Source organism: Shimia gijangensis, assembly GCF_900142085.1.
Lineage (GTDB): Bacteria > Pseudomonadota > Alphaproteobacteria > Rhodobacterales > Rhodobacteraceae > Shimia > Shimia gijangensis.
In genome coordinates this window covers 1-56,847 of record NZ_FQZQ01000016.1, presented here as the reverse complement: position 1 = coordinate 56,847, position 56,847 = coordinate 1, and the positions used below count along the sequence as shown (strand labels likewise).

55 protein-coding genes and 1 tRNA gene (1 of these 56 only partly in view) are annotated in these 56,847 nt (G+C 54.6%); 30 read left to right on the top strand and 26 right to left on the bottom strand.

Annotated features, from left to right (window positions below; all coding sequences use genetic code 11):
- Positions 1–1,027: the 3' portion of a mechanosensitive ion channel family protein gene (locus tag BUC32_RS14055; protein WP_073254059.1), read on the top strand. 296 nt of this gene lie to the left of the window's left edge; only the last 1,027 of its 1,323 coding nucleotides appear in the window; the start codon falls outside the window, past its left edge; its stop codon occupies positions 1,025–1,027.
- The gene (locus BUC32_RS14050) at positions 1,024–2,190 is read left to right on the top strand and encodes a TIGR03862 family flavoprotein (RefSeq protein WP_073254056.1); all 1,167 of its coding nucleotides are present in this window, start codon (positions 1,024–1,026) and stop codon (positions 2,188–2,190) included. Before BUC32_RS14055 ends, BUC32_RS14050 begins: the two co-directional genes overlap by 4 nt.
- Here the strand turns inward: BUC32_RS14050 and BUC32_RS14045 are convergent.
- The gene (locus BUC32_RS14045; RefSeq protein ID WP_073254053.1) at positions 2,187–2,771 is read right to left on the bottom strand and encodes a glutathione S-transferase family protein; all 585 of its coding nucleotides are present in this window, start codon (positions 2,769–2,771) and stop codon (positions 2,187–2,189) included. The genes BUC32_RS14050 and BUC32_RS14045 overlap by 4 nt on opposite strands.
- A 145-nt stretch (positions 2,772–2,916) precedes the next feature.
- Here BUC32_RS14045 and BUC32_RS14040 point away from each other — a divergent pair, with 145 nt between their 5' ends.
- Entirely contained in the window at positions 2,917–3,345 is a 429-nt protein-coding gene (locus BUC32_RS14040) for a GFA family protein (protein ID WP_073254050.1), read from the top strand.
- Between the two features lie 6 nt (positions 3,346–3,351).
- Here the strand turns inward: BUC32_RS14040 and holA are convergent, their stop codons facing one another.
- Genes holA through leuS form a run of 3 tightly spaced genes read right to left on the bottom strand, consistent with a single transcriptional unit; the run spans position 3,352 to position 7,395 of the window.
- Positions 3,352–4,377 carry a DNA polymerase III subunit delta gene (gene holA / locus BUC32_RS14035; protein ID WP_073254048.1) on the bottom strand — a complete coding sequence of 342 codons (1,026 nt, stop codon included), beginning with the start codon at positions 4,375–4,377 and terminating at the stop codon, positions 3,352–3,354.
- Positions 4,374–4,871, bottom strand: a complete 498-nt coding sequence (lptE, locus tag BUC32_RS14030; RefSeq protein WP_073254045.1) for an LPS assembly lipoprotein LptE — start codon at positions 4,869–4,871, stop codon at positions 4,374–4,376. Before lptE ends, holA begins: the two co-directional genes overlap by 4 nt.
- Positions 4,858–7,395: a leucine--tRNA ligase gene (gene leuS, locus BUC32_RS14025; RefSeq protein WP_073254043.1), complete on the bottom strand. Its 2,538-nt coding sequence runs from the start codon at positions 7,393–7,395 to the stop codon at positions 4,858–4,860. Before leuS ends, lptE begins: the two co-directional genes overlap by 14 nt.
- Positions 7,396–7,566: 171 nt before the next feature.
- Here leuS and BUC32_RS14020 point away from each other — a divergent pair, with 171 nt between their 5' ends.
- Positions 7,567–8,823, top strand: a complete 1,257-nt coding sequence (locus BUC32_RS14020; protein WP_073254181.1) for a glycosyltransferase family 4 protein — start codon at positions 7,567–7,569, stop codon at positions 8,821–8,823.
- A 26-nt stretch (positions 8,824–8,849) separates the two neighbouring features.
- Here BUC32_RS14020 and BUC32_RS14015 read toward each other — a convergent pair whose 3' ends face one another.
- Entirely contained in the window at positions 8,850–9,377 is a 528-nt protein-coding gene (locus BUC32_RS14015) for a DUF3576 domain-containing protein (protein ID WP_073254040.1), read from the bottom strand.
- A gap of 371 nt (positions 9,378–9,748) precedes the next feature.
- Between BUC32_RS14015 and BUC32_RS14005 the strand changes: the two genes are divergently transcribed.
- Positions 9,749–10,639, top strand: coding sequence for a porin (locus BUC32_RS14005; RefSeq protein ID WP_073254034.1), 891 nt, complete (start codon positions 9,749–9,751; stop codon positions 10,637–10,639).
- Positions 10,640–10,750: 111 nt separating this feature from the next.
- Positions 10,751–11,404: a YggS family pyridoxal phosphate-dependent enzyme gene (locus tag BUC32_RS14000; RefSeq protein ID WP_073254031.1), complete on the top strand. Its 654-nt coding sequence runs from the start codon at positions 10,751–10,753 to the stop codon at positions 11,402–11,404.
- Between the two features lies 1 nt (position 11,405).
- Here the strand turns inward: BUC32_RS14000 and BUC32_RS13995 are convergent, their stop codons facing one another.
- Positions 11,406–11,909, bottom strand: a complete 504-nt coding sequence (locus BUC32_RS13995) for a L,D-transpeptidase family protein (protein ID WP_245815188.1) — start codon at positions 11,907–11,909, stop codon at positions 11,406–11,408.
- The gene (gene ribA / locus BUC32_RS13990) at positions 11,906–12,997 is read right to left on the bottom strand and encodes a GTP cyclohydrolase II (RefSeq protein WP_073254025.1); all 1,092 of its coding nucleotides are present in this window, start codon (positions 12,995–12,997) and stop codon (positions 11,906–11,908) included. Before ribA ends, BUC32_RS13995 begins: the two co-directional genes overlap by 4 nt.
- Positions 12,998–13,166: 169 nt before the next feature.
- Between ribA and BUC32_RS13985 the strand changes: the two genes are divergently transcribed.
- Positions 13,167–13,853, top strand: coding sequence for a response regulator transcription factor (locus BUC32_RS13985; protein WP_073254179.1), 687 nt, complete (start codon positions 13,167–13,169; stop codon positions 13,851–13,853).
- A 476-nt stretch (positions 13,854–14,329) separates the two neighbouring features.
- On the opposite strand, the gene BUC32_RS13980 is transcribed toward BUC32_RS13985, so the two are convergent.
- On the bottom strand, positions 14,330–14,959 hold the full coding sequence (locus BUC32_RS13980) for a glutathione S-transferase family protein (RefSeq protein ID WP_073254022.1): 630 nt from the start codon (positions 14,957–14,959) through the stop codon (positions 14,330–14,332).
- Positions 14,960–15,038: 79 nt separating this feature from the next.
- Positions 15,039–15,857 (bottom strand): sulfotransferase family protein, encoded by an 819-nt coding sequence (locus BUC32_RS13975; protein WP_073254019.1) that lies wholly within the window; start codon positions 15,855–15,857, stop codon positions 15,039–15,041.
- A gap of 149 nt (positions 15,858–16,006) precedes the next feature.
- Between BUC32_RS13975 and BUC32_RS13970 the strand changes: the two genes are divergently transcribed.
- Entirely contained in the window at positions 16,007–17,584 is a 1,578-nt protein-coding gene (locus BUC32_RS13970) for a DUF5928 domain-containing protein (protein WP_073254016.1), read from the top strand.
- 70 nt (positions 17,585–17,654) lie between these two features.
- Complete coding sequence (locus tag BUC32_RS13965; RefSeq protein WP_073254013.1) at positions 17,655–18,122, top strand: DUF1203 domain-containing protein; 468 nt, start codon at positions 17,655–17,657, stop codon at positions 18,120–18,122.
- On the opposite strand, the gene BUC32_RS13960 is transcribed toward BUC32_RS13965, so the two are convergent.
- A complete protein-coding gene (locus BUC32_RS13960; protein ID WP_073254010.1) occupies positions 18,119–19,051 on the bottom strand; it encodes an ABC transporter ATP-binding protein in 933 nt (310 codons plus the stop codon). The genes BUC32_RS13965 and BUC32_RS13960 overlap by 4 nt on opposite strands.
- A 97-nt stretch (positions 19,052–19,148) precedes the next feature.
- Between BUC32_RS13960 and BUC32_RS13955 the strand changes: the two genes are divergently transcribed.
- A complete protein-coding gene (locus BUC32_RS13955) occupies positions 19,149–19,325 on the top strand; it encodes a zinc-finger domain-containing protein (protein WP_073254176.1) in 177 nt (58 codons plus the stop codon).
- 20 nt (positions 19,326–19,345) lie between these two features.
- Here the strand turns inward: BUC32_RS13955 and BUC32_RS13950 are convergent, their stop codons facing one another.
- Positions 19,346–19,999: a histidine phosphatase family protein gene (locus BUC32_RS13950; RefSeq protein ID WP_073254007.1), complete on the bottom strand. Its 654-nt coding sequence runs from the start codon at positions 19,997–19,999 to the stop codon at positions 19,346–19,348.
- A gap of 194 nt (positions 20,000–20,193) precedes the next feature.
- On the opposite strand from BUC32_RS13950, the gene fdhF reads away from it, so the two are divergent.
- On the top strand, positions 20,194–22,971 hold the full coding sequence (gene fdhF / locus BUC32_RS13945) for a formate dehydrogenase subunit alpha (RefSeq protein WP_073254004.1): 2,778 nt from the start codon (positions 20,194–20,196) through the stop codon (positions 22,969–22,971).
- An 85-nt stretch (positions 22,972–23,056) separates the two neighbouring features.
- Positions 23,057–24,253 (top strand): hydantoinase/carbamoylase family amidase, encoded by a 1,197-nt coding sequence (locus BUC32_RS13940; protein ID WP_073254002.1) that lies wholly within the window; start codon positions 23,057–23,059, stop codon positions 24,251–24,253.
- A gap of 3 nt (positions 24,254–24,256) precedes the next feature.
- On the opposite strand, the gene BUC32_RS13935 is transcribed toward BUC32_RS13940, so the two are convergent.
- The 4 genes from BUC32_RS13935 to BUC32_RS13920 form a co-directional block, all read right to left on the bottom strand.
- Positions 24,257–24,505 (bottom strand): WGR domain-containing protein, encoded by a 249-nt coding sequence (locus BUC32_RS13935; RefSeq protein ID WP_073253999.1) that lies wholly within the window; start codon positions 24,503–24,505, stop codon positions 24,257–24,259.
- A 152-nt stretch (positions 24,506–24,657) separates the two neighbouring features.
- Positions 24,658–25,056 carry an MAPEG family protein gene (locus tag BUC32_RS13930; protein ID WP_073253997.1) on the bottom strand — a complete coding sequence of 133 codons (399 nt, stop codon included), beginning with the start codon at positions 25,054–25,056 and terminating at the stop codon, positions 24,658–24,660.
- Between the two features lie 94 nt (positions 25,057–25,150).
- Positions 25,151–25,855 (bottom strand): response regulator transcription factor, encoded by a 705-nt coding sequence (locus BUC32_RS13925; protein ID WP_073253995.1) that lies wholly within the window; start codon positions 25,853–25,855, stop codon positions 25,151–25,153.
- Between the two features lie 4 nt (positions 25,856–25,859).
- On the bottom strand, positions 25,860–27,767 hold the full coding sequence (locus tag BUC32_RS13920) for a hybrid sensor histidine kinase/response regulator (RefSeq protein ID WP_073253993.1): 1,908 nt from the start codon (positions 27,765–27,767) through the stop codon (positions 25,860–25,862).
- Between the two features lie 196 nt (positions 27,768–27,963).
- Here BUC32_RS13920 and BUC32_RS13915 point away from each other — a divergent pair, with 196 nt between their 5' ends.
- The 9 genes from BUC32_RS13915 (at position 27,964) to BUC32_RS13875 (ending at position 39,673) form a co-directional block, all read left to right on the top strand.
- A complete protein-coding gene (locus BUC32_RS13915) occupies positions 27,964–30,120 on the top strand; it encodes an AMP-binding protein (protein ID WP_073254173.1) in 2,157 nt (718 codons plus the stop codon).
- Positions 30,117–30,932 (top strand): ABC transporter ATP-binding protein, encoded by an 816-nt coding sequence (locus tag BUC32_RS13910; protein WP_073253990.1) that lies wholly within the window; start codon positions 30,117–30,119, stop codon positions 30,930–30,932. The genes BUC32_RS13915 and BUC32_RS13910 overlap by 4 nt, the downstream gene beginning before the upstream one ends.
- 41 nt (positions 30,933–30,973) lie before the next feature.
- The gene (locus tag BUC32_RS13905) at positions 30,974–32,002 is read left to right on the top strand and encodes a branched-chain amino acid ABC transporter permease (RefSeq protein WP_073253987.1); all 1,029 of its coding nucleotides are present in this window, start codon (positions 30,974–30,976) and stop codon (positions 32,000–32,002) included.
- A gap of 76 nt (positions 32,003–32,078) precedes the next feature.
- Complete coding sequence (locus BUC32_RS13900; protein ID WP_073253985.1) at positions 32,079–33,155, top strand: branched-chain amino acid ABC transporter permease; 1,077 nt, start codon at positions 32,079–32,081, stop codon at positions 33,153–33,155.
- 80 nt (positions 33,156–33,235) lie between these two features.
- A complete protein-coding gene (locus BUC32_RS13895) occupies positions 33,236–34,516 on the top strand; it encodes an ABC transporter substrate-binding protein (RefSeq protein ID WP_073253982.1) in 1,281 nt (426 codons plus the stop codon).
- Positions 34,517–34,587: 71 nt separating this feature from the next.
- Positions 34,588–35,412 carry an ABC transporter ATP-binding protein gene (locus tag BUC32_RS13890; RefSeq protein ID WP_073253979.1) on the top strand — a complete coding sequence of 275 codons (825 nt, stop codon included), beginning with the start codon at positions 34,588–34,590 and terminating at the stop codon, positions 35,410–35,412.
- Positions 35,413–35,545: 133 nt separating this feature from the next.
- The gene (locus BUC32_RS13885) at positions 35,546–36,766 is read left to right on the top strand and encodes a phenylacetate--CoA ligase family protein (RefSeq protein ID WP_073254170.1); all 1,221 of its coding nucleotides are present in this window, start codon (positions 35,546–35,548) and stop codon (positions 36,764–36,766) included.
- 206 nt (positions 36,767–36,972) lie between these two features.
- Positions 36,973–38,046, top strand: coding sequence for a PLP-dependent cysteine synthase family protein (locus tag BUC32_RS13880; protein WP_073253976.1), 1,074 nt, complete (start codon positions 36,973–36,975; stop codon positions 38,044–38,046).
- A gap of 187 nt (positions 38,047–38,233) precedes the next feature.
- Positions 38,234–39,673, top strand: coding sequence for a peptidoglycan-binding protein (locus BUC32_RS13875; protein WP_073253974.1), 1,440 nt, complete (start codon positions 38,234–38,236; stop codon positions 39,671–39,673).
- Positions 39,674–39,758: 85 nt separating this feature from the next.
- Here BUC32_RS13875 and ykgO read toward each other — a convergent pair whose 3' ends face one another.
- Both ykgO and BUC32_RS13865 read right to left on the bottom strand, forming a co-directional pair.
- The gene (gene ykgO / locus BUC32_RS13870) at positions 39,759–39,884 is read right to left on the bottom strand and encodes a type B 50S ribosomal protein L36 (RefSeq protein ID WP_008562923.1); all 126 of its coding nucleotides are present in this window, start codon (positions 39,882–39,884) and stop codon (positions 39,759–39,761) included.
- A gap of 72 nt (positions 39,885–39,956) precedes the next feature.
- Positions 39,957–40,031, bottom strand: a tRNA-Val gene (locus BUC32_RS13865).
- 151 nt (positions 40,032–40,182) lie between these two features.
- Here BUC32_RS13865 and BUC32_RS13860 point away from each other — a divergent pair.
- The gene (locus BUC32_RS13860; protein ID WP_073253971.1) at positions 40,183–41,043 is read left to right on the top strand and encodes an N-formylglutamate amidohydrolase; all 861 of its coding nucleotides are present in this window, start codon (positions 40,183–40,185) and stop codon (positions 41,041–41,043) included.
- Between the two features lie 2 nt (positions 41,044–41,045).
- On the opposite strand, the gene BUC32_RS13855 is transcribed toward BUC32_RS13860, so the two are convergent.
- Positions 41,046–42,299, bottom strand: a complete 1,254-nt coding sequence (locus BUC32_RS13855; RefSeq protein ID WP_073253968.1) for a DNA polymerase IV — start codon at positions 42,297–42,299, stop codon at positions 41,046–41,048.
- A gap of 28 nt (positions 42,300–42,327) precedes the next feature.
- Between BUC32_RS13855 and BUC32_RS13850 the strand changes: the two genes are divergently transcribed.
- The gene (locus BUC32_RS13850) at positions 42,328–42,759 is read left to right on the top strand and encodes an NUDIX hydrolase (RefSeq protein WP_073254167.1); all 432 of its coding nucleotides are present in this window, start codon (positions 42,328–42,330) and stop codon (positions 42,757–42,759) included.
- 108 nt (positions 42,760–42,867) lie between these two features.
- Here the strand turns inward: BUC32_RS13850 and pyrF are convergent, their stop codons facing one another.
- From pyrF to BUC32_RS13835, 3 genes are read right to left on the bottom strand one after another with little or no spacing between them, the layout of a single operon-like run.
- The gene (gene pyrF / locus BUC32_RS13845; RefSeq protein WP_073253967.1) at positions 42,868–43,566 is read right to left on the bottom strand and encodes an orotidine-5'-phosphate decarboxylase; all 699 of its coding nucleotides are present in this window, start codon (positions 43,564–43,566) and stop codon (positions 42,868–42,870) included.
- Positions 43,567–43,626: 60 nt separating this feature from the next.
- The gene (locus BUC32_RS13840) at positions 43,627–44,328 is read right to left on the bottom strand and encodes a methyltransferase (protein WP_073253964.1); all 702 of its coding nucleotides are present in this window, start codon (positions 44,326–44,328) and stop codon (positions 43,627–43,629) included.
- A 43-nt stretch (positions 44,329–44,371) separates the two neighbouring features.
- Complete coding sequence (locus tag BUC32_RS13835; protein ID WP_139280734.1) at positions 44,372–44,635, bottom strand: hypothetical protein; 264 nt, start codon at positions 44,633–44,635, stop codon at positions 44,372–44,374.
- A gap of 208 nt (positions 44,636–44,843) precedes the next feature.
- Between BUC32_RS13835 and clpB the strand changes: the two genes are divergently transcribed.
- Complete coding sequence (gene clpB / locus BUC32_RS13830; protein WP_073253959.1) at positions 44,844–47,459, top strand: ATP-dependent chaperone ClpB; 2,616 nt, start codon at positions 44,844–44,846, stop codon at positions 47,457–47,459.
- Positions 47,460–47,569: 110 nt separating this feature from the next.
- On the opposite strand, the gene BUC32_RS13825 is transcribed toward clpB, so the two are convergent.
- From BUC32_RS13825 to BUC32_RS13810, 4 genes are all read right to left on the bottom strand, one after another.
- Positions 47,570–48,763: an HlyD family secretion protein gene (locus BUC32_RS13825; protein ID WP_073253956.1), complete on the bottom strand. Its 1,194-nt coding sequence runs from the start codon at positions 48,761–48,763 to the stop codon at positions 47,570–47,572.
- Positions 48,756–49,136 (bottom strand): hypothetical protein, encoded by a 381-nt coding sequence (locus BUC32_RS13820; protein WP_245815187.1) that lies wholly within the window; start codon positions 49,134–49,136, stop codon positions 48,756–48,758. Before BUC32_RS13820 ends, BUC32_RS13825 begins: the two co-directional genes overlap by 8 nt.
- A gap of 472 nt (positions 49,137–49,608) precedes the next feature.
- Complete coding sequence (locus tag BUC32_RS13815) at positions 49,609–51,102, bottom strand: 4Fe-4S cluster-binding domain-containing protein (protein WP_073253951.1); 1,494 nt, start codon at positions 51,100–51,102, stop codon at positions 49,609–49,611.
- A 281-nt stretch (positions 51,103–51,383) separates the two neighbouring features.
- On the bottom strand, positions 51,384–51,824 hold the full coding sequence (locus BUC32_RS13810; protein WP_073253948.1) for a DUF302 domain-containing protein: 441 nt from the start codon (positions 51,822–51,824) through the stop codon (positions 51,384–51,386).
- 120 nt (positions 51,825–51,944) lie between these two features.
- On the opposite strand from BUC32_RS13810, the gene BUC32_RS13805 reads away from it, so the two are divergent.
- The 6 genes from BUC32_RS13805 (at position 51,945) to BUC32_RS13780 (ending at position 56,423) form a co-directional block, all read left to right on the top strand.
- Positions 51,945–53,444, top strand: a complete 1,500-nt coding sequence (locus BUC32_RS13805; RefSeq protein ID WP_139280738.1) for an FMN-binding glutamate synthase family protein — start codon at positions 51,945–51,947, stop codon at positions 53,442–53,444.
- Between the two features lie 68 nt (positions 53,445–53,512).
- Positions 53,513–54,418: a protein-methionine-sulfoxide reductase catalytic subunit MsrP gene (gene msrP, locus BUC32_RS13800; RefSeq protein ID WP_073253946.1), complete on the top strand. Its 906-nt coding sequence runs from the start codon at positions 53,513–53,515 to the stop codon at positions 54,416–54,418.
- Positions 54,418–54,624 carry a GDCCVxC domain-containing (seleno)protein gene (locus BUC32_RS20970; RefSeq protein WP_073253943.1) on the top strand — a complete coding sequence of 69 codons (207 nt, stop codon included), beginning with the start codon at positions 54,418–54,420 and terminating at the stop codon, positions 54,622–54,624. The genes msrP and BUC32_RS20970 overlap by 1 nt, the downstream gene beginning before the upstream one ends.
- A 46-nt stretch (positions 54,625–54,670) precedes the next feature.
- Positions 54,671–55,447 carry a hypothetical protein gene (locus BUC32_RS20430; RefSeq protein ID WP_139280733.1) on the top strand — a complete coding sequence of 259 codons (777 nt, stop codon included), beginning with the start codon at positions 54,671–54,673 and terminating at the stop codon, positions 55,445–55,447.
- The gene (gene msrQ, locus BUC32_RS13785; RefSeq protein ID WP_139280737.1) at positions 55,447–56,043 is read left to right on the top strand and encodes a protein-methionine-sulfoxide reductase heme-binding subunit MsrQ; all 597 of its coding nucleotides are present in this window, start codon (positions 55,447–55,449) and stop codon (positions 56,041–56,043) included. Before BUC32_RS20430 ends, msrQ begins: the two co-directional genes overlap by 1 nt.
- A gap of 101 nt (positions 56,044–56,144) precedes the next feature.
- Positions 56,145–56,423 (top strand): DUF6455 family protein, encoded by a 279-nt coding sequence (locus tag BUC32_RS13780; protein WP_073253934.1) that lies wholly within the window; start codon positions 56,145–56,147, stop codon positions 56,421–56,423.
- 219 nt (positions 56,424–56,642) lie between these two features.
- Here BUC32_RS13780 and BUC32_RS20815 read toward each other — a convergent pair.
- Positions 56,643–56,847: hypothetical protein (locus tag BUC32_RS20815; RefSeq protein ID WP_220387633.1), on the bottom strand; the 205-nt coding region annotated here is incomplete at its 5' end.

The following is a 56,847-nucleotide window of genomic DNA, read 5'->3' as shown; positions in this document are numbered from 1 at the left end:
GACCAAGTCGATCTTTGGATCGGGTGCTGTGATTGCCTTTGGCAAACGTTTTTTCATGTTCCTCGCCGCCCGCATTTTGGTGAAGGACGTTATTCAGGACCCAATGCTCAAGGTTTTGGGGCGCTATCTGTTAGTGCCCATCGCAGCACTTTACGCCGTGGGAATCCTTGACGAGGTCATGGTCAAGCTGGACGAGACCGTGGTGCCCTTGGGCAATCTGTCATTCTCATTGCTGTTTCTTTTGCGGTTTGTCGTGGTTGGCGGTGCGATTTTCTGGATGGGCCGGTGGTCGAACGACCAGTCCGCCGCCTTTATCAAGAACCAGCAAGAAATGCGCCCGGCGATGCGCCAGCTGACGGCCAAAACCGCCGAGATTGCTATCTTTGGCGTCGCTTTCCTCTTGGTGATGAACATCATGGGCATTTCGCTCACATCCCTTGCCGTGCTTGGTGGTGTGGTCGGTGTTGGGCTTGGTTTTGGTCTGCAAAAGATCGCGTCGAACTTTATCTCGGGCGTGATCCTTTTGCTCGAAGGCCAGGCGACCGTCGGCGATTATGTGGAGCTGGATGGAGGCGAGGCCGGCACCATCGTCAAGATGACCGCGCGCGCCACTATTTTGGAAACTTATGACGGCAGATGGATCGTTATTCCCAACGAAGATTTTATCACCACACGTGTGGTGAATTACTCTGATAGCGGATCGGCCAATCGGTACGAAGCACCGTTTTCGGTCAGCTATGGTACTGATATCAATAAGGTTCCCGCAATTGTTGAGGCGGCTGTGGCCAAGAATCCAGATGTCCTGTCCGATCCTTTTCCACCTGATTGCGAGTTGCGCGGATTTGGCGATAGCGGGGTGGATTTCTCGGTCGAATTCTGGGTCAACGGTATCGATGACGGGCGTCACAAATACACGTCGGATGTGTTGTTCCGTATCTGGAATGCGCTGAAAGACAACGACATCGAAATTCCATACCCGCATCGCGTGATCGAAGTGTCGGGCAGCTTGACAACGAAATCTGAATGAAAACAGCACTTGTCATCGGTGCTGGCCCGGCCGGTTTAATGGCGGCGGATGTTCTGGCCGAACACGGCCTGTCTGTGGTTGTCTCGGACGCCAAACCCAGCGTCGCGCGCAAGTTTCTGATGGCGGGTAAATCCGGGCTGAACCTGACCAAGGATGAGCCGTTTGAAGCCTTTCTTTCGGCCTTTGAAGAAGCCGCGCCCGCGCTGCGCCCGATGCTTGAGGCATTTGGGCCGGATCAGGTCCGAGTCTGGGCCGAAGAACTGGGGCAGGAGGTGTTCACAGGCTCAACGGGCCGTGTGTTTCCCCGCGCCATGAAGGCCTCACCATTGCTGCGGGCCTGGTTAGGGCGGCTGAATGATCTGGGCGTTGAGATCAAACCTCGCTGGCGCTGGATTGGCGAGGAAGATGGGTTCGTGTTTGAGACCCCTGAAGGACGTCAGACAGTTACGGCAGACGTGGCTGTTTTGGCCTGTGGCGGGGCCAGTTGGGCAAGGTTAGGCTCTGATGGGGCTTGGGCCAATTGGATCGACGCGCCGCTGTCACCGTTTCAACCGGCGAATATGGGTTTTGTGGTGAACTGGTCCAAGCATATGGCCAAACACATTGGCGGGCCTGTCAAAAACGTGGCCTTATGCGCTGGCGTTCAGCGCGTGCGCGGCGAGTTTGTGATCTCACAAACCGGACTGGAAGGGGGCGGGATTTATGCGGTGTCGCGCCCGATGCGTGAGGGGCACGATCTGACGCTGGATTTGCTGCCCGACCTAAGCGAGGACGAGATTCGCAAGCGTCTTGCCAAACCACGCGGCAAGGCCAGCCTGAGCAACCATTTGCGCAAGGCGCTGAGGCTTGATCCGGTGAAACAAGCGTTGCTGATGGAATATGCCCGACCACTGCCCGCCGATCTTGCGCCCGTTCTCAAGGCATTGCCAATCCGTCACGACGGCCCCAGACCAATGGATCAGGCGATCTCAACTGCCGGAGGCATTCGGTTGGAGGCTTTGGACAAAGGTCTGATGCTGCAACATCGCCCCGGCGTGTTCGCTGCCGGGGAAATGTTGGATTGGGAGGCTCCGACAGGTGGCTATTTGTTGACGGCCTGTCTGGCCACTGGGCGCTGGGCAGGTCAGTACGCCGCCGAATTTGCCATGGCGCAGACGGCTTAGCCAGCGGTCAATTTCTGAAAAGCATCGCGAGACCGACACGCCTTGAGGTAGATTTTGAAATCCTCGTTGTCTGACGGGAATTTCGCGGACTTGGCCCAGGCTCCGCAGTGGGCCAGAATGATATCAGGCACAGTGAACTCATCGCCCATCAGATACGGGCCTTTGGCCTGTTTCATGATGCGGTCAAGATTGCGTTCGTATTCCCATTTTAATGAAGTTTTTACCTCTGGTACACGCTTGTCCTCGGGCAAAATGAAACCGTGTCGTGCCGCCGTCCACAGAACCGCGTCAATCTCGTCAAGGATGCACTGGGTCATGGCGTCCTGCTGGCCACGCGCCACTGTTCCGGCAGGAGCGGTCAGAGCGCCATGTTTGTCCGCTAGATAGGTGATGATGGCGGATGAATCCGTGATAACATCTTCACCATCCTTAAACACCGGGACTTTGCCTGATGGGTTTAGGACTCTGACCTCCTCAGACTGGGGTGCGGCTTTGGTCATGGTGTAAGGCTGGCCCAGCTCTTCGAGCATCCACATCACCCGAAAGGCGCGACTGGTTGGGCTTCCTAAAAGTTCATACATGGCGTGTCCTTTTTGATTTTTGCCACATTGGCGACTCGTGCTCGGCTCGGCAAGGGTTCAAATTTCATCCATTGGCCACCGGAATGCTGACAGAAACTGGCAGGAAAGGCGCGTATTCTGGCATCACAAAATAGGAGAGAATCGTATGTCCAATACCGGATCATGTTTGTGTGGCGCCGTAAAATACACATTGGCCAAGGCCCCGGCGGATTGTGGAACATGTCACTGTTCTATGTGCCGAAAATGGAGCGGCGGCGCGTTTGTTGCCTTTATGGCTGCCGCGCATGAGGTCACTATTGAAGGAGAAGAGAATCTGAACATGTTCAAATCCTCGGAATGGGCAGAGCGCGCTTCCTGCGCCAAATGCGGTAGCAGCCTGTTTTATCGTGTGACGGCTCCGGGCCCGGAACAGGGCACCTATCATATGGGGTTGGGGACATTGGACAACGCCGACGGCGTGGTCATGAAACAAGAGATTTTCATCGATGAAAAGCCCGATGGGTATGCCTTTGCGGGGGATACGGCCAAGATGACCGGCGCCGAGGTTTTCGCGATGTTTGCGCCTCAGGACTAGATCAGGTTAACGGCGTGCCAACATGGCAAGCCGTAACAGCATGCGTTCAACCAGCGCCATGGCTGGTGCGCTTTGACCGGCCGAGCGTAATAGCAGATCCGTGTCGGTCAGATAGGTCAGGGCCTGCTCAAGCTTAAATGCTCCCCAGCCCTGGGCCTGTCGCAACATACGATCCCGGCGTGGGCCGAAAATTGGTGGGCGCATGCGGGCAATGCCAGCGGCCGCACCACCGGGATCAGACGCGGCGGTATAAAGCGCGCGGAAGTGGCGGGTGGCCCCAATGCACAACGAAACAGGATTGACCCCTTGGGCCTGCAGTTTGCGCAGAATGGGTCCCAATTCAGGCGCGCGGCCTTCGGCGACGATGTTCAGAACGTCGTCCAACCCGGCTTCGGTCGAAGTCGGAGCACAGTTGGCAATATCATCCGAGGTAACAGAGGTGGTGTCGCCGCGTTTATACAGCGACAGTTTTTCCAGCGTCTGACGAAAATCGCCCGGATCCAGATCACGTGCCAGATTGGACAGATCCGTCATGGCGTTACGTTCAATATCGCGCAGGCCGGATTTCGCCAGTTCGGATTCGATTTCATCGCGGCTGGGAGGATCATTGTAGATTGCAGCGGCATAGGCATTGGGGTGGGTTTCAAACGCCTTACGAATTTTGGATGAGGCTTTGAGCGATCCAGCCGTCACTACAATCTGTGCGTCACCTTCGCCCCAATCTTTCAAAGCTGCCAGAACCGCAGGGGCGGCAGTGTCATTGGCGTCTTCGACAAACGCCACACGCGGGCCGGGGAAAAAGCTTGCCGCCTTGATCGCGTCATTCAAAAGGGCAGGGTCTTTGCGCAGGTCGCTGGCAGGGATGCGCGTCAGGCGCATTTCTTCTTCGCCTTGCGGGCCGATCAGGGCAGCAATCAACTCTTGCCGCTTCAGAGCGATTCGCATGGGGTCAGGCCCATAGATTAAAACACCAGTGCGGTGTGGTTCGGGTTTGGTGAAATAGCGGGCGCCATCGCGCCCCATCAGTTTCATGTGGCGCTCTTGGCAGACCATGCCCACAGGCTGGCCATAATCTGATCGGTCAGGATCACCATAAGGCGCTCATAGGCATCGTCTTGCGCGGCCAATGTCGCCGCTGAGGTGCCCGTAGCCGAATACCCAGTATAGTTGCGGGCTTTCCCCGAAGTCAGAACCTGACCGGACGACAAATCGCGCAACGCAAATGTCGCGTCCCCAACAACATCATACCGCGAGGTCACGCCGCTGATGGTTTTACCGGTACTGCGTTCTTCCGTGACGACCGCAATGGACAGGCCATAGTTACCAGAAGACACGCGCCCAAGCCTGTCTTCCAGCTCGCGGCCCAGAAGATAGGTGTTGTTGTCATTCGGTTCGTCGACGATCACCTGACCCAGCAGACCGCTCGCCTTGCCGTCGGTCCCATAGGTTGGCGTGAACCCGCAGCCCGCCAGCAAAGGTCCGGCAGCAGCAAGTACTAGAAAGCTTCGGCGACTAAATGACGACATTTACAATCCGACCGGGGACAACAATCAGTTTCTTGGGCTGGGCCCCATCCAGCGCTTTGATCACAGCTTCGTTGGCGAGGGCGATTTTTTCAACCTCTTCCTTCGACATATCTGCAGGCACGCTGATTTCCGCGCGGCGTTTGCCGTTGATCTGAATCGGCAAGGTCACGTTGGCTTCAACCAGCATGGCTTCATCCGCGACCGGCCAAGGAGCGTCAATCACCAGACCTTCGCCACCCTGATGGGCCCAGATATCTTCGGCCAGATGTGGCGTCATTGGGGCCATCAGCTGCGCCAGCGTTTTGATCGCTTGTTTTTGGGCGACCGCACCTGCTTTGGATTTCGCCAGCGTGTTGGTGAAGCCATAGAGTTTCGCAATCGAGGCGTTAAAGCCAAAGCTTTCGACACCAAGAGTCACATCGCGGATGGCTTTGTGCATTTCGCGCAAGAGGTCTTCGTCGCCTTGACCTGTGGCTGCGGGGTCCATCGCGCCGATCTTGTCACACAGATTCCAAACCCGGCTCAGGTGTTTGTGCGACGCTTCGGCGCCCGACGCCGTCCATTCCACATCCCGCTCGGGGGGCGAATCGGACAGAACGAACCAGCGCGCGGTGTCGGCACCAAAGGATGAGATGATGCTGACCGGATCGACGACGTTTTTCTTCGACTTCGACATTTTGGCCGAAGGGATGATTTCAACCGCTTCGCCGGTTGCGATCAGTTTGCCGTCTGCCACGTCTTCGGGCAGGTGATAGACAGGCCGGCCTTTTTCATCGCGGGTCTGATAAATCTCATGCGTGACCATGCCTTGGGTGAACAGGGCATCAAAGGGCTCTTTGGCCGATTCCGGCAGATGGCCACAAACCTGCATCGCACGAGCAAAGAACCGTGAATACAACAGGTGCAGAATCGCGTGCTCGATACCGCCGATGTACTGATCGACGTTCATCCAATAGGTGGCATCGTCCAGATTGGTTGGCGTTTCGGCGCGTGGCGCGGTGAAACGCGCAAAATACCATGACGAATCCACAAAGGTATCCATCGTATCTGTCTCGCGCTGGGCGTCCTTGCCGCATGACGGGCAGGCACAGTTTCGCCACGTCGGGTGACGGTCGAGCGGATTGCCGGGAACGTCCAGGGTGACATCATAGGGCAGCTCAATCGGCAGGTTTTCTTTTTTCTCAGGCACCACGCCACAGTCGTCACAATGCACAACCGGAATCGGGCAACCCCAATAACGCTGACGGGACAGGCCCCAATCACGCAGGCGGTATTTGGTAACACCTTTGCCCCATCCGCCCTTTTCGGCAAACGCGATGGTGGCGTCGATGGCTTCCTGCCCGGTGGCTTCATCAAGGCCTGCGAAATGGTCGACCCATTTCACTTTGTCCGACTTGGGCGGCACAAAGGCTTCATTTGCCACAGGCTTGGGATCCTCCAGCGCATAGAAAGTATCTATGACGGGCAGATCGTATTTGCGGCAGAAATCAAGATCGCGCTGGTCATGGGCCGGACAGGCAAAAATCGCGCCGGTGCCGTATCCCATCAGAATAAAGTTAGCGACCCAAACCGGCAACTCGTCCCCGGTCAGCGGATGTTTGACCTTGAGCCCTGTATCAAACCCAAGCTTGGGCGCGGTCTCAATCGCTTCTTCCGTCGTGCCGCCTTTGCGGGCCTCGACGTTGAAGGCTGCCAGATCAGCGTTGGATTTCTCAAGCTCTTTGGACAGCGGATGGTCTGGCGAAATACCCACGAACGACGCACCGTTCAGCGTGTCGGGACGCGTGGTGTAGACCTCAATCGCGTCGCCATCGTCGGTGCGTTCAAATGCAAACTGAAGACCGCGTGATTTGCCGATCCAGTTTTCCTGCATCAGACGCACTTTGGCGGGCCAGTTGTCCAACCCGTCCAGTGCTGACAGCAATTCTTCGGACATGTCCGAGATTTTAAAGAACCATTGGGTCAGCTCGCGACGTTCGACCAATGCACCCGAACGCCAGCCACGGCCACCTTCGACCTGTTCGTTGGCCAGAACCGTCATGTCGACCGGATCCCAGTTCACCACGGCGTTCTTGCGATAAACCAAACCCTTTTCAAGGAAATCCAGGAACAGCGCTTGCTGTTGGCCATAGTACTCTGGATCACAGGTGGCGAATTCGCGGCTCCAATCAATCGACAGGCCCAGCGGCTTCATCTGGTCGCGCATGTCTGCAATATTGCCATAGGTCCAGTCCTTGGGGTGACCCCCAATGGCCATAGCGGCGTTTTCTGCAGGCATTCCAAAGGCATCCCACCCCATTGGGTGCAGCACATTGTGGCCGGTCGACATCTTATAGCGCGCGATCACATCGCCCATCGTATAGTTGCGCACATGCCCCATATGGATGCGACCCGAAGGGTACGGAAACATTTCCAGCACATAGTATTTGGGCTTGGATTCATCCCGAACGGCTTTGAAAGTCTCGGTTTTGGACCAGGCCTCTTGCCATTTGGCTTCGATCTCGGCGGCAGAGTAGCGCGACATGTGTGTCACCTTTCGAACGTAACGTGCTTTTGAGCATTTTGCAGGAGGTGATATGCGCCCAGAGCCTTGCGGTCTAGGGGCAGAGCGTTTCAAATGAAAAAAATGCAGCCCTGTTTCGGGCTAGAATTTGAGATATACAAAACAAAAGACATTTTTCAGCAGGCAAACCTTATGAATATTCTTTTCATCCATCAGAATTTCCCCGGTCAATTCAAACATCTGGCACCAGCGCTGGCCACCAAAGGACATAAGGTTGTCTCATTGACGCTGCGGGTCAAAGAGCCTGCCAAGTGGAAGGGGGTCGAATTAATCCCCTACACGATCAAACGCCAACCCTCGACAGGGTTGCATCCATGGCTCGTGGATTTTGAGAGCAAGCTTTTGCGCGCCGAATCTTGTTATTCTGCCGCGATGAAATTGAAGAAACGAGGGTTCTCGCCGGATGTCATTGTGGCGCATCCTGGCTGGGGGGAATCGATGTTTTTACGCGATTTATGGCCAGAGGCCCGGATCGGGTTGTTTTGCGAATTGTATTACGATTCAATCAATGGAGAAGCCGGCTTTGATCCGGAGTTCCCGCAGCACGCGCCAGATGAAGAGCCAATCCGGTTACGGTTGAAGAACCTCAGCAATTTCATGCATCTGGAAGTTGGCAACCTTGGCATCTCTCCTACAGAGTTTCAGGCCAACACATACCCAGCCTCGGTGCGGGATCGGATCAGCGTGATTCACGATGGCATTGATACAGAGGTGTTTTGTCCCAATTCGGATGCCAGCATTAAACTGGAAACCGGCGAGGTTCTGACTCGTGAAGACGAAGTAATAACATTTGTGAATCGCAACTTTGAACCGTACCGCGGCTATCATGTGTTCATGCGCGCGTTGCCACGGTTGTTAAAAGAACGGCCAGATGCGCGCATTCTGATGGTTGGTGGTGATGGGGTGAGCTACGGTGCGCGACCTGCCAAAGGCCAAACCTGGAAACAAATATTTATCGATGAGGTACGGGGCCGTATTCCAACAAAGGACTGGCAGCGCGTGCATTTTCTGGGTCGCATACCCTATGAAACATACTTGAGCATGATGCAGATCAGCCGGGCTCACGTGTATCTGACCTATCCATTTGTCCTTAGCTGGTCATTGATTGAAGCCATGGCAATCGGGGCGCCGATTGTGGCCAGTGACACGCCACCGGTCACAGAGGTGATTTCACACGGGGATACCGGGCGATTGTTCCCGTTTTTTGACCAGGACAGGATGGTGGACGAAATTTGCACCGTTCTTTCTGATTCCGACATGCGCGACGCACTGGCGACATCCTCGCGCAAAGTTGCGATATCGCGATACGATCTGAAAGACGTCTGTCTGCCTAAGCAACTCGAGTGGATTGATCGGTTGGCCGAGATGCAGCCCGGCAAGTTTTCATAAGGAAAACCTGCGAAAAGCTGTTTGAACTACAGTTTGCCGTCGGCAATACGCAACTGACGTGCGCGTGTCAGGATGGCATCCTCAACGGCTTTAACCGTCGCAGGAGAGACAGCTGACCCACCACGGGTCTGCATCGCAACATGCAAAGCACGCGCATCCAAAGATGGGTCGCGAACATAAACAGTCGCGCGATAAGAGCGCCCGCCACCAGGAGGTGTGCCATACCCGGTTACAATCACACCCGAGAAGGGATCGACCGACTGGACCGGAAGAAAATCAAGGACTTCCAGAGAGGCATTCCAAATGTACTTGTTTACCCGCACAGTAATATCTGAATTGTCCGGAGCGAAGACATCCCAAATGGTCGAGTCATTTTTCGACCCGGTGATCTGGATGCTTTCAACAGGGTTACCAACGTCAGAACGGTTCAAATAGGCATCTGCGCCACCGTCGTTTGACTTGTTTCGCCCACAGGACGACAACATCACAAGCGCTGCACACATTGCTAGTATTCCGAAAACGCCACGCTGCTTCATGTCTCTTGCCCAGATCATCGCTTTGCATATGTCCTAGCCAAGCTGGTGCGTTTGAGCAAGGCTATATATAGAGAGGCAGCCCAAAGTGAGCCATTATACCGGTCGTCATACCGGTCGTCACAATCAATTCGACGCTTGCAGATCTAATGTGATGTGGTCAACTTTCAGCAAGATCGCACGCGCGTGAAGCACCTGTTTCCATAGGCTTACTTTTGCCGAAGTCCGTATTGCAGCCGGAAACTGTGGCATCCCTGCACCATTTTTACCGACTCTGACCGGTTGGGCCTTCGGATGCTTGCAATGAGACCCCGAAAAGAGCGAGACACCCTTCATACCCATTCTGGATTCACCGGTTTGGGCGCATGAATTGGAAATCCGAGGGAAAAACTATGAAAAAAGTTCTCTTCGCTACGACTGCTCTCGTTGCAACCGCTGGTGTTGCTGCTGCAGACGTAACTTTTGGCGGCCTGGGCCGTTTTGGTGTTCTCTATGTAGACAACGCCGCAACTGAAACCACGCTGGAAAGCCGCTTCCGTCTCGTCGTAACTGCAACTGCAGAATCCGACAACGGTCTGTCGTTTGGCGCGCAAATCCGCTACCAGTCTAACGAGCACCGTTCAAGCTACACCGGTGGCGGCGCTGGCTTCAACACTCCACGTTTCTGGGTAAGCACTCAAGGCTTCACCGTTTCGGTTGGCCAAGTATTGGGCGCGATCGAGAACATGCCTGGCATGTACACAGGTTCGGTTGGTCTGACTGGTTTGGGCTATGCCAACGTTGTTTATAACTTTGCTGCAGACGCATACACTTCTGGTGGTGCCGGTGCACAAGGTCTCGACGTTCTGTGGTCTTCCGGTAACTGGGGTGTACACTTCTCGTACTCCTGGACTGGCCAAGGCAACACACAAACTGACGACCGCGTAGCTGCACACGTTTCTTACTCGATGGGTAACTGGAACTTCGCTCTGGGTGGCCAAGATTCGAACATCGCTGGCGACACAAGCTGGGCAGCCACAGTCGGCGGCACATGGGGTAACTTCGACGGTACTCTCCAGTATGCTGACAACGACGGCAACGCCAAATGGGGTATCGCTGGTAACTACCAAGCCGGTGCTTCGACATTCGTTCGTGGCTACATCAACACAGATGACGCGATCAACGACGAAAACTACGGCCTGGGCTTCCAGCACCGTATGGGCGGCGGCACCTTCCTCGAAGGTGGTATTGCTAGCTTGGCTGGTAACACACGCGCTGACTTGGGTCTTCGTTTCTCGTTCTAATTTAGAACTGAAACAACCTATAGAGAGGGCAGGTCTTCGGACCTGCCCTTTTCTTTTGCGCGCCTTTCATGTTCAAGTGCGCAAACAGATCAGGACCTCCGGAGACCACCCATGTCGCTTGCCGAAATCACCGCACGTATCCACAAAGCCGAAGAACAGGTTGGACGCCTTGCGGGCTCGACGCATTTGATTGCCGTATCCAAAGTGCAGCCAAATGAACGCGTGGCAGATGTACTGGATCAGGGACACCGGCTGTTTGGAGAAAACAAAGTTCAGGAAGCGGCCGGCAAGTGGCCGGACTTTCGTAACCGATATGACAACGTCAACGTGCATCTGATTGGCCCGCTCCAAACCAACAAGGCCCGTCAGGCCATGCAACTGTTCGAGGCCATTCATTCGGTGGACCGCCCCAAGCTTGCAAATACTCTGGCCCGTCTGGCCCAAGAGATCGGGGCCTGTCCGGACCTGTTTATTCAGGTCAACACTGGGGAAGAGCCACAAAAGGCGGGAATTCTTCCGGCAGATGCGGACGCCTTCATTTCCGAATGTCGTGACATGGATTTGCCCGTACAGGGCTTGATGTGTATTCCACCTGTCGAAGAAGAACCGTCGCTGCATTTTGCGTTTCTGGCCAAAATTGCCGAACGCAATGGATTGGCTGGCCTGTCGATGGGAATGAGCAGCGACTTTGAGCGTGCCATCGCCTTGGGCGCCACGCATGTGCGTGTTGGCTCGGCCATCTTTGGCGAACGTGATTACGGCTGATTCAAGCCAAATCCCGAACGATCAGCCGGGTTCCCGGCGCCGCGCGTTCGGCGATCCAGCGCATGTGATCCCGTCGAAACGCGATGCAGCCTTCGGTCGGAAATCCCGGACGGCGATACTGGTGAAGAAAAATGGCAGACCCTTTACCGGGTTTTGAGACAGGCCAGTTCCAGTCGGTCATCAAAACCAGATCATACAGAGGATCAGAACGAAATAGCCGTTCGTGACTCGGGGCATATGGTGCGTTAACCATTTGATTATAAAAAATATCTTCGCTGGCGTCAGACCATAGATCGTCTTTGCCAATCGCCATCGCCCAGGGTGTCGGCATGGCCATTCGGTCAGGACGATACAAAAGCCCGGTCACAATATGAGTCCCAACAGGGGTCGCGCCGTCGCCTTCGCACTTGTCCACGCGCAGGCCACCCCGACCAATTGTGCAGGGAAATTTGCGTCCCCAAAACCGAAGTCCCGTCGGTGTCAGGACCATGTCATAAGGGCTCACAGCAGGTGCCCAGACTTCTTCGCCTTGGTGGCGAGATAGGCTTGGTTGTGTGCGTTCTCGCCCACTTTCAAAGCGACCCGTTCCGCCACATCAACACCCGCATTTTCCATCATCGAGATTTTGCGAGGATTGTTGGTCATCAAGCGAACCGATGCAAAACCCATTTTTTTCAGGATGTTAGCCCCAATTCGAAAATCTCGCTCATCGTCTTCAAATCCAAGTCGGTGGTTGGCCTGAACCGTATCAAAGCCTTGATCCTGAAGCGAATAGGCACGCATTTTGTTGGCCAACCCGATGCCGCGTCCTTCCTGATTAAGGTACAGCAAGACGCCCGCACCTTCGTGCCCCATCTGCGCCAGAGCACCGCGCAATTGTGGCCCGCAATCGCATTTCAGGCTTCCTAAAACATCGCCGGTGAAACAGGCGGAATGCAATCTGGCAAGAACCGGTTTGTCCCGAGCGGGCCGGCCGATTTCAATTGCATAATGCTCTTCCGCGCCATCTTCGGGCCGGAAAATGTGCAATCGTCCTGCCTCTGCGGCATCCATAGGCAAGCGGGCATGGACAACCGGGTGCAACGGGCTTGTTGCTCCAAGATGCGGTTTGGCCAGATCAGCCGGAATCACTGTCAAACCATTCTCAAGCGCAAAAGACGCGGCATTTTTCAGGGTTAAAACAAGTGCAGCGGGCAACAATCGAGCGGATTTGGCAATTTGAATCGCGGATCGATGCAGGCCGGCGTCTCCGTCGCGTTGCGACGGCAGTGGCCCCTTCATCGGCTTGTTCAGATCGTCAGAGGGGTTCGCCACACCTTGAACCCAGGCTTGATCTGCGTCGGTTGGCAGTTCGATTCGTGCGATGTCACCGTCGTAGGCACGCGCCTTAAGTGTCTCTGCACGCCGTGACGTGATCGCCAGCACTGGCTGCCCATCAAGAGCTTTCATGTCCTTGAGACGTTCTTCGTTCAGCGTTTCGGCGGCCATGACCAACGCTGCTTTGCCCCTTCCGGTCAGCAAGATCGGCACGCCCATGCGCAAATCCGAGCGTGCTCGGGCCAGGCGTTCTACGATGTCGGGTGCAAAACTCATGTCATCCTCGGGACTGGAAAGTCAGATGTAGCCCTGTTTGTAGCAATATGAAACATTTGACCGTGCGATTACACGACCGCGTGAGAGAATTGCAGCAATTCTTGTCTCAAACGTGAAACCGAACCAAATGAATAGTTCAGAGACCGAAGAACGACAACAGGAGGCCCGGATGGCCCAACTCAAAAAGATCCTTTTGGTAGACGATGATGACGATCTGCGCGAAGCGCTGTCCGAACAGCTGGTGATGACCGAGGACTTTGATGTTTTCGAAGCGGCCAATGGCGCCGAGGCGATGGTTAAGGCCAAAGAGGGTCTTTATGACTTGATGATCCTTGATGTGGGTCTGCCGGATACCGATGGCCGCGAGCTGTGTCGTCTGATGCGTAAACAAGGCGTTAAATGCCCGGTGTTGATGTTGACCGGCCATGATACCGATGCGGACACTATTCTTGGGCTCGATGCGGGCGCCAATGATTACGTGACCAAGCCATTCAAGTTTCCGGTTCTGCTGGCCCGGATTCGGGCTCAGTTGCGCCAACACGAACAATCTGAGGATGCTGTTTTTCAGCTTGGTCCGTATACCTTCAAACCAGCGATGAAGATTTTGATCGCTGAAGACGAGAAGAAAATACGCCTGACCGAGAAGGAAACAAATATCCTGAAATTCCTCTACCGGTCCACCGAGGGCGTCGTGGCCCGTGATGTATTGTTGCATGAAGTTTGGGGTTACAACGCAGGTGTCACCACGCATACGCTTGAAACTCACATCTATCGCTTGCGCCAAAAGATCGAACCAGACCCGTCAAACGCGCGCCTTTTGATCACTGAATCCGGCGGATATCGGCTTGTAGCGTAAATTATCCACGGAAAATGAAACAATTTGGCAACACTTATCCGGCAAGCTTTCAGTAGCTTTGATGTGGATCAATGAGTCGGGCTAGCCTGACACATAGATAGTTTTTAACAGATCCCGTGCATGTCCGGGTAATGATATGCACCTCCCTGTTGGACTAGGCCCGGACTTGATCCGGGCCTCTTTTTTTGGAGGGTCGGTGCCTGTCGAGACTATGGTTTTGCTTGCACGACCAGTTAACCGGTGGGTTGGCGTTTCGTCAGTTCATAGCAAATTTTTTCCACTGCAACTCACGATAATTGACTGCAATTCACGTGAAAAGGCTTCTGAAGCAGTCAATCACGTGCCAGATTCCTCACTGTCGGAGGCATCTCAACCCTGATCTTTTACAATTGGGGCCGCCGTACACCAAGCTGGGCGAGTATGGCGAAGTATGCCGTTTGGGAGGTCTGTTGGGGGCCTCCCAATTCTTTAGCGAGTTAAAGCTGAGCAGAGGGCCGGGATTTAACCGCCTCATACCAGCGTTTCAGGTCTGGGTGCGTGTCTGAAACGCGTTTTTGAACAACACGCGCGAAATCGACGAGCACAAATGCGGTGATATCTGCCAGGCTAAAGTCCTGGGTGGCGATAAAGTCGCGACCTTGCAACCTTTGATCCAATTTGTCGAAAAACAAATCAATTCTACGCAGCCCGCGCTCGGCCAGCTGTGGGATTTGCTCAAAATTCTCGGGGCCGGGGATCGCCCGATCTTTCATATGTGGATTGGAATTTCGAAGGGCTTCGGCCACCGCAAGCCCGCACTGTCCTTCGGCGATTGCGGTCCACATCAGGATCGCACCCTTGTCGTCGGGCGTGTTCCCCATCAAAGCAGGTTCAGGAAAGCGGGCTTCAAGATAGGCCGCAATACCAAGGTTTTCGGTTAGTGTGACACCAGTTTCCGTGATCAAAACCGGCACAGTCGCGCCAGAATTGATGGCCAGAAACTCTGCCGAAAGCTGTTCTTCTTTGGCGAGAGAAACGTCGTGTTTTTCGACATCTATGCCTTTTTCGGCAATCAGCATGCGCGCCCGGCGCGGGCTTGGTGCAGTTGAACAATCATAAAATATCATGGCGCGGTCCTCCTGAAGAATTCAGGTTAGGTTCATCGCCAATTCACGACTTGTCGAGAGTTCCGTTACGGAGATTTCCTCAATCGCCCAATTTGGCGTGTACTTCGTCCAGATCGATCTCGCCGATGGGGAATTTGTTCGAAGGGTCTTTGAAGTCATATTTAAACAAATCAAAGTCCCGTTTGAAAATCTCGTACACAAGATGCATCGACAGATCGTCAAAATAGTCTTCCACCGGATGCAATCTCTTGGGGCCATGACCTTCGGATTCGTTGAAACGCGGAATCGTTTTCAGATCGACTGTATGTGCCGTTTCGATACCATCAAGCACCTGCTGCATGCCTTCGTTGAATGTCTCAGTGAAGAAAATCTTGTCGTAGGTGCCGCCATTGACAATGAAAGTCGACACGTGGCCTGACATGGCCGACCAGTGAATGTCGGGATCCATCGGGCGACGCCAACGGATGGTGTCTCGTGCAAACAACAGGAATCGGCGGAAGCTTTGAATCTGGTCAAATTCCTGTTTGCCGTCATCGCCGCCAACTTCGATGCCGTATTTTTGGATCAGGGTTGGCACAAGGTTACCGCGATACCGTCTTCCGTTGCGCTGAATTCCACAGATTTTGTCAAAAAATGAAGACAGAATGCGCGTGTAAGGATTTCGTACACATGTGAAGGCGTAAGAGGAATGCGATCGTACATTCTTGGTGATTGCGGCCTGGCTCGTTTCAATAGCCCACTTGTGCAAGCCACTGTTCGCGTCGTGAATGTCACCGTCAAAAAATTCGCCGTGATCAGAGTAATACATAATCTGACCAATCGTTGAGCAGGCGCACTTCGGTACAACCCGATACACGACGCTTTCGCTTTCAGTCATCCAGGTGCCGGGAAAGCCCATGAAACAATGTCTCCATCAATTCTGAGGCTCAACAATTCGGCCACAGTTTGTCCTACCGACAAAAAAGCAAAAAAAGTCTGTTTATTCAACGTCCGTTCACCACTATCTAGGTAAACAATCAATACAAAAGTAGGGTTTCAGTTTCCGATATGGCAAAAATCGCCTTCATTCTGCTGTGTCACAAGGATCCAGAGGCGATCATCAAGCAAGCCAAACGTTTGACTGCAGCGGGTGATTATATCTCGATTCACTTTGATGCGCGGGCCAACCGCGCCGATTTTGAGGTGATTCACGAGGCACTTTTTAATAATCCCAATGTGGTGTTCGCGGGCAAACGTATCAAATGTGGATGGGGCGAGTGGTCTTTGGTGCAGGCCACGCTTTATGCCGTTGAGGCTGCGGTCAAACGGTTTCCCAGAGCGACCCATTTTTACATGCTGTCCGGAGACTGCCAACCGATCAAAACCGCTGATTTTATTCACGATTACCTCGATAACAATGACTGCGATTTCATTGAGAGCTACGACTATTTCGAAAGCAACTGGATCAAAACCGGTTTCAGAGAAGAGCGGCTGATCTACCGGCATTTCTTTAATGAACGCACCCGCAAATGGCGGTTCTATTTGTCATTCAATATTCAACGCAAACTGGGCCTTACTCGCAAAATCCCAGAAGACATTCAGGTGCAGATCGGTTCGCAATGGTGGTGCCTGCGGCGCCGCACAATCGAAACAGTGCTGGAATTTACCCGCAAGCGCAGAGACGTCATGCGGTTCTTCCGGACAACCTGGATTCCGGATGAGACATTTTTTCAGACCGTTGTGCGCCATTTCATTCCAGAACAGGAAATCCGCACCCGTACGTTGACGTTCCTGATGTTCACCGACTACGGAATGCCGCTTACGTTTTACAATGACCACTATGACTTGCTGCTTAGTCAGGATTATCTGTTTGCGCGCAAAATCAGCGCGGAAGCGGAAGAGCTTAAAGATCGCTTAGGTGAGCTTTTTGCGAAAACCGGGGTGAATTTTCAGATTTCTGCCGAAGGGCCAAGCCTGTTCAAATTCCTGACAGGCCGGGGACGTATAGGCCGCCGTTTCGCCAGCCGCTTCTGGGAGACGGAATCGACCTTGGGGCGTGATCGCGAACTGATGATTATCGTCTGTAAAAAGTGGCATGTTGCCAAACGTCTTCTGGATAAAATTCGAACCGAAACAGACATTCAGTCGATTGCCTATCTGTTCAACGAAGAGAACACGCCGCTCCCTGATCTCGGCGGCATTCAGGCCACGCTGAACAAACGCACACGTCACCGTCGCGCTTTGGCCCGGATGTTGTTTGATTACTATGACACGGATCGTCTTTTGATATGTCTGGACCCGTCTTCACTGGACCTGCTGCACGACTTTTTCGGGGATCGTTCCGCAACCCGACTATTGGAAATTGAGTGTGCCTTTCCGGATGACTATCTGATTGGTCATGCGATGCGGATTGGCTTGGCGGGCCCGCAAACGCCAGCCGAGACGATTCAGCGACTGTTGCCAACCATCCGTCAGGACATGGTGCTGGAAAGTGATCGCATTCGGGATGCAGATTTCGAAAACCACGTGCGAATGCGGCAGGTTGACACAAAAGAACAGCACATTGCCGTTCTTCAGGATTTCTTGTCGATCGATAAGGACACGGCAGACAAGATTGCCAGCACAGGTCATCTTTTTGCAGACTGAATGCGCAAGAAACGGATCGTTTTAGCGTTGGTTGCGGTGCACAACACCCTTGGTCACAAGAGGATGTTCAATGCTGCACTATCACCCAATCCCCACGGAACAGGCGCGCGCGTATCAAGCAGATGAGGGCGACGCCTATGGTCACCGCCCCGAGCGGTCAACTTCGGACGGAAGTGGTAACCCATGTCGTCATTGTTTGAGCTACATTCCAAAAGGGGCGGACATGCTGGTGTTTGCCCATCGCCCGTTTGGTCATACACAGCCTTATGCCGAAACCGGGCCGGTTTTCCTATGCGCCACACGTTGTTCTGCTCCGGACAATCCGGCAATTCGGCCAGAGATTATGAAAAACACAGCCGATCTGTTGCTGCGTGGATATGATTCTGATGACAGGATTGTTTATGGCACGGGTGAGGTCGTGGCCTGCGCAGATGTTGAACTGCGCGCCGAAAGAATTTTGGACCATCCCAAAGTGGCCTACGTCCATGTTCGCTCTGCCGCCAACAATTGTTATCGGTTGAAAATAGATCGGCCCTAGCGGCTACTGGTCAGCTTCAGGAAAACGTCCTCAAGATCGGCTTGCTCGGTTTTCACATCGCGAATGTGGATTTGCGCAGATTGCACAACACTTAGAACTTCTTCTGCGGTGGTTTTGGTTGATTGATACGTAAATGCGAGGGTGCCATTGGCGCGTTGCTCAACCGTGATTCCGTCAGCTGAAGGCAATGTCTGAGGCATAGAAACCGGATCAATCACCAGCGTTTTGGCATCCATCTGCCCCAAAAGATTCGACGTACTATCCCGGGCGATCAGGTTACCCTGATTAATGATGGCAATCTCGTCGCACATCTCTTCGGCTTCTTCCAGATAGTGCGTGGTCAGAATAACGGTCATGCCGCGGTCCTGATTAAGCTTGCGAATGTTGCTCCACAACATCTGGCGCAGCTCAATATCCACGCCTGCTGTGGGTTCGTCCAACACCAGAACTTGGGGCTGATGCACCAGCGCCTTGCCCAGCAACAACCGTCGACGCATACCGCCAGAAAGGGTGCGGGCATAAGCGTCAGCCTTGTCTGCAAGGCCAACCATCTCAAGAATTTCATCACTGCGGCGCTGGGCCCTGGGCACACCGTAAAGACCTGCCTGAACTTCCAAAGCACCTCGCGGTGAGAAAAATGGATCGAGGTTCAGCTCTTGCGGCATCACCCCAATCGCGGCGCGTGACTGACGTGGGTTCTGGTCTTGGTCAAACCCCCAGATTTTCACATTGCCTGATGTCTTGATAACCAATCCGGCAAGGATGTTGATCAGCGTTGATTTGCCGGCTCCGTTCGGGCCGAGAAGGCCAAAAATTGAACCTGCCGGAATGGACAGATCAACGCCGTTCAGGGCGTGTTTTTCCGGCTCACCACGCCCACCACGATAGGTTTTCTGCAAGGCTGTAATTTCAATTGCGTTCTGCGTCATGGCTGCTCTTGCCCCCGGGCGTTGGATCGCTCATATTTGCGCATATCGAAACCGGCCCAAAACGACAACCGGTACGAAACTGATAAGGATCCGGCAGATGACAACCGACGCGCCAGAAACCAAGATTGTGGACAGCTACAAAGTGGCTTGTGACGGCGGCGAAGGCGGGCATCCCCGCGTTTGGCTACAAATGCCGAACGAGCACGGTTGGGTTGAATGCCCTTATTGCGATTGCAAGTTCGTGCACAAGGATCACGCTGACAAAGCGGCTTGATTGTTCCGTAAACCCAACAATTAGAGATGCGTTTGCGCATAGTGCCGGTCTGGTGTTTCCAGATGCGGCACTCCGTTGAATTGCGTCAGCAACGGACGGTCCAATACCATATGCCAGCGGTGCACCGATGTGTTCATGATCGCCAGACACATCTGCGCCCAACCTGACACATCCAAGTTAAGTGTCTGGCGCAGCACCATCCCGATCAGCCCACCGGACGTCACCACCAACGCCCGACCGTCGCCCGCTGCGATCTCGGTCATGATATCCTGCACGCGGCTGTGGAACTGTTCAAAACTTTCTGGCGCCCCTTCGATCCGGCCTTCTTGCCAGGTGCCCAAAACCTTAGGCAGATGCTCAACAAAGCCTTCCCGCTCGGTCGGAATAAGCAACCCATGTTGCTCTTCCATCAGACGTGAAAGATCAAAATAGGCAATTTCGTTCAGACGGTCATCTCGCAACGGTTCCAAATCCACGCCGATCCCGTCGGCGGTTTCGATATGTCGCACCATTGTGCCGCTATAGACGCGCTGAAACCGATCACCGGTTGCCTGCATATGCGCGCCCAGCCATCGGGCCTGTTGATGGCCAAGTTCAGACAGCTTGTCATAGCTTTCTTCGTCGCGGGCTTCGGTATTGGCTTGACCGTGGCGAACCAGTGTAATGTGCGGCATGAGACCCTCGTAAACAATTGCGCTCTGCCTAAGCCAGCATGCGCGCTCGGAAAAGGGGTAATCGCCCGTAATTCACCGGAAACGTTGGGTCGAATTCGGCCCCTGCTTGGCGCAAATCGGCGATGCTCTGTCGGAATGGGCGACTCGTAAATTATGCAGGGCAGGTTAGAGTGCGCCGGAATAGGGAGACATCTATGTCCGAGACCATCACGTTTACGCTGGACGGCGAAACCGTCACCGCTCAAGCCGGAGAATCCATCTGGGAAGTTTCCAACGGCCGAGGTTTGGTGATTCCACATTTGTGCCACAAGCCTGCACCGGGATATCGCCCTGATGGCAATTGTCGTGCCTGTATGGTCGAAATCGAAGGCGAACGTACGCTGGCGGCGTCCTGTATTCGTGAACCTGCCGAAGGTATGGTTGTCACAACAAACTCGGCCCGCGCCCAGAATGCTCGCAAGATGGTTGTGGAAATGCTGGTCGCTGATCAGCCCGCCCGCGAAGAAGCCCACGACAAATCTTCGCATCTGTGGGACATGGCCGACCTAAGCGGTGTCACCGAGAGCCGTTTTCCGAAAGTCGAAGAAGGCCGCATTCCGTTGTTGGACGACTCGCATGTGGCGATGTCGGTCAATCTGGACGCCTGTATTTCCTGCGGTCTTTGCGTGCGTGCCTGCCGCGAAGTCCAGGTCAACGATGTGATTGGCATGGCCGGTCGCGGGCACGACGCCTATCCGACCTTTGACATTATGGATCCAATGGGTGCCTCGACATGTGTGGCGTGTGGCGAATGCGTACAGGCCTGCCCAACCGGCGCTTTGATGCCCGCCGCGATTGTCGATGACAATCAGGTCGGTGACCGCGGTGATTTTGATTCTGAGACTGAAACCGTCTGCCCGTTCTGTGGTGTGGGCTGCAAAGTTTCGCTGAAAGTCAAAGACGGTAAGGTCAAATATGTTGAAGGTCTGAACGGCCCGGCCAACGAAAATCGACTTTGCGTCAAAGGTCGTTTTGGCTTTGATTATATCCACCACCCACACCGCCTGACCAAACCCCTGATCCGCCGCAAAGATGCGCCCGCCAAGGGCCTGAACGTTGATCCCGGCGATCTGTCGACTCACTTCCGTGAGGCGACGTGGGAAGAGGCGATGGATGTCGCCGCCAAAGGTCTGGTCGGGCTTCGTGAAGATCACGGCGGCCGTTCGGTTGCGGGCTTTGGCTCGGCCAAATGCACCAACGAAGAAGCCTATCTGTTCCAGAAATTCATCCGTCAGGGTTTCAAACACAACAACGTCGACCACTGTACGCGGCTGTGTCATGCCTCATCCGTGTCTGCGCTGATTGAAAATGTTGGTTCCGGTGCCGTCACCGCCACCTTCAACGAAATTGAAAATGCGGATGTGGCGATCGTCATCGGCTGTAACCCGATTGAAAATCACCCGGTTGCCGCGACCTATTTCAAACAATTCGCCAAACGCGGCGGCAAGATGATTGTGATGGATCCGCGCGGCGTCGGCCTGCGCCGTTTTGCCGATGAAATGGTTCAGTTCCGCCCCGGTGCGGACGTGTCGATGCTGAACGCGATTATGCATGTGATCGTCGAAGAAGGCCTTTACGATCAAGCTTATATCGATCAGTTCACGGAAAACTGGGAAGCCGAAAAACAACACCTGGCGCAGTTTTCGCCCGAAGCGATGAGCGAGATTTGCGGCGTCAGCCCGGATCAGCTGCGTCGCGTGGCGCGCACCTTTGCAAATGCCAAAGCGGGCCTGATTTTCTGGGGCATGGGCGTCAGCCAGCACATCCACGGCACGGACAATTCACGCTGCCTGATTTCATTGGCGTTGATGACCGGCAATGTCGGCAAGCCCGGTGCGGGTCTGCACCCGTTGCGCGGTCAAAACAACGTGCAAGGCGCGTCTGATGCGGGCCTCATTCCGATGTTCCTGCCGGATTACCAATCCGTGACCGACGATGCGATCCGCGAGAAGTTTACCGACGTTTGGGACTCGGATGATTTCAGTGCCGAAAAGGGTCTGACCGTCACCGAGATTGTCGATCAAGTCTATGCGGGCAACATCAAAGGCATGTATATTCAGGGCGAAAACCCGGCCATGTCCGACCCGGACGTCGAACACGCCCGTGATGCTTTTGCCAAGTTGGAATTGCTGGTTGTGCAGGACATCTTCCTCACCGAAACCGCCAACTATGCGGACGTTATTCTTCCGGCGTCGACGCTTTATGAAAAGAACGGCACCGTGTCGAATACCAACCGTCAAGTGCAACGTGTGCGCCCTGCGGTGACGCCTCCGGGAGACGCCCGCGAGGATTGGAAAATCACCACCGAACTGGCCGAGCGTGTTGGTCTGAACTGGGGCTACACGGATGTGTCTCAGGTCTTTGACGAGATGAAAAAGACCATGAAGTCGCTGGACAACATTACATGGGATCGTCTGAAAACCGAAAGCATCACCTATCCGTCCCTGACACCCACTGACCCCGGTCAGGCGATTGTGTTTGGCGATGGATTCCCCCGCACGGATGGTCGCGCCCGGTTCACACCGGCCAGCGTGATCCCGCCCGATGAAGCGCCGGATGCAGAGTACCCGATGATCATGACCACCGGTCGTCAGCTGGAGCATTGGCACACAGGGTCCATGACGCGTCGGTCGCTGGTTCTGGATGCGGTTGAGCCTGAGGCCAACTGTTCTCTGAACCCGCGTACGCTCAAATTGATGGGTGTTGAGCCCGGTGAGATGATCCGCCTGACAACACGCCGTGGCTCAATTGAGATCATGGCGCGCGCGGATCGCGCGATTGCCGAAGATATGGTGTTCGTGCCCTTTGCTTATGTTGAGGCGGCAGCCAACGTTCTGACCAACCCTGCAATTGACCCTTACGGGAAAATTCCCGAGTTTAAATTCTCGGCTGTGAAGGTTGAGAAGGTCGAAGGATCAGTCGCGGCGGAGTAAATTCGTCGCACGGGTCGCTTTTGGGCTTGAGGATGGATGCCTCCGGCGGGAGTATTTCCGGCAAGATGAAGCCGGGAGTCGCGCTATGGTAAATTCTGATCGTTTTCTCAACAGCTTGCATGAGTTGCGTACATTTGGCGCTTCGGGTGTGGGCAAGGGCGTTGTGCGCCCGGCCTATTCGGATGAAGACATTGCCGCGCGTGAATGGCTGATCGCAAAGATTGAACAGGCCGGGTTGCAGGCACATGTCGATCCGGTCGGGTCGGTCTGGGGGCTGGCCGAAGGGCCCTCGTTGTTGTTGGGCTCACATACCGACAGCCAGCCGGAGGGCGGTTGGTTGGATGGTGCGCTGGGCGCCATGGCAGCCCTTGAGGTGGCGCGGTCTGCGCGGGAAAACGGTGGGCCTGCGGTGTCTGTTGTGTCATTCCAGGATGAAGAAGGCCGCTTTGGAGTCACCACCGGCAGCACGGTTTGGTCCGGTAAGATGTCGTTGGCTGAAGCGGACATGCTGACGGACAAGACATGGGTAACCTTTGCCGAGGCGCGGGCCAAAATGGCATATCTGGCAGGGGATTTTGTCGATCCCAAGCAATTCACCGGCTTCATTGAGATGCATATCGAGCAGGGGCCCTGGCTCGAGAAATCGGGTGATGCGATCGGGGTGGTCACGGATATTGTGGGTATTCGCGACATGCGGGTCACTTTCACAGGTGAGCAAAACCACGCGGGCACCACGCCGATGCATCTGCGCAAAGATGCGTTTCAGGCTCTGAATGACTTTGCGAGTCGGATCAATGCGGGTTTTGCCGATGTTGTGACGCCGTCCACAGTCTGGACCATTGGACATGTGTCCTTGCATCCAAATGCATCGTCGATTGTGCCGGGCAAAGTGACATTTTCGATGCAGTGGCGCGATGGCGATTCAAAGCGTCTGGCGCAGATGGAGAACATCATTCGCGATGCGGCCAGTTCGGTTGCTGAGGGACGCGGAATGGGGTTGGAGTATGGCCCGTTACTGGGGCTGGAGCCAGTGGCGATGGACATGCGTTTGCGCAGTGCCTTGTGTGACAGCGCCAATGTCGCCACGCCCGGTAAATGGCGCGAGATGCCCTCAGGCGCGTTGCATGATGCCACCAATGTGGCGGTGCATATGCCGGTTGCGATGCTGTTTGTGCCATCTATCAATGGTATCAGTCATGCTTTTGCGGAAGACACGGATGAAGCTGATCTGGTCACAGGGCTTGAGGTTCTGGCAGGCGCCGTGGCGCGATTGTCTAACTAGCGATCAGGCTGGGATGACCGCGCGATCATTGCGGGCATAGCCGCGTTTCATGGCCCGGTTTCGAAAGATATCTGCCGCATCCGACGCATCCCGCAAATTGCCATAGATGTTGACCATGGCCCGGCCCTTGCCGCCCGTGATGCCCCATTCGCGCATCACAGAAATCTCGTTGAAAAGATTATAGGCGATCTCCACGCGGTAATAGCGCGGGCGCCTTTCACGTTTGCGACGGTAAAGAATGCAGACAGCCATAACGTGACCCTATTGCACCTCGAATCGTGGTGCAACAGAGACTGGTTTTTGAATTTCGAAACATCGGATGAAAGCATCGATTTGCCGAAAAAGGCCCCCACAGCCATTTCTGGTCTGCAGGGGCAGCGGGAGTGAACCCGTCTGGGAGGCCGTCAGATCACGCCAAGAACGCGCAACGCCAACCCAATGGTCGAAAAGGACGCCAGCGCAAAAGCCAGTGTCCGAAGAACAGGAATGCCAATCGCATAGATGATGTAGTGAGCGACGATCCCAAAGAAGAACCCCATGGCCAACGTGCCGGGATAGGGGTCGTCAGGCATCTTGATCATGGCAATGGCGGCCAGTGGCCCGAAGGCAACAAAGGCTTGAACAGCTACGTTGTGGGCGCGCATCGCGCGTTGTGCCCAAGCCGATTGTGGGATCGCGTTTGGATCATAGTTTGCAAGCGCATCCATCAGGCCGCGCACTTTAATCCTGTCCAGAATATAAGGCACCCAGGCGATGGCGATCCACAAGGCGCTCAGGGCTGTGTACTGCTCAAGACTGCTCATACAATATCCTCCCGTTTCGGGCAGAATACCATAATATGGGTACTAAATCTATATTTTGTATTTCTGGTTGCTGTAGCGCTAAATGTGGTAGGCTTTATGCCCAGCTCACATCCCCCAGAAAGATATAGCCTGCCCCGTATATCGTTTTGATAAGGCGGGGGTTTTTGGGGTCTTCGCGCAGTTTCGTGCGAAGACGCGAGATGCGCACATCCATCGCTCGATCAAAGCTTTCTCCGGCGGCTCCTCCCAGGGTCTCCTGCATATGCGCTCGGCTGATCAGGCGTTTGGGGCTTTCCAGAAACAGGCGCAGAACCTCGCCTTCGGCGTGGCTAAAGGTGGTTTCGTCACCGCCGTCGTCTTCCAGAACGTAGCGATCAAAATACGCGGTCCAGCCATTAAATTTAGCTGTATTGCCGGCACTTTGGGCCACGGGCCGATCTTTGCGCAAACGGGCGCGCACACGGGCGACCACCTCGGTGGGGTCAAACGGCTTGATGATGTAGTCATCCGCCCCCAGTTCAAGACCGGTTATCCTGTCCTGCACTTGCGCGCGACCCGAGATGATGATCACTGACGCGCCCTGTTCCAGCGCCAATCGATGCACCAGCGTCAGCCCGTCTTTGTCTGGCAACCCAAGGTCAACAAGGCAAACATCGGGCGTGGTAGATTTTAACGCGGCTTCGAATTCAGTGGCACGGCCAAATCCCATGGTGCGAAATCCGGCGTCTTCTAAGGCATCTGCCAGCATCGAGCGGATTTCAGGTTCGTCGTCCAGAATGGTTACAAGCGGTGCAGTCATAGTGTCACCTCGGGTTTAGAAAAGCGCTGAGTTGTTCTGCGCTGAATGGTTTGGACAGCACCGGGGCCCGGGCTGCGCCTTGGATATAAAGTGGGTCGGATTGCGGCAAGGATGTCATCAGAAAGGATGGCACTGCGTCGCTGGGTAGCGAACGGATCAGATCAACGCCCGTGCTGCTGCCTTCCAGTGAAATGTCCGACAACAGCAATGATATTCCCGGAACTTCCTTCAGCAGAGTCCGGGCCTCGTCCACGCTGGCGGCTTCGATCACGGAATGCCCCATGTCGATCAGCATGTCGCGAAACACATCCCGAAGATCGGCGTTGTCTTCGACCAGCAATACCAGCCCCGGCGCCGTGTCGATGGCGGCGCGGCGCAATGGCAGGCGCAACGTGACACAGCCGCCAATATCCGTGTTTTCGATGCGCACTTCGCCCCCGGCCAGCTTGGTCATGTCATAAACCATCGCCAGCCCCAGGCCGGACCCATCGCCCCCTTTGGTGGTGAAAAACGGATCCAGCGCGTGCTTAAGCGCCTTTTGGGAAAACCCAGTGCCAGTGTCGCAGACTTTGAACTGCAACCAGGTGTCCTTGACCTGTTTTGCTTCGATTATGATTGTACCCTTACCGGAACAGGCATCGCGGGCATTCAAGATCAGGTTCACCAGTGAATCCTGCAACATGCCCGGATCGACCAGCAATGGGTCTTCGGGCAAGGTGCTTTCGATGATCAACGCCATGTCTTCGGTCAGGGTTGGATTGGCGAGGGTTTGCAGATCTGACAAAAACGGTCCCATAGCTGTGGCCTGCATTTCTGGTGCACGGTGACCGGTCATGTCTGCGATACGGTTCAGCAATGTACCTCCGCGCCGCGCGGCGCCCAGAGTTGCGTCAACCAGTTCACCGGCGCCCTTATCCAATGGCATTTTGCGCAGCTTACTTTGCATGCCCAGAATGATGGTCAGTAGGTTGGAAAAATCATGCGCCAACCCACTGGTCATCTGGGCTGCAATCTCGCGCCGTCGGGTGTGTTGCAATGCCACCCGGGTTTGGGTTTCCTCGGTGATATCCATCGAAAGGATGTAAACGCCGCGCCGAGCGCCCTCTTCGCTGTCCGGGGTAAACGCCACGCGAATGCGGCGCGTGCTGCCAAGATCGGTGAACTCAAACACAGACGGTTTGCCACCAAAAGCAGTCTCTAAATGGGGTTCAATCGCCACATAGGACGAATCTCCCAATGCGTCCCGGATATGCTGGCCAATGATGTTTGAGGGCCGTCCGGGCATCACCGACGATAAGCGTCGGTTTGAATAGGTGTACAGACGATCCGGGCCGACGTGCGCAATATGCGCCGGCATCATTTCGGCGGTCAGCCGCATACGTGCTTCGGACTGGATCAGCTGCCGTTTGGTTTCCTCCAACGCCATGACCGTGGATTCCAATTTGCGGTTGGTGGCGGACAATTCCTCGGCGTATTGCAGCAATTGATCCGAAAGCTCTTCGGACCGCCCGCGCAACAAATCTTCCTGGCGTTTGGTGCGTGTAATGTCGGTATAGACCGCGACCCAACCCCCGTCTGGCAGCGGTGAGCCTTCAACGCTAATCCAGCGCCCGTTGTCCCGCTGGCGTTCTACATAGTGTGGCTCGAAGGCCAGCGCGCGGTCGACTCGGTCCTTCACAAAGGCTTCGACATCGCCAACTTCGCCGTATTCGCCGCGCTGAGTAATATAGCGAATTGTTTCTTCAAACGATGCGCCGGGCGCCATCAGGTGCGCGGGAAGATCGAACATTTCACTAAATCGCGAGTTGGCCACAACCAGCCGCAGATCGTTGTCGTAGATCGACAGGGCCTGTTGAATAAGGTTCAAACCGGCCGTGGTCATAGCTTGTGCGGTGCTGGAATTGGGCTCCATTTGCGGTCCTCTCCCCTCATGGCTAGCACCGCTCTGGCCCTGCGAAAAGGGGCATTTGATGACTGTTACAATTCGTAAGGATTGGGAAATGTTCAGGAAAAAGTTGACGCACAGTCTGAAACCAACACCTTTGAAGGTGAGGGAATCGTTTCGGCGGTTTTGGCCCGTGAAGGCGGGCTTAACGGAGGAATACAATTTGGCACAGTCGTCACAGGCGACCGGGGGACTCGCGTCCATTCCGGCGCTTTTGCAGCGTAACGCTACTCTTTTTGCCGAAAAGGCCGCGTATCGCGAAAAAGAGTTTGGCATCTGGCAAAACTGGACTTGGGCAGAGACCGAAAAAGAGGTTGAAGCTCTCGCGCTTGGTTTGATCAACCTGGGTGTGAACGAAGGCGACTTTATCGCCATTATCGGTCGCAATCGCCCCTATTTCTATTTCGCAATGGCTGCTGCCCAATCTGTGGGTGCCATTCCCGTGCCGGTCTACAACGACAGTGCCGCGGACGAGATGGAGTACATCCTGAGCCACTGCGGCGCGCGCTATGCGATCGTCGAAGATCAGGAGCAGGTCGACAAGGTGATCGAGATTCAGGAACACCTGCATCAGTTCGAACACATGATCTACATTGATCCACGTGGGCTTCGCAAATACGACCACAGCGCGCTGCACGAATATAGCCACGTGCAAAATCAGGGCCGTGCTGCCCATGACGAGTTTATCAATGAACTCAAGGCGCGCCGTGAAAAGCTGAATTATGACAGCACCTGCGTGATGCTTTATACCTCGGGCACCACTGGTCGCCCCAAAGGCGTGGTTCTGTCCAACCGCAATGTGATTGAATCGGCCAAGAACTCGTCTGAATTTGACGGGCTTGGTGCGGATGAGGAAATCCTGTCCTACCTGCCGATGGCATGGGTTGGCGACTTTATCTTCTCGCTGGGTCAGGCGTACTGGTGTGGGTTCTGCGTGAACTGCCCCGAAAGCCCGGACACGATGATGACCGACCTGCGCGAGATCGGGCCGACTTACTACTTTGCGCCCCCACGTATCTTTGAAACCCAGTTGACCAATGTGATGATCCGCATGGAAGACAGCGGTGATCTGAAATACGCGCTGTTCCATCACTTTATGGATTTCGCCAAAACTACTGGCGAGAAATACGGCATGCCCAAGCGCAGCTTGGCCACACCGGATCTCAAGCGCCGGATCAAAAATGCATGGCGCTATGGCATGGGCATTGGTTTTGCGGTTGAGGCGATTGTTGAGAACGGCATCCGCATGTTCTTTACCAAAATGCGCCACGGCAAAGATGCCCGCAAACACTTCAAGGCCCGCGATCCTCTTGGTTTGAACCTCTATCGCGGCAGCCTGCGGGACTACTTCAAATATCGCACTGGCGCGGTTCTGGTGTATGGCCCGCTGAAAGATACGCTTGGCTTTGGCCGCGTGCGTGTGGGCTATACGGCGGGTGAAGCCATCGGGCCGGAAATTTTTGAATTCTATCGCTCGCTTGGGATCAACCTGAAACAGCTTTATGGTCAAACCGAAGCCACCGTGTTCATCACCGCGCAGCCAGACGGCGAAGTGCGGGCCGACACTGTGGGCGTGCCTTCGCCAGATGTAGAGATCAAAATCGCCGACAACGGCGAGATTTTCTATCGCTCGCCGGGTACTTTTGTTGAGTATTACAAGAACCCGGAATCGACTGCCGATACCAAAGACCCCGAAGGCTGGGTTGCCACAGGCGACGCTGGTTTCTTTGAGGAAGGCTCTGGCCATCTGCGCATCATCGACCGTGCCAAGGACGTTGGCAAAATGGCCGACGGCAGCATGTTCGCGCCGAAATATGTTGAAAACAAACTCAAGTTCTACCCCGATATTCTTGAGGTTGTTTTGTTCGGCAACGGCAAAGACCGCTGTGTTGCCTTTATCAACATTGACCTGACGGCGGTCGGCAACTGGGCCGAGCGTAACAACATCGCCTACGCGTCCTATCAGGAACTGGCCGGACACCCGCGCGTTCTGGACACCATTCAGGAACACGTGGAAACGGTGAACAAATCCGTCGCCGCTGATCCGATGTTGTCAGGCTGTCAAATCCACCGCTTCTTGGTTCTGCACAAAGAATTGGACGCGGATGACGGCGAAATGACCCGGACCCGCAAAGTGCGCCGTGTCGTGGTTGCGGACAAGTTCAAGGATCTGGTCGAGGCGCTTTATGACGGCTCGCCCGAGGTCTCAACCGAAACCGAAGTCACCTATGAAGACGGCCGCAAGGGCAGCATCAGCGCTACGCTGGAACTGCGCGACGCCGCTGTAGTCTCAACCGCCGCAAAGGTAGCCGCAGAATGAGCACGCAGGAAAGCTACGTCACCGAAGACGGCCGCACGATCGGCCCGACCGTGATGGAAATGAAAAACATCACATTGCGTTTTGGCGGTGTGAAGGCAATCACCGACATTTCGTTCGACATCCGCGAAGGCGAAATTCGTGCCATCATTGGCCCGAACGGCGCTGGAAAATCGTCGATGCTGAACGTGATCTCGGGCTTTTATGTCCCGCAAGAGGGCGAAGTTTGGTACAAGGGTAAAAAGCGCCCGCCAATGAAACCCTATCAGGTGGCCGAACAGGGCATCGCCCGGACCTTTCAGAACATCGCGTTGTTCGAAGGCATGACCGTTCTTGATAACGTCATGACCGGACGCATTCGCCAGATGAACGCCGGGCTGTTGTCTCAGGCGATCTGGAAAGGCAAAGCCGAGAAAGAAGAGATTGCAAACCGCGAAGCCGTGGAAAAGATCATCGACTTCTTGGAAATCCAAGCCATCCGCAAAACCCCCGTGGGTCGCTTGCCATATGGTTTGAAAAAGCGGGTTGAGCTGGCCCGTGCTTTGGCCGCCGAGCCGTCAATCCTGCTGCTGGACGAGCCGATGGCTGGCATGAACGTCGAAGAAAAAGAGGACATGTCCCGCTTTATCCTCGACATGAATGACGAATTTGGCACCACCATCGCCCTGATTGAACACGACATGGGCGTTGTGATGGACCTTTCTGATCGTGTTGTCGTGATGGATTACGGCAAAAAGATCGGTGATGGCACTCCAGACGAAGTGCGTTCGAACCAGGCGGTGATCGACGCCTATCTGGGGGTGGCACATGACTAATCAACATATTGAAATAAAATCAAAAACTGGAGGGCTGAGCAATGTCTGAACAAATCGTCTACGCATTGGAAGTCTTTGCCAACGGCCTCATGTCGGGTGTTCTTTATGCTCTCGTCGCATTGGGCTTTGTGCTGATCTACAAGGCCTCTGGTATCTTCAACTTTGCCCAGGGTGTGATGGCGCTGTTTGCCGCGATGACCCTTGTAGGTATCCAGAACGGTCAGGTGCCTTTCGCGCACCTCATTAACGCTGTTCTTGGCACGCACATCCACCACTTTGGCTGGCATATCCACTCGGTTCTGGCGCTGATCTTTACGGTTGGTGTGATGATCCTTTTGGCTGTGGCAATTCAACGGTTTGTGTTCCGTCACCTTGTCGGACAGGAACCCATTATTCTGTTCATGGCCACCATTGGTCTTGCCTACTTCCTCGAAGGGTTTTCTGACCTGATGTGGAACTCGGAAATCAAGACACTGAAGTTCTGCGTGGCCGAAGGGACCTGTCTGCCTCAGGGTATGAACATGGCGATCGACGAAGCGGCGTACAACGCGTTTGGAACGGGCTTTTTTATCGATAATCTGGACATTTCCGCGGCGATTGTCGCAGTCATGCTCGTGATCGCGCTTGTGGCGTTCAGCCAGTACACCAAACAAGGCCGCGCCATGCGTGCCGTGGCTGACGATCACCAGGCCGCCCTGTCGGTTGGGATTTCGTTGAACTTCATCTGGATTTTGGTGTGGTCGGTCGCAGGTTTTGTGGCCTTGGTCGCAGGCATCATGTGGGGCGCTAAATCGGGCGTACAGTTCTCTCTGTCGCTGATCGCGCTCAAGGCGTTGCCGGTTCTGATGCTCGGAGGCTTTACATCGATCCCCGGCGCCATTGTTGGTGGCCTGATCATCGGTGTGGGTGAAAAGATGTTCGAATACTGTTTCGGCACCGGCCAATGTTTCGGCGGTATCATCAACCTCGGCGGCGCAACCGAAAACTGGTTTGCTTACGTTCTCGCCCTCGTCTTCCTCGTCTTCCGTCCGCAAGGGCTGTTTGGCGAAAAGATCATCGAGAGGGTGTAGAGATGACCATGCTGAAAACCAATCAAATCTGTTCGGCCGCACGTGACGATGCGCGCGTGCAAGGGAGTTAAGACACATGTTCTATCGTGAAGCAGGCGATTTCAAAACGTCCTACTCCAAAGACAACCAAACCTTTCCGATCAAGATTGACCGGGTTGGATACTATCTGGTGCTTTTGGTGGCCTTTCTGGTCGTACCATTCATGCTCAATGATTATTGGGTCAATGCAATCTTTCTGCCGTTCCTGATCTACTCGATCGCCGCGATCGGCCTGAACATTCTGGTCGGGTATTGCGGGCAGGTGTCGCTGGGAACCGGGGGTTTCATGGCTGTGGGGGCTTATGCCTGTTACAAGCTGATGACGACTTTCCCTGACATCAACATCTTCTTTCATGTGATCATTGCGGGCGGCATCACGGGTCTGGTCTGCGTTGTGTTCGGTCTTCCGTCCCTGCGCATCAAAGGCTTCTACCTCGCTGTGGCGACGCTGGCAGCGCAGTTCTTTCTGGTTTGGTTGTTCAACCGGGTACCGTGGTTCTACAACTACTCGGCCTCGGGTCAGATCAACGCGCCAGAACGCACCGTGTTTGGCATCGAAGTGACTGGTGCGAACACCGAAGCCTGGGCAACCTACCTGTTCTGTCTGGTGTTTGTGGTGGCCAGCGCCTGGATTGCCCGCAACCTGACGCGCGGTATGACAGGTCGTAAATGGATGGCGATCCGCGACATGGATATCGCCGCCGAAATCATCGGGGTGAACCCGCTCAAGGCCAAAATCAGCGCCTTTGCGGTCTCTGGCTTCTTTGTTGGCATCTCAGGCGCACTGTTCTTTGCAGTCTATTTGGGCGCGGTCGAAGTGGGCGAGGCCTTTGGCATCACCAAGTCGTTCCTCGTGCTGTTCATGATCATCATCGGCGGCTTGGGTTCCATCTTTGGCTCTTTCGCGGGTGCGGCCTTTCTTGTGCTGCTGCCTGTTGTGCTGAAAGTGGTCGGCGTGGACATGCTGGGCTGGCCAACTGACATGGTTGCACACTTGCAGCTTGTGATTGTCGGTGGATTGATCATCCTGTTCCTAATTCTCGAACCACACGGCCTTGCGCAATTGTGGCGCGTGACCAAACAGAAACTACGGCTGTGGCCCTTCCCGCACTAAGGCGGGGCCATATCCAACCTAATTTCGGGGACTTAATAAACCCGAACCACATCGGAAATAACCATGGGAGGAAATACCCGATGAAGAAGATTTTTGTAACAGCAATTGCTGGCCTGATGGCCGCGAGCCCAGTGATGGCGGACCTTGTGTTCCCGTCGCTGTCCTATCGCACGGGCCCATATGCCGCTGGCGGTATTCCTTTCGCGGATGGCTACACTGACTACTTCACCCTGCTGAACGAGCGTGACGGTGGTATTGGTGGCGTTAAGGTCAGCGTTCCGGAATGTGAAACCGGCTATAACACCGAAAAAGGTGTGGAATGCTACGAGTCAACCAAAGGCGAAGGCGCTCTGGTATATCAACCACTGTCGACAGGTATCACCTATCAGTTGATCCCAAAAACCACTGCGGATGACATCCCGATGCACACTATGGGTTACGGACGTACGTCTGCAGCCAACGGTGACGTATTCAGCCACACATTCAATTATCCAGGCTCGTACTGGAACGGTGCTTCTGGTGGGGTAAACTACCTGCTGGAAACCAACGGTGGCGACATCAGCGGTAAGAAAATTGCTCTGGTCTATCACAACTCTGCTTACGGCAAAGAGCCTATCCGCACCTTGGAAGAGCTGCAGAAAAAGCATGGTTTTGAGCTGAGCCTTCTGCCCGTTGACCACCCCGGTCAGGAGCAGAAATCACAGTGGCTGCAAATCCGTCGTGAAAAGCCTGACTATGTCATGATGTGGGGCTGGGGCGTGATGAACCAGGTTGCCATTCAGGAAGCTGCCAACATCCGCTTCCCAATGGAAAACTTCATCGGCATCTGGTGGTCTGGCGCGGAACATGACGTTCTGCCAGCGGGCGACAAAGCCAATGGCTACAAGGCTCTGACCTTCCACAATGTGGGTCGTGACTTCCCCGTGTTTGCTGACATCCAAAAGTATGTCGTAGATGCTGGTAAAGCTGCTGGCGCTGGCGATCAGGTTGGTAACGTTCTGTACAACCGTGGCCTATACGCCGCGATGCTTGCAGCCGAAGCCGCGAAAACCGCTCAGGAAATCCACGGCACTAAGGACATCACTGCGTCCATGATGCGTGATGGCATGGAAGCGTTGGAAATCACCGAAGAGAAAATGGCCGCCCTCGGCATGCCGAACTTCGGTCCGTCGTTCTCTGTTTCATGCGAAAACCACGGTGGTCCTGGCCTTGTTGGTGTGACCCAGTGGGATGCATCCAGCAAAACCTGGTCGTTGATTTCTGACTTTAAGGCAACAGACATCGACGTGATCGGTGCTCTGATCGCGGAAGATTCCGGTGCCTATGCTTCGGAAAACAACATCGCGTCTAACTGTAACTAAGACGTAGTTCTCTTCCCGGCCGGACATGGCTTCGGCCGGGGAAACTCCAACCGTTAGGAAAGACTAGGCATATGCTCGACGCTGGTCACACAGACGAGGCCCTTCTTGAGGTCAACAATATCGAGGTGATCTACAATCACGTGATCCTCGTGCTGAAAGGCGTTAGCCTGTCGGTCCCCAAAGGCGGTATTACCGCACTCTTGGGTGGGAACGGTGCTGGCAAAACCACGACGCTCAAGGCCATTTCGAACTTGCTGCGCTCAGAACGCGGCGACGTGACAAAGGGCTCGATCGAGTATCGCGGAAATAACATTCAGGACCTTGATCCGGCGGATCTGGTTAAGAATGGCGTCATCCAGGTCATGGAAGGACGACATTGTTTTGAACACCTGACTGTCGAAGAAAATCTGCTGACCGGGGCCTATACGCGCACCGATGGCAAAGCCAATATTCAGGCCGATCTGGAAAAGGTCTACGCCTATTTCCCGCGTCTCAAGGAACGCCGCAAAAGTCAGGCGGGTTATACCTCGGGTGGCGAACAACAGATGGTGGCCATGGGCCGTGGACTGATGAGCAAACCTGAAATGATCCTGCTGGATGAGCCGTCAATGGGTCTTGCCCCACAGCTTGTTGAAGAGATTTTTACAATCGTGAAAAACCTCAACGAACAAGAAGGCGTGACCTTTCTTTTGGCGGAACAGAATACCAACGTGGCGCTTAGGTTTGCCAACTATGGCTACATCCTTGAATCCGGTCGCGTTGTGATGGACGGGCCCGCAGACGAACTGCGTGAAAACCCGGACGTCAAGGAATTCTACCTTGGAATGTCTGACGAAGGCCGCAAATCCTTCCGCGATGTGCGTTCGTACCGCCGCCGCAAACGTTGGCTCAGCTAGACTGAGATTTCCGGCAGGTAGGACAGCCGGATACCCAAACAGTCCTTCGCAAATATCGGACAGGACGTTGTCGCCCTGTCCACAGGACTCCTTTGCCTGACGGCATGTGAAAACAGATAAAGAGGATGGCCCGATGAGCCAGTTTTACGATGATCTGGAGACCCGCTCGGCAGAGCAGCGCGACGCCGACCTCGCCGTTTCTCTGCCCCGGCAAATTGCGCGCGCCAAGGCTCTTGCAGGCTATGCAGAGGCTTTGGGCGACGTTGACCCGGCAGCCATCAAAACGCTGGCTGATCTGGCGACCTTACCGGTTCTGCGCAAATCTGAACTCAGCAAGGCCCAAGGCGCGAACGCCCCTTTTGGGGGGTTTGCCGATCTCACCCGCCCCGGCATTGTTCATGTGTTCCAGTCGCCGGGCCCGATCTATGAACCCGGCGGACAGGCGGGTGACTGGTGGCGCTCGGGTCGCGCGATGTTTGCCGCTGGCATTGGCGCGGATGACATCGTTCAAAACTGTTTCTCTTATCACCTGACACCCGCCGGCATGATGTTCGAAAGCGGCGCGCGTGCCGTTGGTGCCAAAGTGCTGCCTGCGGGAACGGGTCAGACCGAACTTCAGGCCCGCGCGGCCCACGACATCGGTGTCACCGCCTATGCTGGTACGCCGGATTACCTCAAAATCATTCTCGACAAGGCCGATGAGATGGGCCTCAAGCTGAACATCACCAAAGCCCATGTCGGCGGCGGTGCTTTGTTCCCCTCTCTGCGTCAGGAGTACGCGGACCGTGGCGTGCAGTGTTTGCAGGGCTATGGCACCGCAGACCTTGGCATCATCGCCTACGAAAGCTCTGCCATGGAAGGCATGATCATCGACGAGGGTGTGTTGGTTGAAATCGTCACTCCCGGCACCGGCAATCCTGTTGCGCCGGGCGAAGTTGGTGAAGTTGTCGTGACCACGCTCAACCCCGACTATCCGCTGATCCGCTTTGCCACCGGCGATCTGTCGGCCATGATGGAAGGCACGTCACCCTGCGGGCGCACCAATATGCGCATCAAAGGCTGGATGGGTCGCGCCGATCAGACCGCCAAGATCAAAGGCATGTTTGTGCGCCCCGAACAAGTGGCCGATCTGGTGGCCAAACACGCCGAGATCGCCAAGGCACGCGTCATCGTGGACCGAGACGGTGAAATGGATGCGATGACGGTTCAGATCGAAGCCACGGACGGCGACACCGAAGCCTATGCCAGGTCGATATCTGAGACGCTGAAGCTGCGTGGCAAGATTGAGATTGTAGCCCCAGGTAGCCTGCCCAAAGATGGCATCGTAATCGACGATCAACGCAGTTACGACTAGGTTTGCGCGCTCGCAATTATCCAACCCGTTCTGTTCCGGCAGGGCGGGTTTTTTTGCGTTATTGTTCTAACTGATTGCTCAAGCCCGGAAGTTTTTCCTTGCTTGGGTCTGTTTGCTTTTGTTTTCCGGGAAATTTTGCTCTCTTGGCGGGAACGACGAGAATCAGCGCTCCGAGTTGATTTATCGGCATTACAAAGGATCAAACCATGGGTATCAGACAAACCAACGGGCGCGGCCAGCGCTATGACTCCATTCTGGATACGGTGGGTGACACGCCGACAATCCGCATCAACCGAATCGCGCCGGAAAATGTGAACGTCTTCGTCAAATTCGAAGCCGCCAACCCCGCCGGGTCCGTCAAAGATCGCCTGGCGCTCAACATCATCGAAGCTGCCGAACGTGATGGCCGTCTGAAACCCGGTCAAACCGTGGTTGAAGCAACATCTGGCAACACCGGCATTGGTCTGGCCATGGTCTGCGCCGCCAAAGGCTATCCGTTGGTGATCACCATGTCCGAGGCCTTTTCGGTCGAACGCCGCCGCCTGATGCGGTTTTTCGGGGCCAAAGTGGTGCTGACACCCAAAGGTCTCAAAGGATTCGGCATGTATAACAAGGCCATCGAACTGGCTGAAAAGAACGGTTGGTTCCTCGCCAGTCAATTTGAAACTGCTGACAATGCGGACATGCATGAACACACCACCGCACGCGAAATCCTTGGCGATTTTGAGGGCGAGAAACTGGACTATTGGGTCACCGGCTATGGCACTGGCGGCACGGTGTCGGGCGTGGGGCGTGTTTTGCGCGCCGAAAGCCCGGACACTAAAATCATTCTGGCCGAGCCTGCAAATGCAGCGATTGTCTCTTCCGGCTATACCAACACCCGAAACGAGGCCCATCAGGCCACGGAAAGTCACCCGGCGTTTGAACCCCATCCCGTACAGGGCTGGACCCCGGATTTCATTCCGCATGTTCTGCAAGAAGCCTTGGACAAAGGGTTTAATGACGCGCTGATTAAGGTTCCCGGCCCAGATGGAATCACTTGGTCGCGCCGTCTGGCCTCGGAAGAGGGAATTTTCACCGGTATTTCGGCGGGCGCGACGTTTGCAGCCGCCATGGAAGTTGCCAAAGACGCGCCGGACGGGTCCAATATTCTGGTCATGCTGCCGGACACTGGCGAACGATATCTTTCGACCCCATTGTTCGAAGGCATCCCCGAAGGCATGAGTGATGAGGAAATGGAGATTTCCCACTCGACACCGTGTGCTCAGATACCTTCTTGAACAAGGGTCAGAAATTTCTTGGAAACGAAATACTTTAACGAATCCATTTTCGATAAAGTATAAATAATTCAAAGACCTGCGTAACCTGACAAAGGGGAGTGATAGAGCATCACTCCCCTTTGATATTGCATAACACGCCGATAGACTTCCAATCTCCGAGCAAGCGCAAACTTTGTAAGAGGGCGACATGCACTACACAGGTCTTATTCTCGCAGCGGGTCTTTCATTGACCGCCGTAAACACCGCAAACGCGGCTCCTGTCGGCACCAGTTTTGGTGGGGCAGGATTTGACAAAGTGGGGCTTCACCCCATCCCGGCCCAATATGTGAACCCCTATGAAGCGCGCCGGCAAGAAGACGCACTGCGCCTAAGTCGAAATGACCGCCGCACCATTCAGGGCAACCTGCAATCACTTGGGTTCAATCCGGGCCCGGCAGATGGACTGTTTGGGGCGCGCACACGTGACGCAATTGCATCCTGGCAGCGCGGTTCGGGGAATCCCGTCAGTGGGTATCTGACCCGCCAGCAGGTTTTTGATCTCGACGATGCTGCGCTTCGCGCCCAACCCGGTGGTGGCCAGTCTTCGAGCAATCTTGTGGCAGACCTGCATTTCTGGACAGAAACCGGCGCAGCCGACGGGAACATCGAGGGCATGCGCCGTTACCTTCAGCGATACCCGAATGGATATCACGCAGACGTCGCCCGAAATCAGATTCGGGCACAGAATACCCAAGTCAGTTCGGATGAGCGCAGATTTTGGCGACAAGTGCGCGACGTGGATACTCCACACGCCTACAGACTGTATCTCGAGGAATATCCCCGAGGTCACTATGCGAACAACGCTTATGCACGGCTTCGCGAAATCGATCCGCAAACACCAAATCCCAATGCACGACCGGCTCACATCGTGGCTTGGAACGAAGCACGGCAAAGGGACACGATTGCAGGGTACGAAGAATACCTGCGCAACTTCCCGAACAGCCAACATGCACGGGATGCCCGTGTGCGACTGAAAGAACTGCGGAACGACACGGTTACCTCGCATGAAATGCGGGCGTGGAGACGGGCGCAGACCGATGACACTATTGCAGCCTACAGGGATTATATTGACCGCTTTCCCGAGGGATATTTTGTCCGCCATGCACAAAAGCGGATCAAAGAGTTAAAGCGCAACAAGCCCAGGAACGACGCTCAGCCCGCCGATCAGGTCGCCTGGAAAGAGGCGCGCCGGATCGACACAATCTCAGGATACACGCTTTTCCTGAGGGATTATCCTAACAGTCGGCGCGCGCCGGATGCTCGAAAACGTCTGGAGGAACTTCGTGGTGACGCGATTGCTCGAAAAGATATGAAAGCATGGCGTCGTGCTCAGGAAGAGGATTCGATATCCGGCTATGCCGCTTATCTTGATGGTTTCCCCAACGGCCGCTTTGAACGAGATGCACGCAGGCGTCTGAGAGAACTTAGAAATACGTCCCAAAGTGATGCGCGACCTGCGGATCAACGGGCTTGGGAGGCAGCACACAAGACCGGAACGTTAGAGGCATACAAGCGGTTCCTAAGGGATTATCCCCATAGCAGTTATGTCCCGCTGGCGAAGAACAATGTGCGTAGGCTTAGCAAATAAGATTTGTCTCTGATCCTGTTGAAAAGACATGCCAAAGAAAAAGCCGCCTGAAAAGGCGGCCTTTTTTAATTTCAATTGTCGGGGCTTAACCCTGACGTGCCTTAAAGCGGCGCTGCGTCTTGTTGATCACGTAGACACGGCCCTTGCGGCGTACCACGCGGCAATCACGGTGCCGGTTCTTCAGCGAGCGGAGCGAGTTCTTAACTTTCATCGTCCATCCTATCTGTCGTGGCGCGCATTGCGCCGGGTTACGGATGTTCCCAACCGGGAACAGTGAATCTCATGGTGGGCGATACAAGGATCGAACTTGTGACCCCTTCGATGTCAACGAAGTGCTCTACCGCTGAGCTAATCGCCCACTATATCCAGCCCGAGCTCACATCCCCCAAATAAAAGGGGGCGCGAATGACCGCGCCGGTAGCGGCGTCTATAAAAGGAGTCGGCTTTGGGTTCAAGGGCTTTCGACAAGGATATTTTTCAGACTATATTTACTGTATTCAGGAGACCATATGCCTAAGCAAGCCTATTCCTTGTCACGCCCCACGAGCCAGACCTCATCCGTGGTTTTTGCCTCACCCCATAGCGGGTGTGATTACCCTGAATGGTTTTTGCGCCGCACCCTTTTGAACGCCCATACGATTCGCAGTTCCGAAGATGCTTTTGTTGACAGATTGTTCCAGTCAGTGCCGCGATTCGGCTCGCCGTTCCTTGTGGCGGGTGCACCTCGGGCTTTTGTAGACTTCAACCGATCTTCAGATGAATTGGATCCCGCACTCATTCAGGGGTTACGCCGCCGCCCGATCACCCCGCGGGTCGCCTCGGGGCTTGGTGTGATCCCTCGGGTGGTCGCAAACGGTCGCGCGATTTACAATGGCAAGCTGGTCCAAGAAGAGGCGAATCATCGAATTGAAACCTATTGGCGTCCTTACCATAACCGGCTGCAATCTTTGCTGGATGAGACCTGCGCGACCTTTGGGCGGGCCATTCTGATCGATTGCCATTCAATGCCGCACGAAGCATTGGATACATTGGTCAGAACCGGAGTGCCCCGTCCCGATGTGGTTTTGGGGGATCGCTTCGGCGCGTCTGCTGACTCTTACATTGTTGAAGAAATTGAATCAGCCTTTGCTTTGGAAGGCTTGCGGGTGTCCCGAAATGCACCCTTTGCCGGGGCTTATGTCACCCAGCACTACGGGCGGCCAGTCCGCAAGCAGCACGCGATCCAGATCGAGATCGATCGTTCTCTGTACATGGATGAAGCCCGGATCGAACCGCGTGCCGATTTTGGGGCGTTTCAATTGCTGATAGACCGGGTCATCAAACACATCATCGAGATCGGAAAACCGCGCCAGGAGATGGCCGCCGAATAGGCCTAGCGCATCGCACGGCCCTTCAGAATGGCATCAGCGCCAAATTTACCCCGGATCGTATCCGACGCCCGCTCGGCCTTGCGCCGCTGAGCAGCCTGAGGGTCTAAAAGATCTCCTGACAAATCGCCGGTGTCTTCCGCCACCAGATCAGCCAACCCTACACCCAAGAGACGATAAGGCCCCTGATTGCCCACCTGATCGAATAAGCCACGCGCTGTCTGATAAATTGTGTCTGCCATCTGTGTGGCGTCCCGCAATGCAAGGCGACGGGAAATCAGGCTGTGATTGGCGCGCTTGAGTTTCAGTGTCACGACCCTGCCAGCCTTGGACTTGGCCTTGGCGCGATCCGAAACCTTTTCCGACAACCGCCAGATATGCCCATCCAGAATGTCGATGCTTTCGGTATCCTCAAAAAACGTGGTCTCGTTGCTGATGCTTTTCATCGGTGCGTTCGCCGAAACCTTGCGCCGGTCCTGACCGCGCGCCAGATGCCACAACCGATATCCCATCGATCCAAACCGGGCCGTCAGATCGTCCTGCTCCCACCGCAACAAGTCGCTGAATGTGTGAATGCCAGCCTTGTCCAGCGACGCCTGCGCCACGGGTCCAATCCCCCAAATCAACCGCACAGGTTTGTCGTGAAGGAAATCCGCTGTTTCTGCTTTACCAATCACCGAAAACCCACGCGGTTTTTCAAGGTCCGATGCCACCTTGGCCAGGAACTTGTTGTGCGACAGGCCAATTGACCCGGTGAGACCCAGCTCATCCTTCATACGCTTGACCAAGCGTGCCAACATCACAGCAGGCGGCGCACCATGTAGCTTGGTCGTGCCGCCTAAGTCCATAAATGCCTCATCCAGCGACAGGGGTTCGACATCCGGCGTTAACTCATCCATCATTTTGCGAATTTCGCGGGAAACCTCGACGTAAACCGACATGCGCGGGCGGATCACCACTGCGTCAGGGCACAGTTTTAACGCCTGAAACATCGGCATGGCCGAGCGCACACCCCGAATGCGCGCGACATAACAGGCGGTAGAGACCACACCGCGTTTACCGCCGCCAATGATGACGGGCTTGTCGCGGACTTCAGGATTGTCGCGCTTTTCCACACTGGCATAAAAGGCATCGCAATCCATATGCGCTATTGTCAGATCAAACAGCTCCGGATGGCGCGTGACGCGCAACGACCCACAGGACGGGCAACGTCCTGTGCTGTCAAATTGGGTCAGGCAATCGCGGCATAACGCAGGCATAATGGCCTCAAAGAAGGGTGGTTCGACAATGAGTATATCAATTGATGGAGATGACGACACGGCCTTTCATGGCGCCAAACTGGCGCTGTTCATCGGTGATCGGCTTGCAACGATCCTGCGTGATGATCGCGTGGACATTCCGTGGCCTGCGCATTGGGATTTACCCGGAGGCGGGCGTGAAGGCTCTGAAAACGGCCCCACCTGCGCCTTGCGGGAAACCCGCGAAGAACTCGGCCTCGTCGTGTCGCAGGCTTCACTGTGCTGGGGTCGCCTCTACTGGCGCAAAGGGTTGGCTTTCTGGTTCTTTGCTGCCCACCTGCCAACCACTGCCGAAAAAGACATCAAACTTGGGGACGAAGGCCAGCGCTGGGCGCTGGTTGACCCCCATCACTATCTGAAAAACCCCAAAGCCATTCCCCAATTTCAATCCCGGCTGGCCGACTATCTGGCCGCGACGTAAGACCGCCTCCAGCGGGAGTATTTTGAGCAAGATGAAGCCTGGCGTTGGGCTTCATCTCGCTCGGAAGTACTCTGGGGGAATGGGCCGCAGGCCCAGGGGGCAAGGCCCCTAAACTGACGCCAGCTCGCTGACAATGGCCTCGGCCGCTGCACGAGGGCTCTGGGCCTGCCAGATGGGGCGGCCCACAACAATGTGGTCGGCCCCGTCCGAAATCGCGCTGGCCGGCGTGGCAACGCGTTTCTGATCACCCAAGGCGGCCCCTGCCGGACGCACGCCGGGCGTCACAATCAAACGGCCTTTGGATTCGGGCAGGGCACGGATCATTGCGGCTTCTTGGGGAGATGCGATCACGCCGTCGGCACCGGCCTCAAACGCTTTGCCTGCGCGTTCCTGTACAAGATCCTTGATATCGCCCGGTTTGATCAGGGCCCCATCCAGATCCGCCCGATCCAGCGAGGTGAGGATGGTCACACCAAGGATTTTCAAATCCTTGCCCGCGGCCCCTTCTTTGGCGGCTTTTACCACATAGGGATCGCCATGCACGGTCAGGAAATCCAGGTCAAACTGCGCCAGCCCACGCACAGCCGCTTCGACCGTGGCACCGATATCAAACAGTTTCATATCCAGAAAAATCCGTTTGCCCAGTTCTGACTTCAGCTCATTGGCCAACGCCAGCCCGCCGCCTGTCAGCATGCCCAGACCAATTTTGTAAAAGGATGCGGCATCACCGATGGTTTCGGCAAGCTTGAGCCCCTCAAGGGCATTGGGCACGTCAAGGGCGACGATCAGGCGGTCATCTGCTGTCATGGTATTCTCCGGGGCTGAAATCTTAGGCGTTCTACCGGTCCTAAGGCGGTCCCGCAAGTCTTAGCGGTTGCCGTAAATCCACTCCATATCCGGCTTTTCTGTGCAATACATATGCACCCAGATATAGGTTTTCTGGAACAGTGCCAGAACCAGCGCATTCCAGCTGTCAAACAATAGGGCAATGCCCCAGAGCCCCAAAAACACCACGCCATACATCGCGTTGTCGGTGTATTTGAACATGCCTTCCCGCACCATGGGCATGGCCGCAATCTCGTCACGAAAGTGATCGCCGCCCACCGCGCGCCGGATGGTGAAATGTTTGATCACCGAATGCATCGTTATGATGGCCACTGCCACCAAAACTGCGCCCACCACCCATTCAACGGATCTGGGCAGGCCAATGGGCACATCATCGGCCCAGCCTGTCATGATGACGGTGATCGGCCGGGCCACCAGCAAGGGGATAAAGAGTAGGGTCCATGTTTTGATATCGTTTTCGCCGCGTATCCTGCTCAGCAAATTTCTGTGCAGCTGCATACGAAAGACAAAGGCGACGATCACCTGATGGATGATCGCCAGCCAAACCGAAACCATCGCCCATTGACGCCCCTCAAGGCCCAGAAGACGGGTGTCGTTTGGCGAGGGTTGCATCAGCGTGCAGGCACCGGCGGCCAGTAAAATGATCAGACCCAGATGCTGGGGCTGACCTTCAAGAATGTCCCGCCAGGTCGAGCGCGCCCGGATATCTGATAAAGTCGACATGCCCGCAGTCTGGAACCTGTTAGGGCCGTTGTCCAGCCTGCTGTCAGCCGATCCCTTCGGGCAGCAATTGCGGGGCAAATTCCAACTTTGCGCGCCCGCCGCGAAATTCCGGCATTCGGCTCAGCTGGCGAAGCGCATCGCGTACAAACGATAGCCGTTTCTTGGCGGGGCTATTGTTTTCGTCACCCTGAAGGCTGCACATCACCTGAATCTGACGTTCGTATGAGGTGAACACCACGCTGCCCATTTGTGCAGAACGTTCCTGTGGCTCAGGGAGTTCAATTACTTCTATGTCCGTTACGTACATCTTTGCCTCACTCGCGACCGTTTTCTATCTTTTCCTGTGTTAAGGGTGCGTGAAGAATATGGCTTTTTGATACCGGTATTTGGGCTTTCTTTGATCCATGTCCTTGAACGAACGAACTGTAATTGCCACATTTACGCCAAGGCCCAATCACTGGCGCGCCGCATAGCGGGCGTCGATCAATCCGGGCGCTTATAGAAGGAGAATACCCATGGACCTTAGCAAGTTCACGGAACGGTCGCGCGGCTTTGTTCAGGCTGCTCAGACCATTGCAATGCGTGAAAGCCATCAGAGGATGGCACCCGAACATATTCTTAAGGCATTGATGGATGACGATCAGGGGCTGGCCGCCAACCTGATAAAACGCGCCGGTGGCGCGCCTGAGCGTGTGCGCGAGGCCGTTGATGCTGCCGTGGCCAAATTGCCCAAAGTCAGCGGCGATGCCAGTCAGGTTTATTTGGACAGCGCCACAGGCAAAGTTCTGGCCGAAGCCGAAACCATCGCCAAGAAAGCGGGCGACAGCTTTGTGCCGGTTGAGCGCATTCTGATGGCGCTGGTCATGGTGAAATCCAAAGCCAAGGACGCGCTGATCGCCGGGGCCGTGAACGCTCAGGCGCTCAATGCAGCCATCAACGACATCCGCAAAGGCCGCACCGCCGACTCGGCATCGGCTGAAGAAGGTTATGACGCGCTGAAGAAATACGCCCGCGACCTGACGGATGCGGCCGCCGAAGGCAAGATTGACCCTATCATTGGCCGTGACGATGAAATTCGCCGCGCCATGCAGGTTCTGTCACGTCGTACAAAAAATAACCCGGTTCTGATTGGCGAACCCGGTGTCGGTAAAACCGCCATCGCCGAGGGCATGGCCTTGCGTATCATCAACGGCGACGTGCCGGAATCCTTGCGCAACAAGAAACTGATGGCGCTGGACATGGGCGCGCTGATCGCTGGCGCGAAATACCGCGGTGAGTTCGAAGAGCGTCTCAAGGCCGTGCTAACCGAAGTGACCGAAGCGGCTGGTGAAATACTGTTGTTCATTGATGAGATGCACACGCTTGTGGGCGCAGGCAAGTCCGAAGGCGCGATGGATGCGGCCAACCTTATCAAACCGGCGCTGGCCCGGGGCGAGTTGCACTGTATTGGTGCGACCACCTTGGATGAGTATCGCAAATACGTTGAAAAAGATGCCGCTCTGGCGCGTCGTTTCCAGCCTGTGGTGATCGAAGAACCCACAGTCGAAGACACCATTTCGATCCTGCGCGGCATCAAAGAAAAGTACGAGCTGCACCACGGGGTGCGTATCTCTGACTCTGCGCTGGTTGCGGCGTCGACCTTGTCGCACAGGTATATTACCGACCGCTTTCTGCCCGATAAGGCCATCGACCTTGTCGATGAGGCGGCCAGCCGTTTGCGCATGGAAGTGGACAGCAAACCCGAAGAACTGGATGCCCTCGACCGTCAGATCCTGCAATTGCAGATCGAAGAAGAGGCGCTGAAGCTCGAGGATGATGCGGCGTCCAAGGACCGCCTGGAAACCCTGCAAAAGGACCTTGCTGACCTGCAAGACAAGTCATCGGAGATGACTGCTCAGTGGCAGGCAGGCCGCGATAAACTCGCGTCCGCGCGTGACCTGAAAGAACAACTGGATCAGGCCCGCGCCGAACTGGATATCGCCAAGCGCGAGGGCAATCTCGCCAAAGCAGGTGAGTTGTCTTATGGCGTGATCCCCGGTCTCGAAGCCAAACTTGAAGAGGCCGAAAAGGCCGGTGCCGAGATGGTCATTGAAGAGGCCGTGCGCCCTGAACAGATCGCTTTGGTCGTCGAACGCTGGACCGGCATCCCCACCTCGAAAATGCTCGAAGGTGAACGCGAGAAGCTATTGCGGATGGAAGATGATCTGCATGCGCGTGTGATCGGCCAGAACCTCGCCGTGACCGCGGTGTCCAACGCCGTGCGCCGTGCCCGCGCGGGCCTGAATGACGAGAACCGCCCATTGGGATCGTTCCTGTTCCTTGGGCCAACGGGTGTAGGTAAAACCGAGCTGACCAAAGCCGTGGCCGAGTTCCTGTTTGACGACGACAGCGCCATGGTGCGCGTGGATATGTCCGAATTCATGGAGAAACACTCGGTCGCGCGTCTGATCGGCGCGCCTCCCGGCTATGTGGGCTATGACGAGGGCGGTGTTCTGACCGAAGCTGTGCGTCGTCGCCCTTATCAGGTGGTGCTGTTTGACGAGGTTGAAAAGGCGCACCCGGATGTCTTTAACGTGTTGTTGCAAGTGCTGGATGATGGCGTGCTGACCGATGGTCAGGGCCGCACCGTGGACTTTAAACAGACGCTGATCATCCTGACGTCGAACCTTGGCGCGCAGGCCTTGTCACAACTGCCCGAAGGGGCCGATGCCTCGGATGCGCGGCGCGACGTGATGGACGCCGTGCGCGCCCATTTCCGACCCGAGTTCCTCAACCGTCTGGATGAAACCATCATCTTTGATCGTCTGGCGCGGGCGGATATGGACGGCATCGTCGACATCCAACTTGGCCTTTTGCGCGCTCGTCTGGCGGGTCGCAAGATTGATCTGGAACTGGATGAGGACGCCAAAAAATGGCTGGCCGATGAAGGCTATGATCCAGTGTTCGGGGCTCGCCCTTTGAAACGGGTCATCCAACGCGCCCTGCAAAACCCAATGGCCGAAGGGCTGCTGGCCGGTGACATCAAAGACGGCGACACCGTCCCCGTGACCGCCGGTGCCGATGGTCTGATCATCGGAGACCGGGTTGGAACATCGGACCGCCCGAAACCGGATGATGCCGTTGTGCACTGACCCAATCAATCCATTGACTGAATAAGAAGGCGCCGCTCTTTCAGGGCGGCGCTTTCTCGTACTTCAAAGCCATAAACTTCTGATTTTCATGGAAAATAAGTAGATTCAGCCTAGTGCCCGCCACCCAACAGCCCAACACCAGTCATGATCGAGCCGAGCACTTTCAGGCGAAGACCGACCGCTTTGATCACGCCTGTCGCGCCAATAATATGGCCGACTGTGCCGTGAATGTTGTTCGTGTAGGTCTGAACAATGCAGCCTGATCCATCAAGCAGCATGGCTTCGTGTTCCTCGTGAACCAATTCCAGAAACACCAGCACTGTCCCGCGTGCAGTTGCGGCGGCCATATCCAACAGTTGGGGATCAGGTACGACCTGACCTGTGGCAATTGCTGGTTGAACTCTGAGAACGTGCGCCGGCATCACCGAGTTTTTGAACCCAAGGTTGGCATTGCTTTCACAGGCGATCTCTGCGGGCATGCCGTCGTACAAAGTGTTGCGTGCCACCTGAGAAAACCCGGCAGTGATGCGCACGGGAACATCTTCTGGCCTGTCGGGGATAATAATCATTGCCGGCCGTAGCACTAATGTCGTGGCCGGGCTGCCCACACTAAGCGATAGTTGAGTCACGTGACCGTTGGCTAGGCTTCGAACCTCAGTGAAATCCAGCGCGACCTGTGCAGAAGCGATCGCGGTTTTGGCTGATTCAATCTGGGCCGGAATTGTCTCGTTCATGTCGATCCGGGCTAAGTCAAGTTGGGCCTGAACCGCCCGCAATTCAGCCTCTGTCGCAGACACCGAGGTTTGCAGTGTAAGCACATCATCCGCACGGCCTGCACCGCGTTGCAAAAGCGTCTGAGCATCCTTTAAATCATCACGAAACTGAGCCAGCTGTGCTTCGGCTTCATCTACAGCGGACTGCGCGACAATTTCGTTGTCTTTGGCTTTGGCCTGCTCTGCATCCAGCAAAGCCAGATCAGCCTGAGCCTGCTTGAGCGCTGCTTGCTGGGCACTGTCCTCAATCCGAAACAACAGATCACCCGCTTTGACCTCCTGTCCGTTGATGACGTTGATCTCGGTGACCGGACCGGTTGTCTGGGATACAACAGACACTGTTCGAAATGGCACGACCCCTGCATATGTTTTGGGGTGGTAGTAGAAAATTGTCAGGAACAGGCAGAAAGCCAAAATTGCCCAAAGGAAAACAGCGGTTTTCATGTTCCAGACGGTCATCTTTTCACCGCGGCGTTTAAGCTGGAAGTATCGGATAATGGCCGGGAACGATGTAAATAGGAGTTCAAACACTTGGATCTTGCTCCGGTTCAGCTTTTATTGGCTCGTCCACACGAACCACAGCCGTTTTGGTATTTAGGTGAAATCGCGACCAGTCTGCCATCAATGCGATCAACAAGGCGCTGAGTGGAAGCAGAATGTGGAAATGACTTAAAGGGAAAATTTCGTACAAAAGCGCAATGGCGAGCATCGTTGGGATCGTTTTTGCCAAAGGCGTTCCATGAGCCTGATGCTCGGCCCAGCGGTCGAATGCAGCATATAGAACGACCAAGCCGTAAAGCGCCCCAATTAAAAAGGCTATGGCCACGAGCGCAAAGTAATCACCGTCTCCCGGTGCAACAAACCAATTAGGGTCCGCTTGTGCGAGTTCAGTTTCAGCAGTCATTTTGGATCTCATACTCAAATCAAAAATTACATAAATCTGCAGTAGTACTTCGAATTATTGGTACAAAAAGTAGCCAATCTATACGCGCTCGTCTACCGATACCACGTTAAGGGTTGTTGTGAGTACTTTTGCAAAGCCGCTGAAAAGGACTTTGCTGAGCAACAAAAATCCACCACGCCCGCTTGGATACCACTCAAAGGTATCTCCAATACAAGATGATTCCAAAACGCCAATCGGACGCCAAAAACTTCGATGGCCTCACCACGCAATCGCCAAAAAACTCGCCCTCATGAGGTTGGTTTATTACCAAAACCTTAACAGAGAATTTTGTACAAACCGGTTATTCGCCCAAAAACTTTTGTACAAACCGGTCATTTTCCCGATTTGGCAGGAAAGTGCGCGTGTTCACTAATCGCCCCTTTGACGATCTCCTCGAGCATTGCTTCGATCTCATTCATCACGCCTTGGGGCATTACACGGCACCCGATGGTGGTGCTGTTTTCGCCGGGTCTTTCATCATGGAGACATCGCGGCTGGGTTGCTGGTTCAGTAAGCTTGCCAGCCGATGAACCTCAACTGTTTGCAGCCGAATAACGTGATTTTTCTGTGACAGGTTGCCGAGGCGAAATCTTTCTTCAAGCTTGAGAATCTTCTGTTTCACCTTGGACTGTACTCTCTCGGTTAATCCAATGTTGAACTGTTGGGCGAGTCGAACGTTGAGGCGCGCAATTTCTTCTGTTTTCCAGTGGATGATAAAGTTCTTGGCGGCAATAGCCCCCATGACAAGCTTGCCTTGAATGGCATGCAGGCCGCCCTCTATTGTTGTTCTGGTTTTGGATTCGATCAACACGTTGCTGAGCAAATCCAGTATTTCGTAAACAAGTGCCTGATAATCTTCGGCAAGAGTGTCCCGAGGCTCAATACACTCAAATCGCCGCCGGAGCATGTTGGTGGCAAACTCCAGATGCGCACAAGCGGCGACGGAATCGTTTTGCAACATCGCAAAGCGGGACTTGTCGATGCTGTGTTGGATGTCGTGGAAATTGCTCAGATAGTCTGACACATGGATTTTCACCCCATTATCGACTTTCGGAATCTGGCTCAGAGTGAAAATTTTTGAAAGTTTTAGTCCAAGCTGGGTGTTCACGAACATAAGTTCCTGAACACCCGCTGCAGCCGCCAGATGTTGGGCTTTGACAAGCTGTTCGGGGCTGCTGTTGCAGTCGAAAAGGATGTACTTCCAAACAGTCTTAATGTTCCTGCCTTCTTTAGTAGAGGCCTGGCAGAAAGACTTCATGAAACCAAAGGCTTTTCCAAAGTCGCCTCGAACTCGGTTCGGCTCGAAACTCTTCTGATCAACACCGTCAATCGCGAACATCATCTCGTCGATCCCAGAATGGACCTGGCTCTGGTCGAATTTTCCATGAGCAGCAGTACACATGGAAATATTTGCATCGGGGAAATATGACTTTGCCAGACTTGCCATCTTCCAAACATCGCGGTTCAACAGCGGTTCGCCATGTCCCTGAAAGTCAATCGTTCGGATCGTGACCTCGTCTGCCTTGAAGTCTGCCAGGTACTTTTCGAAGATCTTGATATCGAGATGCCCGAGCTTTCCATGTCGGGACCTGCGCTCGGCAAAAGTCATGCATCCAGGGCATTCCAGGGTACAGGCAATTGACGCTTCGACCTGAAAAATGAGAATCTCCTTATTCTCCTGCCATCGAGGATTAAAGCAGGCGCCGCTGGCCAGAATCATGCAGTCCCGACAATAGTCAGGAAAAGGCATATCCCCTGCTTTTAGGCTGCCGCGAATCGCAGAGAAGACATCTCCAAAAACAATGTCTTTGGAGATGTCCACTTCCGGGTCGAAAGATTTGAGCGTGAGCTTGCTGCCGGCGTCATCCCAACAAGCAAGTGATCCATTCGCGCGCAGAAAAACACTGTGGTTAGAGTGACAATCCAAATGGGCCCCGCGTCGCAATGCAAATGTGTTAGCCAGAATACAAAATGGCCCGATACTATCGCCCCATTATTGCCAGCTATGAAACTTCTGCAAGGTCAGCGTTCTGCGATGGTTTTGAGCATTGGGTGAGTGAAGCCGTGTTATTCTGTCAAAAAGAACTGCTTCGACAGCCCGGTCCAGAAGATCGTCCACCCAAAAATCCGAATTGATTTCGTCGGCTGTTTTTCAATCAGCCTCTAAGTCGGTGGCCTTTGGTCCGAGCGCACACATCCGGTGCCCGCTTATTCGCCAATCGCCTCTTGGACGATCTCGTCGAGCATCGCTTCGACCTCTTTCATCACACCTTCGGGCATCACCCGATAGCCGATGGTGGTCATGTCTTCGCCCGGTTTCTGCATCACGAAAATGCCATAGGGGCAGAACTGAAGGTTCATTGGATCGGCTTCCATCACCTTGCGGGAAATGCTGGCGGAACAGAAGCTATAGACTTCTGCGCGCTCAAAAATGGTGACGTCCGATCCGACGTCTTCCTTGGTGCGTTCCAACATCGCGCCGACATGGCTCACGGCATCGATGACTAAGCCTTTGTCTGTAATGGCGCTTTCCAGACCAAAAGTGACATCGTCAAAATCCTGATCAACCGAATAGGTCACAGCAGTGTCTGCCACCGCGGCAAACGAGGTGGTCAGCGCGAGGCCTGCGGCCAGCAAAAACGTCTTCATTTCAATCCTCCCGAAAAGTTTGCTGCGATGTGACTTGCAGCTTGGCACAAGTGAACACACATTATTGGGGTGGTCGCGTGGTGCATTGATACAAGTCAACAGAGAGGCAAATATATGAATATGTCAATGGAAGACGCCTATGGCGTCGTACAAGTTGTAAGCGTTCTCTTTGTCGTCGTTATCGGGATACTGATTTTGGTTGGTATTGGTTTGTTTATCGCCGACCGTTTGCAAACTGGCGATGCGATCAGAAGAAACTATCCTCTGATCGGACGGTTTCGCCATATTTTCAGTGAGCTAGGCGAATTTTTTCGCCAATACTTCTTTGCGATGGATCGCGAAGAACTGCCGTTCAACCGTGCCCAAAGGGAATGGGTGAATCGGGCCGGAGAAGGCAAGAGCAACACAGTGGCTTTTGGATCGACCCGCAATCTGAACGTGGTCGGCACACCGATCTTTGTTAACGATCCTTTTCCGCCATTGGACGATGAGTTTGCCGCGATCAAGCCGTTGTTGATCGGCCCGACAGCCCGGACTCCATACATGGCACCCTCAATCTTTAACATTTCGGGCATGAGCTATGGCGCCCTGTCTAAGCCCGCAGTGCAGGCCTTGTCTAAGGGTGCAAAAGAGGCAGGCATCTGGATGAACACAGGCGAGGGGGGTGTGTCACCGTTCCACTTAGAAGGTGGATGCGACCTGGTGTTTCAGATTGGGACCGCCAAATTTGGAGTCCGCGATGAAAATGGGGGCCTCAGCGATGAAAAGCTTCGCAATGTCGCCGCGCACGAGCAGATCCGTATGTTTGAACTCAAGATGGCGCAAGGGGCCAAGCCGGGCAAAGGTGGCATTCTTCCGGGTGAGAAAGTCACCAAAGAGATTGCAGAAATTCGTGGGCTTCAGATTGGGCAGGACGGGATTTCGCCCAACCGCCACAGAGAGATCGACAACTTTGATCATCTGCTCGACATGTTGTGTCACATCCGCGAAGTGACGGGCAAACCTGTCGGCATCAAGACTGTGGTAGGGGCCGAGGAATCTCTCCGCGAATTGTTTGAAACCATTCGGCGACGTGGATCAGGCGCCGCTCCTGATTTCATCACAGTAGACGGCGGCGAAGGCGGCACCGGTGCCGCGCCAATGCCCTTGATCGATCTGGTGGGCATGCCAGTGCGAGAAGCCTTGCCGATGGTGGTCGATCTAAGGGATGAATATGAATTGCGGGACCGTATCCGGCTGATTGCTTCGGGTAAGCTGGTCAATCCGGGTGACATTGCCTGGGCCTTGGCAGCTGGGGCTGACTTCGTGGTTTCGGCGCGCGGATTCATGTTTGCTTTGGGTTGCATACAGGCGCTGAAGTGCAACAAGAACACCTGTCCAACGGGGATCACGACACATGATCCGCGTTTTCAGAAAGGCCTGGTGGTGGACAGCAAATACAAGCGCGTCGCACGCTACGCACAAGGGATCGTCAAAGAGGTAGAGACCATCGCCCACTCCGTCGGGGTCAGTGAACCGCGCCTCTTGCGCCGCCGCCATGTGCGTATTGTTCAGCCCAATGGTCGCTCGGTTCCGATGAACAAGACGTTCCCAAGTTACAATCCACCCACGTCATCGTGAGGTTTCGTGGTTTGGCCCGTGATACTTCAAGCGTTAGATCGGTCTGAACGGACACGCAGGAGACACCGATGGCCAAACGCTGGACCAATGATCTGACCCATGATGATGTGACACCTCAGTCGCAGTACCTTAATCGACGTCAAATTATGGCGGGAATTGCAGGATTGGGCCTGGCGGGAGTGATGGGTGGCGAAGCCAATGCGGCAGGCAAGTTAAAGCCGAATGATTGGGACACGATTACCCGCTACAACAACTTCTATGAATTTGGCACGTCCAAAGACGACCCTGCAAAACACGCTCACAAGCTGACGACAGATCCCTGGACCATCAAGATTGACGGCATGGTCGATAATCCCGGTGAGTATGCGCTGGGTGATATCCTGTCGAAAATGACCACTGAAGAACGCATCTATCGGTTCCGTTGTGTTGAAGCCTGGTCAATGGTCGTTCCGTGGAACGGGTTTGAGTTGGCCGATCTTTTGCAAATGGCTGGCATCCAAGAGGGCGCAAAATACGTTGCCTTTGAAACTCTGATGCGCCCGGAGGAAATGCCCGGGCAAAAACGACCAGTGATTGACTGGCCATATGTCGAGGGCCTGCGTCTGGATGAAGCCATGCATCCACTGACCCTTATGGCGACCGGTATCTACGGCAAACCGATTCCGAACCAGAATGGGGCTCCGATCCGCCTTGTGGTGCCGTGGAAATATGGTTTTAAGTCGATCAAATCGATCGTGCGCGTCACCCTGACCGATCGCGAGCCACCCACCAGCTGGAACAAACTCATTAGCCGGGAATACGGATTTTACAGCAATGTGAATCCTAACGTGGATCACCCACGCTGGTCGCAGGCAACTGAGCGGACCATTGGAGGCGGCTTGTTCGCCAAGCGTAAACCAACGCTTTTGTTTAATGGCTATGAGGCCGACGTTGCAAAACTGTATGAGGGCATGGATTTGAAAAGGAATTTCTGATGGCTGAGACACAAAGCACGCTGACTTGTCCTCACTGCAAGCACACTGAAGTTTTCGAGATGCCGACCGATGCTTGCCAGTGGTTTCTGGAATGTCCGGGCTGCCACGAAGTGCTCAAGCCTCAAAAGGGTGACTGTTGTGTGTTTTGCTCTTACGGAACGGTGCCCTGCCCACCGATACAAGATGGACAGGCCTGTTGTGGCTAAGGTGGTTGACCTAGGCGCTCAGCCTTTCCTGCCAGCGGGGCAGGGGATGAATGGCGCCATTGTTCATATTGGTTTCGGCGATATCCTCCATTACCTTAACAAAGAAATCCTGGTGAGACAGAAACCTCGGGATATGCAGATCTTCTTGTTCAGCAAAGGTCAAAACAGATGCGGCGCGGCGATTGGGCCAGTGAACGCCAGTCAAATCGTCCAGCCGTCGTGTGCGTCTGCGCAAGCCAATCCCCTGGCATGTTACATAGGCGTCGTCAAAAACAACCCGCTGCACGAACAGCAGCGTGAACCAGATATGTCCCAATACCATCCCGACCCCGGTGTAGATACAGAGATGGACCATTGTCGAGTGGAGCCCCAATGCATTCCAAATTGGGCTCAGGTCAGTGATAGCCAATATGAAGAAGGCCACCAATGGCGCCAACAGGCGAAGACTCCATGCCGGGCGCAGTTCGGTTCTGCCGTGACCAAGATCAATGGGCGCATTGCTGAACAGGGACGCCAGCGCGCTCAGGCCCGTATCCTGACCTGTATCCTGAAAACTGAATTCTGGCGCAAGGTTTGTGCTGCCTTCCCTAGCGTTGCGCCATCGCACGATTCCATGGGTCAAAAAAACAGAGCAGCCAACAGAAGCCAAAAGGGGAAAAAGAGATTGTTCAATGATCATGCTAACAAATCCAAAGTGGTCGGTTTTAAAATATGGAACAGATTGTGTTCCTGGTCTCCGACTATGGATTTGGTTCTGGGCAGAATTCAGGCCGGACAGGGAAGAATTGCTTTTGAGACTGCCTTAAAGGTTAACAATTCGTGATTGCCTATTTGAACCAAGCTGCCAAGAAACTGCCGACATGGCCCCTGTATGTTGTCGGCGCTCTGTATCCGGCTTGGCTTCTTTGGCAGGGCCTGACGGGCGGCCTTGGGGTTGATCCGGTCAAAGAGATGGAGCACGCGCTGGGCGAGGCTGGTTTGCAGCTCTTGATTGCTGGTCTTTGTATTACACCTTTGCGACGACACGCAGGAGTAAACTTGTTGCGCTTTCGCCGCGCAATCGGATTGCTGGCGTTTACATATATATGCCTGCATCTTTTGGTTTGGCTTGTTCTGGATGTGCAGATCGCCTCCCAAATACTGGCTGATATCCTTAAGCGTCCCTATGTGACGATTGGAATGGCCGGGTTCGTGTTACTGATCCCATTGGCCGTGACGTCCAACAACCTGTCCATTCGGCGTCTGGGGCGGACTTGGCACCGCCTGCACAAGCTGACTTACGCCGCCACCTTGTTAGGTGCGTTGCATTTTGTGATGCTGGTGAAAGGGTTTCAGATTGAGCCCCTCATATACATGGGAGTGACTGTTTGCGTTCTGGCTCTTCGTATCCGCCCCCGAGCCTTTCGAAAGGTTGCCTGATTGGCGGCGACGGGGGAACGCGGCGTTAACGAAATCGATCTATACATTGTACAACGCCTGTCCGGGATTCTCCTGACGGCCTTCGGCAATGTGGACCCTGAATGATGAAAGATGTGAAAAAGCCAAAGGGATATATTGGCCTCATGGAACGAATGGCCGAGCATATGGGCATTGACCTCACTCAGTGTCAGGACGAACTGGGCATCAGTCCTTTTACGATTGAGCGTATGATGGAGAAATGTTCGGCCTGCGGAGAATCTGCTGACTGTGTTTCGATCTTGTCGCAACCTCAAACGGCAGACAGCGAACAACCACCATCCTATTGCTGCAATCGAAAGGTTCTTATGCACCTGGCGCGGTCTACCGCCAAAAGCGACTGAGAGATTTGGCTTAAACAGCCGTCAGATCCATTGATGTGCGGGTCGCTGAAAAAGACAGGCTTTGATGAATCTGATTCTTTGTAGATCGGGCGTGGAATGTCATCTGCAGACAAACTAATTCACGCCCGAAACCGGATTCGCACCAAATCACGCGGTGAAAACCCACAGAATCCAATCCAGATGTGGGAATGTCTGTGGAAAAATGCTGCAACTGCACATTCAGCACTGTTCAGTAGGTAATTTTATTTCGTTTGGCAGGGCATTTTTGAAATGAGACTGACCTAAGCTACTAAAAAACATGGGAAAATCGGAAAAATGAAAAAAAACGCATTTTTCTGCAAAAAGCGCTTGCGGGTTTGGTTTGATAACTCTAGAACCCACTTCACCGGCAGCGCAGAGATGCACTAACGGGGCGCCAAACGGG

Bases quoted from the DNA above. Each gene is read 5' to 3' on its own strand.
- BUC32_RS14050 (WP_073254056.1), top strand. From the start codon at position 1,024: ATGAAAACAGCACTTGTCATCGGTGCTGGCCCGGCCGGTTTAATGGCG.
- BUC32_RS14045 (WP_073254053.1), bottom strand. From the start codon at position 2,771: ATGTATGAACTTTTAGGAAGCCCAACCAGTCGCGCCTTTCGGGTGATG.
- BUC32_RS14040 (WP_073254050.1), top strand. From the start codon at position 2,917: ATGTCCAATACCGGATCATGTTTGTGTGGCGCCGTAAAATACACATTG.
- holA (WP_073254048.1), bottom strand. From the start codon at position 4,377: ATGAAACTGATGGGGCGCGATGGCGCCCGCTATTTCACCAAACCCGAA.
- lptE (WP_073254045.1), bottom strand. From the start codon at position 4,871: ATGTCGTCATTTAGTCGCCGAAGCTTTCTAGTACTTGCTGCTGCCGGA.
- leuS (WP_073254043.1), bottom strand. From the start codon at position 7,395: ATGTCGCGCTACTCTGCCGCCGAGATCGAAGCCAAATGGCAAGAGGCC.
- BUC32_RS14020 (WP_073254181.1), top strand. From the start codon at position 7,567: ATGAATATTCTTTTCATCCATCAGAATTTCCCCGGTCAATTCAAACAT.
- BUC32_RS14015 (WP_073254040.1), bottom strand. From the start codon at position 9,377: ATGATCTGGGCAAGAGACATGAAGCAGCGTGGCGTTTTCGGAATACTA.
- BUC32_RS14005 (WP_073254034.1), top strand. From the start codon at position 9,749: ATGAAAAAAGTTCTCTTCGCTACGACTGCTCTCGTTGCAACCGCTGGT.
- BUC32_RS14000 (WP_073254031.1), top strand. From the start codon at position 10,751: ATGTCGCTTGCCGAAATCACCGCACGTATCCACAAAGCCGAAGAACAG.
- ribA (WP_073254025.1), bottom strand. From the start codon at position 12,997: ATGAGTTTTGCACCCGACATCGTAGAACGCCTGGCCCGAGCACGCTCG.
- BUC32_RS13985 (WP_073254179.1), top strand. From the start codon at position 13,167: ATGGCCCAACTCAAAAAGATCCTTTTGGTAGACGATGATGACGATCTG.
- BUC32_RS13980 (WP_073254022.1), bottom strand. From the start codon at position 14,959: ATGATATTTTATGATTGTTCAACTGCACCAAGCCCGCGCCGGGCGCGC.
- BUC32_RS13975 (WP_073254019.1), bottom strand. From the start codon at position 15,857: ATGGGCTTTCCCGGCACCTGGATGACTGAAAGCGAAAGCGTCGTGTAT.
- BUC32_RS13970 (WP_073254016.1), top strand. From the start codon at position 16,007: ATGGCAAAAATCGCCTTCATTCTGCTGTGTCACAAGGATCCAGAGGCG.
- BUC32_RS13965 (WP_073254013.1), top strand. From the start codon at position 17,655: ATGCTGCACTATCACCCAATCCCCACGGAACAGGCGCGCGCGTATCAA.
- BUC32_RS13960 (WP_073254010.1), bottom strand. From the start codon at position 19,051: ATGACGCAGAACGCAATTGAAATTACAGCCTTGCAGAAAACCTATCGT.
- BUC32_RS13955 (WP_073254176.1), top strand. From the start codon at position 19,149: ATGACAACCGACGCGCCAGAAACCAAGATTGTGGACAGCTACAAAGTG.
- BUC32_RS13950 (WP_073254007.1), bottom strand. From the start codon at position 19,999: ATGCCGCACATTACACTGGTTCGCCACGGTCAAGCCAATACCGAAGCC.
- fdhF (WP_073254004.1), top strand. From the start codon at position 20,194: ATGTCCGAGACCATCACGTTTACGCTGGACGGCGAAACCGTCACCGCT.
- BUC32_RS13940 (WP_073254002.1), top strand. From the start codon at position 23,057: ATGGTAAATTCTGATCGTTTTCTCAACAGCTTGCATGAGTTGCGTACA.
- BUC32_RS13935 (WP_073253999.1), bottom strand. From the start codon at position 24,505: ATGGCTGTCTGCATTCTTTACCGTCGCAAACGTGAAAGGCGCCCGCGC.
- BUC32_RS13930 (WP_073253997.1), bottom strand. From the start codon at position 25,056: ATGAGCAGTCTTGAGCAGTACACAGCCCTGAGCGCCTTGTGGATCGCC.
- BUC32_RS13925 (WP_073253995.1), bottom strand. From the start codon at position 25,855: ATGACTGCACCGCTTGTAACCATTCTGGACGACGAACCTGAAATCCGC.
- BUC32_RS13920 (WP_073253993.1), bottom strand. From the start codon at position 27,767: ATGGAGCCCAATTCCAGCACCGCACAAGCTATGACCACGGCCGGTTTG.
- BUC32_RS13910 (WP_073253990.1), top strand. From the start codon at position 30,117: ATGAGCACGCAGGAAAGCTACGTCACCGAAGACGGCCGCACGATCGGC.
- BUC32_RS13905 (WP_073253987.1), top strand. From the start codon at position 30,974: ATGTCTGAACAAATCGTCTACGCATTGGAAGTCTTTGCCAACGGCCTC.
- BUC32_RS13900 (WP_073253985.1), top strand. From the start codon at position 32,079: ATGTTCTATCGTGAAGCAGGCGATTTCAAAACGTCCTACTCCAAAGAC.
- BUC32_RS13895 (WP_073253982.1), top strand. From the start codon at position 33,236: ATGAAGAAGATTTTTGTAACAGCAATTGCTGGCCTGATGGCCGCGAGC.
- BUC32_RS13890 (WP_073253979.1), top strand. From the start codon at position 34,588: ATGCTCGACGCTGGTCACACAGACGAGGCCCTTCTTGAGGTCAACAAT.
- BUC32_RS13885 (WP_073254170.1), top strand. From the start codon at position 35,546: ATGAGCCAGTTTTACGATGATCTGGAGACCCGCTCGGCAGAGCAGCGC.
- BUC32_RS13880 (WP_073253976.1), top strand. From the start codon at position 36,973: ATGGGTATCAGACAAACCAACGGGCGCGGCCAGCGCTATGACTCCATT.
- BUC32_RS13875 (WP_073253974.1), top strand. From the start codon at position 38,234: ATGCACTACACAGGTCTTATTCTCGCAGCGGGTCTTTCATTGACCGCC.
- ykgO (WP_008562923.1), bottom strand. From the start codon at position 39,884: ATGAAAGTTAAGAACTCGCTCCGCTCGCTGAAGAACCGGCACCGTGAT.
- BUC32_RS13860 (WP_073253971.1), top strand. From the start codon at position 40,183: ATGCCTAAGCAAGCCTATTCCTTGTCACGCCCCACGAGCCAGACCTCA.
- BUC32_RS13855 (WP_073253968.1), bottom strand. From the start codon at position 42,299: ATGCCTGCGTTATGCCGCGATTGCCTGACCCAATTTGACAGCACAGGA.
- BUC32_RS13850 (WP_073254167.1), top strand. From the start codon at position 42,328: ATGAGTATATCAATTGATGGAGATGACGACACGGCCTTTCATGGCGCC.
- pyrF (WP_073253967.1), bottom strand. From the start codon at position 43,566: ATGACAGCAGATGACCGCCTGATCGTCGCCCTTGACGTGCCCAATGCC.
- BUC32_RS13840 (WP_073253964.1), bottom strand. From the start codon at position 44,328: ATGTCGACTTTATCAGATATCCGGGCGCGCTCGACCTGGCGGGACATT.
- BUC32_RS13835 (WP_139280734.1), bottom strand. From the start codon at position 44,635: ATGTACGTAACGGACATAGAAGTAATTGAACTCCCTGAGCCACAGGAA.
- clpB (WP_073253959.1), top strand. From the start codon at position 44,844: ATGGACCTTAGCAAGTTCACGGAACGGTCGCGCGGCTTTGTTCAGGCT.
- BUC32_RS13820 (WP_245815187.1), bottom strand. From the start codon at position 49,136: ATGACTGCTGAAACTGAACTCGCACAAGCGGACCCTAATTGGTTTGTT.
- BUC32_RS13810 (WP_073253948.1), bottom strand. From the start codon at position 51,824: ATGAAGACGTTTTTGCTGGCCGCAGGCCTCGCGCTGACCACCTCGTTT.
- BUC32_RS13805 (WP_139280738.1), top strand. From the start codon at position 51,945: ATGTCAATGGAAGACGCCTATGGCGTCGTACAAGTTGTAAGCGTTCTC.
- msrP (WP_073253946.1), top strand. From the start codon at position 53,513: ATGGCCAAACGCTGGACCAATGATCTGACCCATGATGATGTGACACCT.
- BUC32_RS20970 (WP_073253943.1), top strand. From the start codon at position 54,418: ATGGCTGAGACACAAAGCACGCTGACTTGTCCTCACTGCAAGCACACT.
- BUC32_RS20430 (WP_139280733.1), top strand. From the start codon at position 54,671: ATGAATGGCGCCATTGTTCATATTGGTTTCGGCGATATCCTCCATTAC.
- BUC32_RS13780 (WP_073253934.1), top strand. From the start codon at position 56,145: ATGATGAAAGATGTGAAAAAGCCAAAGGGATATATTGGCCTCATGGAA.